Here is a 56929-nt window from a genome sequence, read left to right as displayed (position 1 = left end):
CCAGGGCGCACAGCGCCACCCCTACGGTCACCCGGGCAATGCCCCGAGCTTCCCGTCCGACCATGCCAATCCGGGCGCCAGCCCGTATGGCAACAGCCGCCCGGCCAGCGGCCGGCCGGCGGGCAACCGTGGTCCCGGCGGCCCGGGTGGCAACCGTGGCCCGGGTGGCCCCGGCGGCAACCGTGGTCCGGGCGGTCCGGGCGCACGTGGCCCGGGCGGTCGTCCCGGCGGTGCACGCCCGGGCGGCAACCGCGGCCCGGGTGGCGGCCACCGTGGTGGCGGCCCGCGCGGCGGTTGATTGAAAGAAAACCCGGTCAATGACCGGGTTTTCTTTCACCGCCGGTAGCGCCGGCCGTTGGCCGGCCCGCGCAATATTCAGCGGCGCTCGATCGTGAACCGGCTGCCGGCCACGCCAAGGTCCCAGCCTTTGCCGGTGCCCGCCAGGGCCAGCGAGACGTCGCCCTTGGTCAACACCTGCGCGCTGCTCGACTTGTCGGCGCCGGCATGGGCCTCCACCGACGCGTAGGAGCCGATCAGGTCGTTGAGCGAATACGCGCCGGAGAATCTGCCTTTGCCGTCGGTGATTTTCGACTTGCCCACGGTAAGGCCACCGCCCTTGACGCTGATCTTGACCGGAATGCGGGCGCCGTTGTCGCAGGTGATGGTGCCCGTGCCGGATGCGGTCTTGTAGATCACCGACCAGCCGGCCAGGTTGTAGTGAAGTTCGCAGTCGATGTTGCCGGCGGCCTGCGCGGCGGGAACCGCGCCCAGGCCGGCCAGTGCGATGAATGCCAGGAAACGCTTGTTCATTGCGGTGTACTCATGCCGGTGAGGTAACGACGCCGAATCTAGCAGATCGGACATCGTTACCCACCGCCCCCTGGAGTACCCGTTCAGCCGATGCCCTTGAAGATGCCCGCGACAGGGGTGCTGAGGCCGTACCCTGAATCCAAGCCCATCGACTGCGCCACCGTCGCCCAGATCCGCTCCATGCTCACGTGCTTGCCGACGTAATCGGTCCGGTCGCCCTGATCGCCGATATGGATGAAGCGGCCATTATTGCCGCTGCCGACATTCAGCCCATGCGACTTGGTTCCACCTATCATCACCATCGGCAGGTCCATGCTGGTCTCGGGCCGGCCGTCGGCCAGCTCACTGGTCACCACTACCAGGGTGTGGTCAAGCAGCGAGTCTTCCGGCACGTCCGGATCCTTGTGCCGCGCAAGATCGTCAAGCAGCGTCTTCAGCCGGTTGACATACCAGACCCGCGACTGCTGCCACATGATGCGTTTCTCATCAGGACCGTTGCCGCGATTCTGGTGGGCGGCCTCGTGCGCGTTGTCGGTGAACTCCGGCCCGCTGCCATCGCCATACGGATCGAAATAGACGGCATTGTTTTCCGAGCTGGCGCCGACCTGGAAGGTGGCCACGCGAGTTGCGCCGCAGGCCAGTGCCGTCGCCAACACACTGGAGGTGGCAGCGAGGATGTCCTTCCGGCGGCGGTTGTCGCCCAGCCACGATTCATCGAACTCGGGCAGCGTGGGGTCGCAGCCCGGTGCCGGTTCCACCGGGCCGCTGTCGAGGTCGTTGCGCACCTGCTCGATCGCATCCAGGTGGGACTCCAGCTTCTGGAGTTCGCGCGGGGACATGCCCTGCTTGAGCTCGCGCAGGTCCTCCATCGCCGGATCGAACACATGCTTGCCGCCGCTCCTGCTGCTTCCGGCCTGGTCGGGGAACAAGCTCGCGAACAATCGATGCGGATTGCGCTCCATGTCACGGACCGGTAAGCCGCCGCCGGAGAAGGACACCCGGAAGCCGTCGTTGCCATCGATATGACCGCAGAACACGGCCTTCTGCGTGGCCGCATAGTCCTGCAGCTTCTGGCCGATGATATGGTCGATGCTCGCATGGTCCTTGGCGCCGTCGCGCAGGCAACTGGTCCAGCCGTTGTGGCCTTCGTAATTGCCTGCAAGCGAGGTGCCACGGATGTACAGGGACCGGGAACGGTACGGTTCCAGCACAGCGCTCAACATCGGCAGCAACGGACCGTCGACATCCAGTCCCGGCGATTTGAAACTGTCCTTGCCTTCTTCTCCATCCCAGGGGTGCCAGATCTGGCGGTCGGCCGGATCGGTCGCCGGAGCGCCATTCGGTTCACCCTGCCCCATGTTCAGGGTGCCCATGCCGTCGGCGAGCACCACGAAGACCACTTTGGGCTTGCTACCCTGCTGCGCGCCGCCGAACTCGCGACCGTCCACGGCCCAGCGGGCCAGGGAGTTCCGATTGAGGAAGTAGGCCCCTGCACCCAGGGCTCCCACCCCGCCAGCGGCAGCAAGGCCCAGCAACAACCTGCGGCGGGAAACTGAAATGCTCATTTGGCGTCCTCCTGGTCCACGCGACGACCCATGGTTTCAGCGGTCATCATGCTGACCGCCAACTTGCGCACGTCTCCGTCCTCCAACAGCTTGTCGCGCGCCCTCGACACGGTTTTCATGCTGCTCTTGTCCGGCCGCGCGCCCATCGCATACCGATAGAATCCGCTGGCCAGGCACCGCATGGCCTCCTTGTTCTCCGGTACATGCTCGGCGATGCCCCGGACATCATCAATATGGTCGATCCAGTTGCCACCTGCGTTGTCGATGAACGGCCCGGACGCATCGATCGGAACATGCTGGTCGGTGTACCCCTGGTTGATCGCCAGCTCGGTCTGGCGCAGCTTCGCGGTCTGGTCATAGTTTTCCATGGACGCCCCGGTGTCGTTGAAGAACTTATGGCAACCCCAGCATGTCCCGTTCGACGCGTCTGGACCGGTATGGATCATCCATTTTTCACGTTCGCCGATAGGACGGTCCGGATACCCCTCCGGCTCCGGGCGCAGTGCGTTGGAAGCGAAGGTCTGGCAGAACAGGTTCTGCCGGATGGTAAAACCACGCATGACCAGCGACGTGGAATGGTCATTGGCATACTTGGCCGCGAACATGCTGCTCAGTACGCCCCCCCGCCAGTGCGCGTCTTCTGCCGAGAGCACTACCTTCTTCGGCGCGGTACCGCTCACCTCGCCAATGCCGTAATGGCTGGCCAGGTCCGCGTTGAGGAAGGTGTACCCCGGATTGAAGGCTTCGCGCACCGTGCCGGAGCCGGCGCGGAAGTTTTCTTCCAGCGTCATCCTGAACTCATCACGCATCGCCGAAATCCGATCGAGTGGAAGCTCTGGCCGCGGCGATATCGAAATGCCAGGACGCAGGCCTACATAGAACGAAATGAACTCTGTAAGCTGCTGGGCGGCGCGGGGGTCGGACAGCATGCCCTCGGCGACGGCCTCCACCTGTTCTTCGGTCGCCAGCTCACCGTTCTGCGCCATGTCCAGCAGCTTATCGTCCGGTGTCGTCCCGAACATCGTGAAGGCCATGGCTGTGGCGCGCTCGTACGGCGTCAGCGTGAAGAAGTCGCCCGCATCATCTTTCACTCCCATCTCCGAGCGATAGAGGAAGTTGGGAGAGGCCAGCATGGCCGTGGCCACGCCGCGCACGCCACCGTCCGCCGCCTGGTTGAAGACCGCCAGGTACCTGGTTGTTTCGCCGGCGGAAAGGGGACGTCGGAACATCGCCCGGCCCAGCGTTGCAACCAGTTCGTCGGCCTTGCTGCCGAACCGGCTGGCCACGCGCTGCTCATCGATGGCGTCATGCACCACCAATGAGACGTCGTAGTACTTGCGGACATCTTCGGCGGTGAACGTACTGGCGATGCCTTCGATCGGATAGATGAAGTCCACGCCATTGGCCTTGTTCTCGGGCAGAGCTTCCTGATCCACCTCCACGCCCAGGATATCGCGCACCGCGTTCACATATTCGGTTCGCGCCAGCATCCGCAGCTGCCTCGGCCCAGCCTGCATACCGGGCGCGGTGTATTCACTCCACACCGTATCGATCAGATAACGCGACACTTCTGAGGCGCAGACACCGTCGCAGTGCGTCCCATTGGCGATCATGTTGCCGGTCATGCCGGCGACCTTTTCCTTCAGCGCGTCGACGTCTTCCGACCAGCGATCCGCCTTGACCGGATCCTTCCAACTGGCTTCGGAGTGGCACCCCTCGCATCCGTTGGGGTCATCCAGCAACACCTGCTTGCCCAGGTCGTCCACCACCTTGTAGGCGGCGGTCCGAGTGATCGGTTGGGTTTCATAGTCCACCTGCAAGCGTTCGCGCATCGGCTCGGGATACGCTTTTTCGGTGTACGGGTACTGCAGCTCGTAGTCACCGAGTTCCAGGGCCTGCTTGACGTCCCCGCCCCACGGCACCTCGATGGTCTGCGGCGGCTGGTTGTTCCGGCGCAGCGATACCTGCCACGTCGCGGCCAGGGCACCAGCAGGCTTGGCCGGCGCGCGCAGGGTGAGCTCAACATTGACGTCGGGCTTTTCGATATACGTGGCCGCGATCTCCGCTTCGATCGCACAATCACCCAGGTTTGCATGCATCTCCCGTCGTTCGGGTACCCAGTCATCGAACGGCTTCCATTCCACCTTGTAATCGCCATTGGGCATGCCGTCCAAAATCAGCTTTTCGCCCCAGGCCAGGCTGAAGTCGCGCCGCTCCCCATCCGGACCGGTGAGGTACCCGATCACCGGCAAGTGCGCAATGTCCGGCGACGGGGCCGGCGGGGCGGTCAGGGTCAACTTCGTTTCCGGCAGCGAATCCTTGGAGTAGCTGATGCGATAGATGACGCCTGCCACATCGTCGGAGACCAGCAACGAGCCGTCGCGCAATTCCACGAATTCGGCAGGACTGCCGAGGCAGCCGTTCTCCTGCATGCAGCCCGAGGGCGTAGTCGGCCCGGAGCCCCGCCACCCTTGGACCAGCGGAATGGACGACTCGACCTTGTCGCCTTCGAGCGTCAGCAGGGTGATGTTCATGCCGGGGCGTTCATCGGTGCCCTTGCTGTGCACGGCAGCCAGCATGTGTTCCTTGCCCGCACGCGGCGGGTACCCTTTCCAGAAACGCAGCCCCAGCGGCGCGAAGTTGCTGCCGAACGCATAGCCCGGCGGGGTGTAGTCGCGCGGTTTGATCTCCGACGGCGCCTTGTCGCTCAGAATGGCGCCCTGCGGAATCCGCAGCGCGTCCAGCTCTTCGCGGCGTTCCCACTCCGAGTCGGTGATGCCGATGGTATCGTGGCCGAATACGTAGGGCGAACCGAAGTGCTTGGCCGCAGCACTGGTGTCGATGACATTCAGTTCATCGTCGTTATCGAACCCGTCGCGGTTGTTGTCGCCGAACCAGATGTTTTCCGTGGACGGATTCCAGTCCAGGCCAACTGCATTGCGAACGCCCTTGGCAAGGACCTCCGTCTGCCCGGTGGCGGGATCGATCCGCAGGACGGTGCCGTAGCGCGGGTCCTTGGTCGTCACGCAGACATTGCAGGGAATGCCCACTGCCGTGTACAGATGCTCATCGGTAGGATCGATCGTATTGAAGCGAAGCGGATGCTTCTGGTGATACCACCGCCACGGTGGGACGTCCGGCATCGGAAAATCGGGGCCGTCCGCCGGAAAATCCGCTACCTTTTCTCCCTGCAGGACCCCGCTGCGATACTTGGCGTCGATGTCGTCCACCCGGCTCAGTCTGCCGCTGGTCGAGTAGTAGAGGCTGCCACGGCGATAGGCCACCCCATGCGGCTCTTCCAGCCCGGTGGCGATCACGTACGTCGCCGTCGCGCGGGTCTTCTGCGCGTTCAACTCCAGTGCGTACAGCGCCTCGGCGCGTCGATTGGCCGTATTGCCCTCGCCCACGGGCTGATCGGCCCAGTGCGGAATGGAACTGCTGCCCACGTAGAGCACCGTTTCCTCGGCGTTGAGCGCCATCTGCCGCGGCTGGTCCAGCCCGGACGCAAACAGTTCGACCTTCAGGCCGGGCAATGCCTTCAACCGGGCCGGATCGGGCAGCCGGCGGTAGCGCGGTTTGAACAGGATGTTCTGGCCGTCCTCTTCCGTTACCGGAATGATCCGCCCCGTATCCATTGGCGCGCCAACGGTGTTGCTATCCATGATCAGCACGTAGTCGCACTGCTTCAGATTTTCTATGACAACGGTTTGCCCCCAGTTGCCCTTGATCGGATGGACGTCCGTTCCGCACTGAAGCTTGCCGGTGATTTCGCCCGTGGCTTGGCCCGTGCCGAATTCAATATCGGCGGGCAACTGCAGGGTAATGCGATTGCCTTCCGGGTCCGGGTCCGGATCTGGGTCCGGCGTAGTGCAGGCACCCAGATGCCTCCAGGTTTCGTGCCAGTGCGGATTGGTCCCATCAGGCTCGTATGGGGCCTGGTTGCACCAACCCGCGTGTCCGTAGCACTCGTAGCGCTGTCCCAGGTTCTGCACCGTACTGCCGATGATGTACCCGCTGTTCGGTGCCCACTGCGGATCATCGCAGGCGGGCTCGAATACATCGGGTTTATCGTCGTCGCGGCAACCACCCAACAGGCACGCGAACACCAACAGCGGCGCCATCCAGATTCTGGCCTTCATCCGAGGTCCCCAGATTTTGAATTCGACCCCCGTTGAATTCAGATTCCAACGACAACAGCCCATTGGAATTGGGCGCAAGGTTGCACCCAACCAAATGAAGACAAAGTGAAATCCGCAGGCTTCAAACGGGCGTTGCGGGCCTGCCCAGGGTGAAAGCATCAGCATCCAGCATCGCCGGGAACCGCGCGCGGTGGGCGGCCAACGCAGCGGCGGAAATCGTGGTGGTCACCACCTGCTCGCGGCTGCGGATCTCCACCTGGGGCTGTCCAAGAAAATCGATCACCGCACTGTCGCCATCGTAATGCAGCGCGTTGCCGTCCACGCCCACGCGGTTGACCGCCGCGACATAGCACAGGTTTTCGATCGCGCGCGCGCGCAGCAGCGCACGCCAGGGATAGGCACGCGCCGAGGGCCAGTTGGCGACGAAAATCTGCAGGTCGAAGTCCAGGTCATCGGCGCGCTCCACGTTGAAGCGGTTGCGGCAGAACACCGGGAAGCGCAGGTCGTAGCAGACCAGCGGATTGATCCGCCAGCCCTTCCAGTCCACCGTGAGGCGCTCATTGCCGGCCGCATAGCGCAGGTGTTCATCGCCGTAACGGAACAGGTGCCGTTTGTCGTAATGCCGGAGCCCGCCGTCGGGCGTGGCCCACAGCAACCGGTTGTATACACCCTCGCCCACCCGCACCTGCACGCTGCCGGTGATGGCTGCGCCGAGCGCCGCCGCCTGTTCGCGCATCCACGCCACGGTGGGACCGTCCATGTCCTCGGCGCGGAAGATGGCGTCGTTGGAAAATCCACTGGTGAAGGTTTCCGGCAGGATCACCAGGTCGGTCTGGCCGGCCAGCGGTGCCAGCAGCTCGCCGTAGTGCCTGCGGTTGCCTTCCGGGTCGTGCCAGCGAGTATCGCCCTGCACCAGGGTGACGCGCAGGTCAGGGCGGTTTGTCGCACTCATCAGAGCAGCCTCAACCGTTCGATCGCCGCATCCATGGTCGCGTCGTTCTTGGCAAAGCACAGCCGCACGATGCGCTGGCCTTCCGGCGGCGTTTCGTAGAACGGCGAGAGCGGAATGGCGGCTACGCCCTTTTCCACGGTCAGCCACTTCACGAACTCGTGGTCCGGCAGGTCGCTGACGGCCGAGTAGTCCACCAGCTGGAAGTAGCCGCCCGGTACCGGCAGCGGCGCCAGCCGCGTGCCCAGCAACTGTTGGTGGAAACGGTCGCGCTTGGCCTGGTAGAACGCCCCCAGCTGCAGATGGTGTTCCGGTTCGTCGCGGATCATCGCGGCGAAGCCATACTGCGCCGGGCCGAAACTGGTGAACGTGTTGTACTGGTGCACCTTGCGGAATTCCGCGCTCAGCGCCGGCGGGGCTACCGCGTAACCGATCTTCCAGCCGGTGCAGTGGTAGGTCTTGCCGAAGCTGGAGATGACAAAGGTTCGCTCGCGCAGTTCCGGGTACCGCAGCGCCGATTCGTGGCGCCGGCCGTCGTAGATGATGTGCTCGTACACCTCGTCGGAAATCAGGTAGATGCCGGTGCCACGCAGCACCTCGATCAGCGCCTGCATGTCCGCCGCGTCAAGCATCGCGCCGGACGGGTTGTGGGGCGTGTTGACCATCAGCAGGCGGGTTTTCGGGGTGATCGCCGCGCGCACCCGGTCCCAGTCGACGCGGAAGGTGTGCGGGTCCAGCGGCACGTGCACGGCGCGCGCGCCGGCCAGGTCGATGGCCGGCTCGTAGCAGTCGTAGGCCGGATCGAGGACGATCACTTCCTCGCCGGGGCGGACCACGGCGTGGATGGCGTTGAAGATGGCCTCGGTGGCGCCGCTGGTGACGGTGATTTCGGTGTCGGGGTCGATCTGCGCGCCGTACAGGTCCAGCGATTTCTGGGCGATGGCCTGGCGCAGCGGGGCCACGCCGGTCATCGGCGGGTATTGGTTCAGGCCGCCCTGCATGGCCTTGATGGTTTCATCGAGCAGGCGCTGCGGTGCGGAAAAGTCCGGAAAGCCCTGGCCCAGGTTCACGGCGCCGTGTTCGGCAGCCAGCTGGGACATCACGGTGAAAATGGTGGTGCCCACCTTGGGCAGCTTGGTCTGGGGGTTCATCGGCAGGGGATTGGACAGGGACAAGGCAGTGTAAAGGATCGGTAGCGCCGGCCGTTGGCCGGCTGCCTTTCGTTTCGGGGTTATGAACGCCTGTAACCCGGCTTCGGATCGTCTAAACGTCGGACGGATCATCGGAACCGCGTTTTGGGCCGCGCTGCGCGCGGTGTCCGGCCAACGGCCGGGGCTACGAATTCATACGGGCCCATTGGGATCTGGATCAATCAACCATGGGGCACGAACCGTTACGGGCCCATTGGGATCTGGATCAATCGACCATGGGGCGCGAACCGTTACGGGCCCGTTGGGATCGGGATCAATCCGCCGGTACACTGCTGCGATGCTGAATTCTTCGAATTCCCCTCCGCTGCTGGCCGCCCATGGCCTGGCCTTCAGTCGCAACGATGAACCGGTGTTCGGGCCGCTGGACCTGCACGTGGATGCGGGTGAGGCGCTGCTGGTGCAGGGCGACAACGGCGCCGGCAAGACCACCCTGCTGCGGGTGCTGGCCGGGCTGCTGCGGGCGGACAGCGGGACGATCCAGATTGATGGCCGACCGGCCGGCCACCGCGAGCGAGCGCAGTTCGTGGCCTACCTGAGCCACCTGCCCGCGCTCAAGCCGGACCTGGACGCACTGGAGAACCTGGACTTCCTGTGCGGCCTGCACGGCCGCCGTGCACGGCAGATGCCGGGCAACGCGCTGGCCATCGTCGGCCTGGCCGGGTTCGAGGACACGCTGGTGCGGCAGTTGTCGGCTGGCCAGAAACGACGCCTGGCGCTGGCGCGGATCTGGTTGTCGCCTGCCCCGCTGTGGCTGCTGGATGAGCCTTACGCCAATCTGGACCTGGATGGCATCAATCTGGTCAACCGGATGATTTCCGCGCATCTGCGCAGTGGTGGGGCGGCGCTGGTGACTACCCATGGGGCCTATGCAGCGCCGCCGGTGCGGACGCGGTTGGTGACGTTGGGCTCTGCCGGTCATGGTCCGGCACTACCGGAACATGTGCCTGCCGCCGGAGGTGATGCATGATCGCGCCGGGTACCCAACCGGGCTTGTGGCAGACCGCGCGTGCCCTGGCCGGCCGCGACCTGCGCCTGCTGTGGCGGCGCCGGGGCGATGCGCTGCAGCCGCTGCTGTTCGCGCTGCTGGTGGTGGTGCTGTTCGCGTTGGCCTTGGGCCGCGATCCGCCGATGATGGCCAAGGTCGCTGCCGCCGTGCTCTGGCTGGCCGTGCTGCTGGCCGGCCAGCTCTCGCTGGACAGCCTGTTCCGCAGCGATGCCGAAGATGGTTCGCTCGAACAATGGCTGCTGGCGCCAGTTCCGTTGGCCTGGCTGGTGCTGGTGCGGGTGCTGGTGCACTGGGCCACCACCGCCCTGCCGATGATCGTGGTCAGCCCGCTTTTTGCCGAAATGCTGCATCTGCCACATGACCAACTGCCGATACTGCTGGCATCGTTGCTGCTCGGCACGCCACTGCTCAGCCTGATCGGCGGGGTGGTGGCGGCGCTGACAGTGAGCATCCGACGCTCTGGTATTCTCGTGGCGTTGCTGGCATTGCCGCTGTTTGTTCCGGTGCTGGTGTTCGGTGCCGGCAGTGTGGCTGCTGCCGCGCGCGGTCAAGATCCGGTGGGGGCGTTGCTGCTGCTCGGTGCGGGTCTGGTCGTGGCGCTGGTGTTGGCGCCGCTGGCTACCGCGGCGGCGATACGGATTTCGTTGAGTTGATACGTTCTGGTTGGTTCTTCGCCCTTCGCTGGATAGCCATCGCTAAATGAACAGCTTTATCCGCTGGTTCCACCAACTGGGTTCACCCCCCACCTTCGACCGCTTCGCATCGCGCTGGTCGCGGGTGTTCTACGTTGCCGCCGTGCCGGTGCTGCTGATCGGCATCTGGCAGGGGCTGTGGGTGGTGCCTGCCGAGCAGACCCAGAACGACGCCTTCCGCATCATCTATATCCATGTGCCCAGCGCCTGGATGAGCCTGTTCGTATTCGCCCTGATGGCGTTGTATTCGGCCATCGCGCTGGTCTGGCGGATCAAGATCTGCGAAATCCTGGCCATGGCCTGCGCGCCGATGGGCGCCGGCTTCACCCTGATCACCCTGCTCACCGGCAGCATCTGGGGCAAAGGCACCTGGGGCACCTGGTGGGATTGGGACCCGCGCATGACCAGCGAACTGATCCTGCTGTTCCTGTACCTGGGCGTGATCGGCCTGTACCACGCCATTGAAGACCGCCGCAGCGCCGCGCGCGCGGCCGGCCTGCTGGCCATCGTCGGGGTGGGCCTGCTGCCGATCATCCGCTACTCGGTGGACTGGTGGGGCGGCCTGCACCAGCGCCAGTCGGTGAACGTGTTCGGCGAAAATGCCGTGCGCCCCGAACTGATCGCCCCATTGTGGTGGATGGTGGTGGCCACCAAGTTGTGGTTCGTCGGCTCGCTGCTGGCCAAGGCCCGCGCCGACAACCTGAGCCGTGAAGCCGGCAAAGCCTGGGTGGCCGAGCGCCTGGACACCCTGCCCACGGGAGAACTGCCGCGATGACCCACGTTCCCTTCATCATTGCCGCGTTCTCGGTGTTCGTACTGGTGCTGGCCGCCGACGCGTTGGGTTCCTGGCTGCGCCTGCGCAGCGCGCGCGGCCAGGCCGTGCGCCGCGCCGCGCGGCTGCGTGCCCGGGATGGATCCCCGCCTGCCGCGCCGCTGACCACGGAATTGAGCCGATGACGCCGGTTCAACGCCGACGCCTGTTCTGGGTGCTGCTGCTGCTGCTCGCGTCGGGCCTGGCCACCACGCTGGTAGCCTTCGCGCTCCAGCGCAACATCGCCTACCTCTATACGCCTTCCGAAGTGCTGCGCGGCGAACAGGGCACGCAGTCCAATTTCCGCTTGGGCGGCATGGTGGTAAAGGGGTCGTTCCAGCGCGCCGAAGGGTCGCTGGAAGCGCATTTCGTGGTGACCGATGGCGATGCCACGCTGCCGGTGACCACCTCGCGGATCCTGCCGGACATGTTCCGCGAAGATTCCGCCGTGGTCGCCCTGGGCCGCCTGCAGGGCGGCACCTTCATCGCCGATGAAGTGCTGGCCAAGCACGACGAGAACTACATTCCCAAGGAAGTGGCCGACAAGATGGGCCAGGCCCACAGCAAACACGACGTGCCAGTGCCCGCCGTGGAGGAACGCTGAGTGCTGCCTGAGCTGGGGCAGGTCCTGCTGGGGTGTGCGTTGCTGGCAGCGTTGCTGCAGGCGGTGCTGCCGCTGTGGGGCGCGCAGCGGCAACGCACGGCATGGATGGCCGTGGCCCGCCCGGCCGCGTTCGTCCAGCTGATCGCGCTGCTGGGCGCCTTCGCGCTGCTCACCGTGGCCTTCGTGCAGCAGGATTTCTCGGTGGGCTACGTCGCCGAAAACTCCAACAGCCTGCTGCCGTTGGCCTATCGCTATTCGGCGGTATGGGGTGCGCACGAAGGCTCGCTGCTGCTGTGGGTGGTGGTGCTGGCATTGTGGGGCGGCGCGGTGGCGCTGTGGTCGCAACGCCTGCCCGATACCGTGCGCGCGCGGGTGCTGGGGGTGATGGGCATCATCAGCCTGGGCTTCATCGCCTTCCTGTTCTTCACCTCCAACCCGTTCGCGCGGCTGGTGCCTGCCCCCCTTGAGGGCCGCGACCTCAATCCGTTGCTGCAGGACCCGGGCCTGATCATCCACCCACCGATGCTGTACATCGGCTACGTGGGTTTCGCGGTGCCCTTCGCCTTCGCCATCGCCGCCCTGCTCGACGGTCGCGTCGATGCACGCTGGCTGCGCTGGACCCGGCCGTGGACCAACGTGGCCTGGGGCTTCCTCACCCTGGGCATCGCCCTTGGCAGCTGGTGGGCGTATTACGAGCTGGGTTGGGGCGGCTGGTGGTTCTGGGACCCGGTGGAGAACGCCAGCTTCATGCCGTGGCTGGTCGGCGCCGCGTTGATCCATTCGCAGGCCGTCACCGAAAAACGGGGCAGCTTTGCCAGCTGGACATTGCTGCTGGCCATCGCCGCGTTCGCCCTGTCGCTGCTGGGCGCGTTCCTGGTGCGTTCGGGCGTGCTCACCAGCGTGCATTCGTTCGCGGCCGATCCCTCTCGGGGCGCCTTCATCCTGGCGTTCCTGGCGCTGGTGATCGGCGCGTCGCTGCTGCTGTATGCCCTGCGCGCCGGCGCACTGGGCAACGACGACCCACGCCGGGGCTTCATGCCCACCTCGCGCGAAACCCTGCTGCTGGCCAACAACCTGCTGCTGGCCGGCGCCTGCGCCATGGTGCTGCTGGGTACGCTGTACCCGTTGCTGGCCGACGCGTTGGGCATGGGCAAGGTCTCGGTGGGGCCGCCCTACTTCGGCACATTGTTCATCGTGTTGATGGCGCCGCTGGTGGCGCTGCTGCCGTTCGGGCCGCTGGTCAACTGGCAGCGCGACCAGGCCTCGAAGCGGCTGGCGCTGCTGGCACCGTGGGCGGTGCTGGCCTTGCTGCTGGGCGTGCTGGCGTGGTTCATGGCACCGCAAGGCAAGCTCAAGGCCGCTGCCGGCGTCGCCGCCGCCGCGTGGGTGGCGCTGGGCACCGCACGCTTCATCTGGACCCGCCTGCGTGGCAATGGCCGCTTCAATGCGGAAATGATCGGCATGCTGCTGGCCCATACCGGCGTGGCCGTGTTCCTGGTCGGCGCGTTGCTGGTGGAAGCCCTGAACGTGCAGCGCGAAGTGGCGCTGAGCCCGGGGCAGACCCTTGAGGTCAGCGGCTACACCCTGCGTTTTGAAGGCGCGGACCACCAGCAGGGCCCCAACTACGTGGCCGACCGTGGCCATGTGCGGGTGCTGCACGGTGGGCGCGAGCTGGCTCTGCTGCACCCTGAAAAGCGCGCCTATGCCAGCGGCGGCCAGATCATGACCGAAGCCGGCATCCTTGCCCGCGTGCGCGGCGATGTTTACGTGGCACTGGGCGAGGCGCTGGGCAACAATGCCTGGGCGGTGCGCGTGCACGTCAAACCCTTCGTGCGCTGGGTCTGGCTGGGCGCACTGCTGATGGCGCTGGGCGGTTTCGTCACCGCCACCGATCGCCGTTTCCGCCGTTTGAAGGAGTAGTTCCGTGTCCGCCCCCCGCCCCGCCTCACGCCCGCTGCCGCCCGTTGCCATCGTCATCGGCGTGCTGTTCTTCTTCGGGCTGCTCGGGTTGATGGTGTACGGGGTGATGAAATCCGGCGCGCCCGACCGCGACATCCTGCCCTCGGCGCTGATCGGCAAGCCGGCCCCGGCCTTCGAATTGCCGGTGCTGCACGACCCCACCGTCACCGTCAGCAGCAACCAGCTGCGCGGCGCCCCCTACGTGCTCAACGTGTGGGGCAGCTGGTGCGCGGCCTGCCGCGAAGAACACCCGATCCTGACCCGCTTTGCCGAAACCAAGCGCGTGCGCGTGATCGGCTACAACTGGAAGGACGAACCGGCCGATGCATTGCGCTGGCTGGAACAGCTGGGCAATCCGTTCGTGCTGGTGCTGGCCGACGTCGAAGGCCGCACCGCCATCGACTGGGGCGTGACCGCCGCGCCGGAAACCTTCCTGGTGGATGCCAGCGGCGTGGTGCGCTGGAAGTACAGCGGCGCGCTCACCCAGCGCGTGATCGATACCCAACTGCTGCCCGAGCTGGAGAAGCTGGAGCGTGCCAATGCACAACCGCAACGTGCCCTGCCTGCCGCGCCGTAACCTGCGGCGCCTGCTGCGCGCGGGGCTGCTGGCAGTGGCCCTGCTGCTGCCGTTGATCGCCGCTGCCCAGGCGGTGTCCGACCCGACCCCGCTGCAGTACCGCGATGTAACCGAAGAAGCGCGCTTCCATGCGCTGGCTGCCGAGCTGCGCTGCGTGCAATGCCAGAACCAGTCCCTGGCCGATTCCAACGCGCAGATCGCGCACGACCTGCGCCGCGAAGTGCTCATGTTGATGCAGCAGGGCAACAGCGATGCACAGATCAAGCAGTTCCTGGTGGACCGTTACGGGCAATTCGTGCTGTACCGCCCGCTGATGGATACCCGCAACAGCGTGCTGTGGTTCGGGCCGCTGGTGCTGGTACTGGTCGGTGCCGGCGTGCTGGTGTGGGTGGTACGCCGGCGCAGCCGCCAGGTGCAACCGATGGGCTACAGCGAGGAGCGCTGGTGAGCGCGTGGATGCAGATGATTGCCGGCCTGGCCGCCGCCGTGGTGGCCATGGTGGTGCTGTGGCCGCTGCGAAGCAGCGGGCGGCGCGGGCCGTTCCTGGCGGCGGTGATCGCCGTTGGCATGGCCGGTGTGGCGCTGTACATGCTGGTGGGCACGCCGAAGGCCGCCGATGTCGTCGCCGTTGGAGGTCCCGCTTCGTTGGAGCAGGGTGTGCGCGAGCTGGAACAGGCGCTGGAGCGCGATCCGCAGCGCGCCGATGGCTGGGCGCTGCTCGGCCGTTCAGAGCTGGCGCTGGGCAACACCGAAAAGGCCAACCAGGCCTTCGCGCGTGCCGTGGCGCTTGCCCCGGATGAAGTGCCCGTGCTGGTGGAAGCCGCGCAGGCGCGTGCGCAGGCCGACCCGGCCAAGCGGTTCGACAACGTCGGCCTGCAGTGGCTGCGCCACGCCCAGCAGCTGGATCCTGCCAGCGAACGCGCCGGCTGGCTGATCGGCATCGCCCAGCGGCAGCGCGGGCAGGATGCCGAGGCCGCAGCTACGTGGGAAGCGCTGCTGCCCCGGTTGGAGCCGGCAGCTGCCACTGCGCTGCGCGAGCAGATTGCGATTGCACGGGAAAAAGCGGGCATGCCAACTGCGGCGCCTGACGCTGCTTCGTCCTCGGTGGGATTGGATATCGAGGTAACGCTGGACCCTGCATCCAGTGCGGGCAAGGCGTTGGCCGCTGGTACGCAGGTGTTCGTGATCGCACGGATGCCCGGTGGGCCACCGATGCCGGTGGCCGTGGAGAAGCACCCGGCGACAGCATTGCCGTTGCGTATCCGACTGGATGATGCCGACAGCCCGATGCCTACGGCGACGCTGTCGTCGCTGAAGGAAGTGGAGGTGTTCGCGCGGCTTTCGGCCTCGGGAACCGCCAGCCGGCAGGAGGGCGATGTGGATTCGAAGGCGGTGCAGGTGATCTTGCCGCACGAAGGCACGATCAAGTTGGTCATCGCGCCGTAGATCCACGCCGCGCCGCATCCGTCCGACACCGCGAAGCCACGCAGGGCGTGGCTCTACGCGACACACCATGCCGCCCATCACCACGGCACAACCGCCCGGCCCAGTTAAACTGACCCCATGACCGAATTCATCCCGCCCGGCACCCGCTACCATGCCCTGCCCTCGCCCTTCGCGTTCAAGCGCGGCGGCCAGCTGCACGGTGCGCACGTGGCCTATGAAACCTGGGGCACGCTCAACGCCGACGCCAGCAACGCGGTGCTGATCGTCACCGGCCTGTCGCCCGACGCGCATGCCGCCGCCAATGACGGCAACCCCGCGCCCGGCTGGTGGGAAGGCATGCTTGGACCGGGCAAGGCGATCGACAGCGACCGTTGGTTCGTGGTCTGCGTGAACTCGCTGGGCAGCTGCAAGGGCTCCACCGGCCCGGCCACCGTGGACCCGGCCAGCGGCGAGCTGTACCGGCTGCAATTCCCCGAACTGTCCATCGAAGATGGCGCCCGCGCCGCCGTGGATCTGGTGCAGGCACTGGGCATCACCCAGCTGGCCTGCGTGATCGGCAATTCGATGGGCGGCATGACCGCGCTGGCGGTACTGCTGTTGCACCCGGGTATCGCGCGCAGCCACATCAACATTTCCGGCAGCGCACAGGCGCTGCCGTTCTCGATTGCGATCCGCTCACTGCAGCGTGAGGCGATCCGGCTGGACCCGCAATGGAACGGCGGACGCTACAGCGATGCGCACTATCCCGAATCGGGCATGCGCATGGCGCGCAAGCTCGGCGTGATCACCTACCGTTCCGCGCTGGAATGGGACGGTCGCTTCGGCCGTGTGCGGCTGGATTCGGACCAGGCCGACGATGACCCGTTCGGGCTCGAGTTCCAGGTCGAAAGCTACCTGGAAGGTCACGCACGCCGCTTCGTGCGCTTCTTCGATCCGAACTGCTATCTCTACCTCAGCCGTTCAATGGACTGGTTCGACCTGGCCGAATACGCCGACGGCGATGTGATGGCCGGTCTTGCGCAGATCCGCGTGGAAAAGGCGCTGGCGATCGGCGCCAACACCGACATCCTGTTCCCGGTGCAGCAACAGCAGCAGATCGCCGACGGCCTGCGTGCCGGCGGTGCCGATGCGCAGTTCATCGGGCTGGAGTCGCCGCAGGGCCACGATGCGTTCCTGGTCGACTTCGAGCGGTTCGGGCCGGCAGTGCGCACGTTCCTGGACGCGCTCTGAGCCATGCGCCAGCAGGGCAGGCTGAGCGACTGGAATGACGCCCGCGGGTTTGGCTTCGTGCAGCCCAATGGGGGCGGTGACCGCTGCTTCGTGCACATCGGTGCGTTCTCGGCACGCGACCGACGACCTGTGCTGGGTGACGTGATCACCTATGAGGTGCAACGCGATGCCCAGGGTCGATTGAATGCCGCCAATGTGCGATTCGCCCTGCAGCGTGATGGACTCCGGGTGGGCACGGCCAGCAAGGGCAACGGCGGGCGTGACCGGATGCCGCGACGCGCCATCGCCCTGCTGTTCCTGGCGGGCGTGGTGGCAGCCACGGTGCTTGGGCACTGCCCGGCCTGGATTGTCGCACTTTACCTGGGGTTGAGCATTCTCACCTTCCTGGTCTACTGGCACGACAAGAGCGCGGCGCAACGTGATCGGCAACGCACGCCGGAAAAGGTGTTGCAGTTGCTGGCCTTGTCTGGCGGATGGCCGGGCGCACTGTTGGCGCAGGCAACCCTGCGGCACAAAAACCGCAAGCTATCGTTCCAGGTCACGTTCTGGGGGGCGGTGGTGATCAATCTCGCCGCGTTGGCGTGGCTTGCCAGCGGCGGACTGCGCGTCGCCGGATGACGCAGGAGGGCCGGCCAACGGCCGGCCCTGGCGGGAAGGCCTACTTCCCGGCCACCGCGTCGTTCAACGTTGCAATCGCCTGGTCGGCGGTGAACGTGTTCGGCTTCTGGATCTTCGGGAACTCCTTGAAGGTGTCGTTGAACTTCGTCAACAACGCAATGGCCCCGTACACGATGTAGACGTGGTTGATGTACCAGTCCCAATAGGTGTTCGAGGTGACATCGGCGAACTCGTAGGGATCGGTGCGCAGGTTGTAGATCTTGGGGATGCGCATCGGGGTGAACGGTTCGCCCCAGACCGCCATCGTGCCTTTGCAGCGCTGTTCGATGAAGGTGACCTTCCAGTTGTCGTACCGCAGGCCCAGCGTGTCGCCGTCGTCGGAAATGTAGACGAACAGCTTGCGCGGCGAGTGTTCGGCCTTGCCGGTCAGGTACGACCACAGGCTCACGCCGTCGATGTGGTTCTTGTAGGTGCGCCCGATCGCCTTGACCCCCTTCTTGAGGTCGTCCACCACCGTCTTGTTGCCGGCCACTTCCAGGAAGGTGGGCAGCCAGTCGTGGTGCTGCACGATTTCGGTGGAGATCGTGCCCGGCTTGATCTTGCCGGGGAAGCGTGCCACCAGCGGAATGCGGAACGCCCCTTCCCAATTGGTGTCCTTCTCGCTGCGGAACGGGGTCATGCCGCCGTCCGGCCACGAGTTGCGGTGCGGGCCGTTGTCGGTGGAGTACACCACCAGGGTGTCGTCGGCGATGCCCAGTTCGTCCAGGTAATCCAGCAGCGAGCCCACGTTCTTGTCGTGGTCGATCATCGTGTCGTGGTACGGCGACTGCCAGCGCCCCGCCTGGCCCAGGCTTTCGGGCTTGGTGTGGGTGTACAGGTGCATGTGGGTGAAATTCACCCAGACGAAGAACGGCGTTTCATCATCGGTGGCCTGCTTGATGAAGCCTTTCGCGCGTCCAGCGAAATCGTCGTCGCAGGTCAGCATGCGCTCGCGGTCGAGTGGACCGGTATCTTCTATTTTCTGCCTGCCCACCTTGCCCCAGCGAGGTTGTTCGGTGGCATCGTCCTTGTCGGTCGCAACGCTGTGGATCACACCGCGCGGCTTGATGGTTTCAATGAAGGCACCGAACTCTTCCTCGGGGAAGTAGTCGTACATCTCCGGCTCTTCTTCCGCATTGAGGTGGTACAGGTTGCCGTAGAACTCGTCGAACCCATGGTTGGTGGGCAGCATGTGGTTGAGGTCGCCCAGGTGGTTCTTGCCGAACTGCCCGGTGGTGTAGCCCTCGTTCTTCAGCAACGCGGCGATGGTGACGATCTTCTCGCTCATGCCCACCGGCGCGCCCGGTATGCCCACTTTCGACAGACCCGTGCGCAGCACGCTCTGCCCGGTGATGAACGAGGAGCGCCCGGCAGTGCAGGATTGTTCGCCGTAGGAATCGGTGAACATGATGCCTTCACGGGCGATGCGGTCGATGTTGGGGGTCTGGTAGCCCATCAGCCCGTGCGAGTAACAGCTCAGGTTGGAGATGCCGATGTCATCGCCCCAGATGACCAGGATATTGGGCTTTTTGTTCTTGGCGGTGGCCATTCATTTCTCCAACGTGCTGGGGCGGGTTCCTGCATGATCCCTGCGCTGTCGGGGGGCAGCCAGCGTGTTTTTACTTACGCAGGCTAAGTAATTCCTGTTCTGTGGGTGGGTCGCTCGCAGATGCGGCGTACCGATCACCGGTCGGTACCTGCCGGTGCTGTCAGCGCCATGCGCTGCCTACCTGCACGTAGACGGTGTCGTCTTCCGGGCCGAAGGCGTCGTTCTCGGTCTTCATGCCCGCCACGCCGTAGATGTTCGGCGGGATCATCTGCTTGCGACCATCGGTAGCGGTACGCTCCAGCGCGGCGCCTTCCGGGCGGTGGAAGAACGCCAGCGCCACGCCGCCGCCATAACCCACCGCCGGGTCGCTGATCACCACCGGCACGGGCAGGAAGCCCTTGCGGTCCAGCAGCCAGCGCGACATGTCGAAATGGCCGTCGTGCGGGTCCTTGAAGATGCTGGCCTTGGGTGCGGCCGTTTCCTGCCCTGTGGCGGCTGCTTCCGTTTCCTGCGCCTGGGCAGCCGCGCACGACGCGGCGTGAAAGAGCGCCGCTGCCGCACACCATCTCGTCCATCCACGCATGCCGTGCTCCTGGTAGCCCAATGGCGCCTGCAGACACACTGCCAGACCGGCGCGCATTCAAGCCACGGCCGTTTTACGTAGCAGCCCCCAGTACAACTACTGATGCGGCCATCATGCCGATCGCAGGCTTCCATCATGCAACCTGAAACTGCGGTGCACGATGCCGTCGGGTAACTCGTCATGCGTGATCATCACCAGACTACGCCCGCCCAACGCGGCCACCAGGTCATGCAGTAACGCATGCGCCGTGTCCACGTCCAATCCTTCGGTCGGCTCATCCAGCAACAGAATCGGCGAACCGCGCAGCAGCGCGCGGGCCAGCGCCAGCCGGCGTGCCTGCCCGGCCGACATGGTGGCGCCATTCTCCCCTACCCATGCCTGCAATCCCCCGATGCGCTCGGCCCAGGCATGCAGCCGCACATCGGCCAGCACCTGCCACAGCCTCTCATCGCTGGCCTGCGCATCGCCCAAGCGAAGGTTGTCGGCAATGCTGCCGGCGAACACCGGCGCGTGCTGCGGCAGCCAGGCGATCTGGCGGTGCCAGTCGGCCTGGGCAATGCTGCGGATGTCCTGGCCGCCGTACAGCACGCGGCCACCATCGGGGTCCCATAGGCGCAGCAGCAACGACGACAAGGTGGTCTTGCCGCTGCCGCTGTCGCCGCGGATGGCGATGCGGTCGCCCGGTTCCAGCTTGAGCTGCACGCCATCCAGCAGTGCCCTGCCCTGTCCTGGCCAGCGGAAGTCCACCCTTTCCAACTGCAGCGTTGCCGGGTGGACCGGCAGCGCCACCGGCGCCTCGGCATCGACCACACCCGGTGCCTGGTCAACGATGGTTTCCAACCGCGCAGCCGCCACGCGCCCGGACAACCAGGACTGCCAGGCCAGGCCGATACCGGCCCACAGCTCGATCAATGCCACGGTAAGGAACACCAGCGCCGCCGCCAACGCTGCATCGATCGCACCACGCTCGAACCCGCGCAGCGCCACCCACAACATGCCCACCAGCCCGACCGATGCACACACCCCATGCAGCGCGTTGCCGCCCACCAGCCGCCAGCGGCGGCGACGGTCGCGCGAGCGCAGCTGTTTGGCCGCCACCAGCACGCGCAGGTTCCAATGCTCGCGCGCCTGCAGCGCGGTCAGGTCGGCTGCGCCCTCCAACCCCTCGAACGATTGCGTGCGCAGCTGCGCGCGGTGCAGCGCGCGGTCCCGCTCATGGCCGCCGGCACCGCGTACGGTCAGCCATGGCACGCCCACGCCGATGAGCAGTGCCAGCACCGCCAGCAGCAGCGCGGCCGGCGGGTGGATCAGCGCGGCAGAACCCACCGCCACCAGCGACACACCGCCCAGTGCCAGCAACGGGCCGATGGCGCGCACCAGCAGGCCATCCACTTCGCCGATGTCCGACATCAGCCGTGCCAGCAGCTCACCGGTGCGGATGCCGGCCAGCCGGGCCGGCGCCAGCGGCAGCGCGCGGCGGAAGAACCACACGCGCAGGTCGCGGGCGATGCGCAGGGTGACATCGTGGCCGACCAGCTTTTCGAAATAGCGCGACACGATCCGCGCCATGGTCAGGCCACGGATGCCGGCCGACGGCGAGAAGAAGTTGAAGCCACTGCCCAGCCCGGCCGCACCAGCCAGCGCGGCAGCCGTGAGGAAGCCGCCGGACAGACCCAGCAACGCGGTGCCGGCCAGCATGGTGGCCCACAGCAGCAGCACCGTGAGCAGCAGGCGGCCGCGGTGGCGGGCGAACACCTGCTTGAGGGAATCATCGCGAACCAGGCTCATGCCGGTTCCTCCATGGCCTGTGCCCGGCCTTGTGCGGTCAACGCAAGCCGCGTATCGGCCCAATGCATCACCGTTTCGCTGTGGGTGGCGATCACTACCGCGCGGTCGCGGGCGAACGCAGCCAGCGTCTGCAACAGCGCGGCTTCCGTTTCAGGGTCCAGGAACGCGGTCGGCTCATCCAGCAGCAACAGCTGTGGATCACGCAGCAGCAACCGCGCCAACCCGATCCGTCGCGCCTCGCCGCCAGACAGCCCAAAGCCACGCTCGCCAATCACGGTATCCAGCCCCTCGGGCAGATGGGCGGCAAAGCGCATCACCTGTGCCGCTTCGGCCACGGCGCGCAGCCGCGCATCGCTCACCCCGGGGTCGGCCAGGCGCAGGTTGTCGGCAATGCTGCCGTGGAACAGATATGGGCGCTGGCCGGCATAGCCGACCTCCAGCCCCGGACGCAGCACGATGCTGCCTTCGCGCGGCGGCAACCAACCCGCCAGTGCTTCCAGCAGCGTGCTCTTGCCGCTGCCGCTGGGACCGACCAAGGCCAGCCGCTGGCCCGCTTCAATCTGGAACGAGAGCTGCTGCACCACATCGTGCAAGGCCCCTACCGGGCGCAGCACCAGGTCGCGTACCACCACCGGCGGCGCATGTTCTTCAAGCAGTTCCGGTGACCGCGCTGGCGCGGTCATCACTTCGGGTGCATCGGCCTGCGCCGGCAGTTCGCCCAGCAGGCGCTCCACTTCAGCGGCAGCGGCCAGTGCATTGGCGCGGTCGTGGTAATGCGCGGCCAGCCGCCGCAGCGGCGCATAGAACTCCGGTGCCAGCAGCAGGCAGAACATGCCCGCCCCCAGGGTGGGCACCGCTGCATGCAGCGACATCAACCCCAGATAGCTCAGGCCCAGGTACAGCGCCACCATCGCCACGCTGACCGAAGCAAAGAATTCCAGCACGGTGGAGGACAGGAACGCGATGCGCAGCACCTTCATGGTGCGCTCGCGCACGCCTTCCGCAGCGGCGGCCACGCCTTCCAGCTCGGCCTCACCCCGTCCATACAGGCGCAACAGGCCCAGCCCCTTGATCCGGTCGGCGAAATGCCCGCTCATCCGCGCCAGTTCGCCCAGCTGCGCCCGGCCGGCCGCTTCCGCCCCCCAGCCCACCAGCATCATGAAGAACGGCACCAGCGGTGCGGTGAACAGCAGGATCAGCGCCACCACCCAATCCACCCAGGCCACCGCCAGCAGGATCAGTAGCGGCACCACCACCACTTCGATCCTCACTGGCTGGTAGCCGGCGTAGTAACTCTCCACCGCGTCGCTGTGGGCCAGCATCAGCTCGCCCAGCTCACCGCTGCGCTGCTGGCGCAGCCACAACGGCCCCAGCGCCATCAACCGGCGATAGACCCGCTCGCGCAGCGTCAGCCGGGCCGCATCGGCCACGTCCCCGGCGGCGGCCTGGGTGGCGCTGCCCAGCAGGGCGCGTACCGCCAGTACCGCCAGCAGGCCCAGCAGCACCGGGGTGGCGGCGGCCAGCGGGCGGCGTTCCACCAGCACGGTCTGGATCAACCAGGCAATGGCCGCAGCCTGTCCGATCAGCAGCGCTCCAGACGTGCAGATACACAACGCGGCCAGGTGCCGACGGCTGCGGGCACTGGCAGCCAGGCCGTTGAGCCACTGCAGCCGCTGGCGGCGCAGGGTGGAGGTCTCGATGGCAGGCGCGTCGGGGGGTATGCTCAAAGTGGGTCACTGGCGGCCACAGGAGGTGCCGACCATTGTAATGGGCGCCGGCGTACCCTCCCCGTGCGGCAGGCGGTCGCAGCACGGGTTGCCTACGATCCGCGCATCTACCTGTTCATACATTGATCTCAATCAAGGCTGTTTGAAGTTGCTGGTCACAGAATTCATCCCGTAGACCCCCCTTCCCGCCACCTGATACGGCAAAACTCCCAACGAGGTAGCCAGGCCATGATCGATTCGACAGTCGTAGAACTGTCGCGGCTGCAATTCGCTTTGACCGCGATGTACCACTTCCTTTTCGTCCCCCTCACGCTTGGCCTGTCGTTCCTGGTGGCCATCATGGAAAGCGTGTACGTCATGACCCGCAAACCGGTCTGGCGGCAGATGACCCTGTTCTGGGGCACGCTGTTCGGCATCAACTTCGCCATCGGCGTGGCCACCGGCCTGGTGATGGAATTCCAGTTCGGCATGAACTGGTCGTACTACAGCCACTACGTGGGCGATATCTTCGGTGCGCCGCTGGCGATCGAAGGGCTGATGGCGTTCTTCCTGGAAGCCACCCTGATCGGCCTGTTCTTCTTCGGCTGGAAGCGGCTTAGCCCGGTCAAGCACCTGGCGGTGACGTGGTTCATGGCGCTGGGCACCAACCTCTCCGCGGTGTGGATCCTGATCGCCAACGGCTGGATGCAGAACCCCACCGGTGCGGTGTTCAACCCGGAAACGATGCGCATGGAAGTGGTGGATTTCGCCGCCGTGCTGTTCAACCCGGTGGCGCAGGCCAAGTTCGTGCACACGGTCAGTGCGGGCTACGTGACCGGCGCGATCTTCGTGATGGGCATCAGCGCGTTCTACCTGCTGCGCGACAAGCACAAGGACATGGCCCGCCGTTCCTTCGCAGTGGCCGCCGCGTTCGGCCTGCTGTCGTCGCTGTCGGTGGTGGTGCTGGGCGATGAGAGCGGCTATGCCGCCAGCGAACACCAGAAGATGAAGCTGGCCGCGATCGAAGCGATGTGGGAAACCGAGCGTGCCCCGGCCGACTTCACCGCCTTCGGCATTCCCAACCAGCAGACCCAGCAGAACGACTTTGCGATCAGGATTCCCTACCTGATGGGCCTGATCGCCACCCGGTCGTTCAACCAGCCCATTCCCGGCATCCTGGAACTGGTGGAGCGCGCCGAACACCGCATCAAGGGCGGGCAGCTGGCCTACGGTGCGCTGGAACGCGTGCGCAAGGACAAGAACGACGTCGAGGCGCGCGAGATGTTCGACCGCCATTGGCAGGATCTGGGCCATGGGCTGCTGCTCAAGCGTTACCGCGATGACATCCTCAATGCCACCCCGGAGGAAATCTCCAAGGCGGCAATGGATACCGTGCCGCGCGTGGCGCCGCTGTTCTGGACCTTCCGCATCATGGCCGGGCTGGGCTTCTACCTGATCGCGTTCTTCGCGGTGGCCTTCTACTTCTCCTGCCGCAACACCTTCCATGAGAAGCGCTGGTTCCTGCGGTTGGCGGTGTGGTCGATGCCGGCGCCGTGGATTGCGATCGAATGCGGCTGGTTCGTGGCCGAATACGGCCGCCAGCCGTGGGCGGTGGATGGCGTGCTGCCCACCTTCTACGCAGCGTCCGGCCTTGCCCTGCATGAAATCCTGACCACGCTGGCGGTGTTCACCGCGCTGTACACGGTGCTGCTGGTGATCGAGGTGAAGCTGATGCTCAAGGCGATCCGGATCGGGCCGGCCGACATCCTTCCTTCGCTGCAGCCTACGCGCACGCCGCTTCCCCACAATGCCGCCGCACCGGCTCCCGGTCAGGCATAAGGCAGGAGAACCCCAATGGACATTCTTGGACTTGATTACACCACGCTGCGCGTGATCTGGTGGCTGCTGCTGGGCATCCTGCTGGTCGGCTGGGCGGTGATGGACGGCTTCGACCTGGGCGTGGGTACCCTGCTCCCGTTCGTGGCCAGAACCGATGAAGAACGCCGGCTGGTGATCAACACCGTAGGCCCGGTATGGGAAGGCAACCAGGTGTGGCTGGTGCTGGGCGGCGGTGCGATCTTCGCCGCGTGGCCGCCGCTGTATGCGGTGAGCTTCTCGGGCTTTTACCTGGCGATCTTCGCCATGTTGTTCGGGTTGATCCTGCGCCCGGTGGGCTTCAAGTACCGCAGCAAGATGCCGGGCAAGCGCTGGCGCACCACGTGGGACTGGGTGCTGTTCGTGGGCGGGCTGGTGCCGGCGCTTATCGCCAGCGTGGCGGTGGGCAACGTGCTGCTGGGCGTGCCATACCACTTCGATGACAGCATGCGCATCTTCTACACCGGCTCGTTCTTCGGCCTGCTCACCCCGTTCGCACTGCTGGCCGGCCTGGTGGGCGTGGCCATGATGGTGTCGCACGGCGCGGCCATGCTGGTGCTCAAGACCGACGGCCCGGTGGCCGAGCGGTCGGCACGTTATGGCAGCATCGCCGCGCTGCTCAGCTTCGTGCTGTTCGCCCTTGGCGGTGCATGGGTGGCATTCGGCCTGCCAGGGTATGAGATCACCTCGCAGGTGGTGACCGACGGCCCGACCAATCCGCTGTTGAAGACCGCAGCGGTGGGCACGGCGGCCGGTGGCTGGCTGCGCAACTACAGCAGCATGCCGCTGACCCTGGTGTTCCCGCTGCTGGGCCTGGCCGGTGCACTGGCCAGCGCAGTGCTGCTGCGGGCCCGCCGTGGAATGGCCGCGTTCCTGGCATCGGGCGCATCCATTGCCGGCATCATCCTCACGGTAGGCTTTGCGATCTTCCCGTTTCTGCTGCCGTCCTCCAGCCAACCCGGTGCCAGCCTGACCGTGTGGGACGCCTCATCGAGCCAGCTCACGCTGTTCATCATGCTGGTGGCGACGGTGATCTTCCTGCCGATCGTGATTGCCTACACCAGCTGGGTCTACCGGGTGATGAGGGGCAAGACCACGGCCGAAGACATGGCCGACAATCCGAACGCTTATTGATACGGCGTACCGACCGTTGGTCGGTACGCACCAAACCGTAGGTACCGACCAACGGTCGGTACCCATATTGGGAGAAAAGATATGTGGTATTTCGCCTGGATCCTCGGCACCGGCCTGGCCTCGGCCGCCGCCATCCTCAACGGCATGTGGTTCGAAGCACGAGAGGTCGGCACCACCGACCGCGACGTGCGGTAGCCCCGGCCGTTGGCCGGATGCTTTTCACCGTAGAAAAGGGTTGCCGATAATCCCTTCGCACCGTATCCTTGTCGGCTCCTTCGGGGTGTAGCTCAGTCTGGTAGAGCGCTACGTTCGGGACGTAGAGGTCGCAGGTTCGAATCCTGTCTCCCCGACCACTCCGGTGGTCGCATTGAAGCCTGGAAACATGGATTTCCAGGCTTTTTTGTCAAGGTCGTGGCAACACGGCATCCGAAGGTGAACAACAGGGTCCCCCTTGCCGCCGAAGGGAGGGATCGATACAATAGGCGGCTCCTTACGGGGTGTAGCTCAGTCTGGTAGAGCGCTACGTTCGGGACGTAGAGGTCGCAGGTTCGAATCCTGTCTCCCCGACCATGCAAATGGTCACATTGAAGCCTGGAAGACCTATGTCCTCCGGGCTTTTTTGTATTTGTCGTTCGGAAGCAGCCACGCAGGGCGTGGCTCCATGGCGGGTACAATGCCGCAGCGTTTGGCCCCGGTCGGCGCTGCGCGCCCGCACATCCGCTGCACCCCCACGTGCCGCGCCACCTGCAAGAGATTCCTGCCATGACCCCTGCCGCCCCCCATTCCACGTCCCTGCTGCGCGGACGCGTGCTGGCATTCACCGCCATCCTGCTGGCCGCACTGAACCTGCGCACGGCGGTGACCTCGGTGACCCCGCTGCTGGACCAGCTGGGCCAGACCTTCGGCTTCGGGACCACCATGACCGGCGTGCTGGGCATGCTGCCCACCGCCTCGTTCGCGCTGTTCGGGGTGACCACGCCGATGGTGGCCCGCCGCATCGGCCTGGAGCGCACGGCCCTGCTGGCCATGGCGCTGGCGGCGGCGGGCCTGCTGCTGCGCTCGATGGCCGGCGGCGTGGGCAGCCTGCTGTTCGGCTCGGTGGTGGCGCTGGCCGGCATGGGCATCGGCAACGTGGTGGTGCCGCCGCTGGTGAAGCGCTATTTCGCCAACCGCGTGGGCACGGTGAGCACGCTTTACATCACGGTGCTGCAGCTGGGCACGATGGTGCCGGCGCTGCTGGCCGTGCCACTGGCCGAACAGGCCGGCTGGCGGGTGTCGCTGGGCATCTGGGCGATCTTCGCAGTGGCCGCCACCCTGCCCTGGATCGCGCTGGCGCGTCGCCGCCCGCACCCGGACCCGCTCGATACCGCCGCCGATCCGGCCGTCCAACCGCACGGCAAGGTCTGGCGTACCCCACTGGCGTGGGGCATGGCGCTGATGTTCGGCATGACCTCGTTGATGACCTATTCGATGTTCACCTGGCTGCCACGCATCGTGGTGGAAGCCGGGGCCACGCCGCGCTTTGGCGGGATCATGGTGGCGATCTTCGCCGGGCTGGGGCTGCTGCCGTCGCTGACGATGCCGGCATTGGCGGTGCGCCTGCGCAATCCGTTCCCGTTGGTGGTTGTCGGTTTCAGCGCGTTTTTGATTGCGTTTGCCGGGTTGTTGTTTGCGCCGATGAAAGCGCCGTGGTTGTGGGCGGTGCTGTTGGGAATTGGGCCGTCAACGTTCCCGTTGGCATTGACGTTGATCAATCTGCGGACGCGTACACCTGCAGGTTCAGCGGCGTTGTCCGGCTTCATGCAGGGCGTGGGCTATGCCTTCAGCTGCCTGGGGCCGTTCCTGTTTGGCTGGCTGCACTCGATCAGCGGCGGCTGGCATCTGCCGTTCGGGTTCCTGCTGGTGTGTGCGCTGGTGTTGCTGTGCGCGTCCTGGGTGGCCTGCAAGCCGCAGAAGCTCGAAGACGTGTGGTGATTTGACCGGGGCATGCGATGCGGGTGCCCCATATACCGTGCGCACATTGTGACGCAGCGTGTCCGAAACTGACCCGCAACGCGAAATGGTCAGTGCGGTCGGTCCCGGTGCGCAACCCGCAGGACCGATGAACAGTTTCAGGGTGTACTTCCCCCGGAACGAGGCCGCGAACGCGGCGTAATTACCTTTAAAATCAATCATTTGAATTATTGATCGCGTCTGTTTCCACAGCTGCGGAGACCTTTGTGCTCGTTAAAAATTTGTAAAAACACGACACTTCGGGCACGATTGGCATGTGATGTGCGTCACACTTTACGCACAAGTAGATTCTTTTGAAGGGATGCTCCCGGGGGTTCCATGTACATCCATCGGCCGCTGGCGCTCTGCGTCGGCCTGGCGTGCGCCACGCTTTGCCTGACGGTTCCAGCTGCTTCTGCGGCGACCTCGCGGGCTGACCACCTGGCAGAGATCAGCACCTACCGCGATAAAGCGCAGTGGCTGGACGCGCTTGCCGCGATCGAACGCGCGCAGGTAGACGTACCCGACGATGACCTGCTCTATCGCCTGCAGGTACTCACGCTGTCGGACATCGGCAACGCGCACCTGGCGTGGCAGCGTTACCAGGCGCGCCCGGAACTGTTCGACGAGGCACAGAAGCAGCGCTTTGAAGCCAACTACCTGGCCAAGCGGGTCGGCTGGAGCCTGGCCTACGGCACCAGCGAAGACACCCGCCTGGACGAAGCCGAAACGGCATTGGCGCAGATGGAGCGCTACCTGCAGCGCAATGGCCTCACGGTGCAGACCGCGCCGCTGCGCATCCGCTTCGACCGTCTGATCCTGCTCAACCGGCTGGGCCGCCACGAACAGGTGCGCGACCAATACCTCGCCCTGCGTGCGGAAGGCCACGAGCTGCCCAACTACCTGATGGCCGCCGTCGGCGATTCGCTGATGGCCAGCCAGCACCCCGAAGAAGCCATTCCAGTACTGGAAGCGGCACTCAAGGCCGACCCGGGCAGTTCCGAAGTGCATGCCGAGCTGGCCTACGCACACCTGGAAAGCGAGCGCGCCGGCACGGCCATTGGCATGCTCACCCAGTGGCAGGCGCAGGAACCGGCCTGGCGCTGGGCCAACGATGCACGCGCGCCGTATGCCAACTGGCCGCGCTACGAAGCCGACCTCAACCTGGCCATGATCCGCGCCTACAGCGGCGACCTGCCCACCGCCCAGCGCGAGCTGGAGAAGATGGTGGAACTGGCGCCGGCCAACGGCGGCACGCAATCCTCGCTGGGCAACGTGTACATGATGCGCGGCTGGCCACGCCGGGCGCTGGAACGCTACAGCATGGCCAATACGCTGGACCCGCGCGACGTCCCGGCGCGCCTGGGCCAGTACGAGGCCTACGTGGAACTGCAGCGCGACGACCTGGCCCGGCCGATCCACGATTCGCTGCTGGAACGCTACCCCAACCAGCCTTCGGTGCAGCGCATGGACCGCAGCTGGAAGGCGCACCGTGGTTGGCAGCTGCATGCCTACGCCGAAGGTGGCCGCAGCTCAGGCGGTGGCGGCACCTCGCCACTGGGTAACGACGATGGGCGTTACGGCGTTGAAGTGCAGTCGCCGGTAATCGACGACCGCTGGCGTGTGGTGACCTTCGCCGACCGCCGCAGCGTGGACTTCCAGGACCAGACCATCCACCCGCTGCGGATCGGGCTGGGCACGCGCTACCGCCATGGGCGGGCGGATGCCGAAGCGTTCGTCAACCGCGCCAACGATGATATCGGCGATACCGGCCTGAACGCCGGCTTCGGCTGGCAGTTCAGCGACACCTGGCATGCCGGGGCGACCGCCGCACGCAACGATGCCGATGCCTCGCTGCAGGCACGCGTCTCGGGCATCACCGCCGACAGCGTGGCGCTGGCGGTGGATTACCGCCGCAACGAGCTCACCCACTGGAGCGCCGGTGCCAGCCAGTTCCGCTATGACGATGGCAATCGCCGCGACACGCTCAGCACCAGCATCCAACAGCGCCTGCTGACCCGCCCCACCCTGCTGCTGGATGGCCTGGGCAGCCTGTATGCCAGCCGTGGCAGTCGCGATGACGTGCCCTATTTCAATCCGTCCGAAGACCGCTCGGCAGAGATCGGGCTGCGCGTGGACCAGCAGCTGTGGCGCCACTACGAGCGGCACTTCCGCCACCGCCTCACGGTGTCGCTGGGCAACTACTGGCAGCAGGGCTACGGCAGTGCGCGGGTGCCTTCGGCCGAATACCGCCATGAGTGGCAGCTGGCCGATGGCCGGATCTTCGAATACGGCATCAGCTGGTCGCGGCCGGTCTACGACGGCAACCGTGAACGACACATCGGCCTTGATGCCGGCCTGCGCTGGGGACAATGAGATGCGACACATGGATTTGAAGCGCTCCACCGCCTGGCTGCTGCTGGCCCTGCTGGCGCTCTGCACCACCGTGCAGGCCGCGCCGCCGGTACTGGATTCGGCCGACAACGGGTTGCTGGTGCTCAGTTATCACGACGTCCGCGACGACGTGGCCATCCAGGGCGACCCGGATGCCTATGCGGTAAGCACGCAGAATTTCGCCGCGCACCTGGACTGGTTGTCGGCGCACGGCTACCACCCGGTCTCGCTGTCGCAGCTGATCAGCGCTTCGCAGGGCGGCACCCCGCTGCCGCCCAAGCCGGTGCTGCTCACCTTCGATGACGGCCTGCGCAGCGTGTACACCAAGGTGTTTCCGCTGCTGCGCGCCTACCACTACCCGGCGCTGGTGGCGGTGATCACCGATTACGTGGACATGCCGGCCGGGCGCAGGATCGACTACGGCTACCGCCCGTTTACCCATGATGACTTCCTGACCTGGGCGCAGCTGCGCGAAATGCAGCGCAGCGGGCTGGTCGAACTGGCCAGCCACACCGACAACCTGCACCACGGCGTGCAGTCCAACCCGCAGGGCAATTCGACCCCGGCGGTGATCACCCGCACCTACGACCCGGCCACGCAGCAGTACGAAACCGCCGCGCAGTACCAGGCGCGCCTGCGCGCGGACCTCGGCCTGAGCGTCAAACGCATCCAGGACAACGTGGGCGTGAGCCCGAAGGCGATCGTGTGGCCGTATGCGGCCTACAACGCGCTGAGCAACCGCATTGCCGAAGACCTGGGCATGCCGGTGTCGTTCGACCTGGAAGGGCGCAGCACGCCAGTCACCCGCGACCTGCACGGGCTGGCCCGCCTGCTGGTGACCGGCAACCCGCAGGTGACCCAACTGGCCTACGAACTGCGCCGCGACATCGAACGCGATGGCATGCGGGCGTTGCAGATCGACCTGGATGCGGTGTACGACACCAACCCGGCCCAGCAGGCGAAAAACCTGGACGCGCTGGTCGACCGGGTCAAGAAGATCGGCCCCACCCACGTATTCCTGCAGGCCTTCGCCGACCCGGACGGCAATGGTTCGGCCGATGCGCTGTACTTCCCCAACCGGCACCTGCCGATGCGCGCGGACCTGTTCAACCGCGTGGCCTGGCAGCTCAAGACCCGCGCCGAGGTGAAGGTGTATGCGTGGCTGCCGGTGCTGGGCTATGAGCTGAAGGACCCGGCGATCCGCAAGGCGCTGGCGATCGGGAGCCCGGAAAGCGATGGCATCTTCCGGCTCGATTTCACCAACCCCAAGGTGGGCCGCATCATCGCCGATATCTACGAAGACCTGGCAATCAACTCGTACTTCGAGGGGCTGCTGTTCCACGACGATGCCTACCTGCGCGACACCGAACTGGCCAACCTGCCGCAGGAAGGCGACGATGGCACGCGCACCCAGGCACTGATCGATTTCACCCTGGCGCTGCGCGATGCCGCGCAGCGCTGGCGCCCGAAGCTGGCCACCGTGCGCAACCTGTACGCGCAGCCGGTGCTGCAGCCGCAGAGCGCCAGCTGGTTCGCCCAGCGCCTGGACCTGTTCAACAAAGCCTACGACCACACCGCATTGATGGCGATGCCATGGATGGAAGGCAGCCGCAATCCGGAGAAGTGGCTGGACCGGTTGGTGGTGGCTGTGCGCGAGCACGACCCGCAGCTGTCGCAGACGCTGTTCGAGCTGCAGACGGTGGACTGGCGCACGCAGACGCCGATTTCCGGCCAACGCCTGCGTGCCCAGATCCGGCGCCTGCAGGCGCAGGGCGTACGCCATTTCGCCTGGTACCCCGACGATTTCATTGCCGGGAAACCGTCCACCTACGATGCGCGCGCGGCGATGTCGGCACGCACCTTCCCTTACGAGGAAAAGTGAGGCCGCCATGCATCCGTTCCTCTACCTGTTGTTCCAGTTCGCCTTCTTCTACCCGATGGTGATGGCGTTCTTCTGGATGTCCGGCGGCCTGTATTACTTCTTCCGCCGAGAACGCAAGGCGCGCCTGCGCGACGACCCGCCGCCGATGGAGCACTACCCGTTCGCCTCGATCCTGATTCCGTGCCACAACGAAGCAGACAACCTGGCCGATACGCTGGGCGCGGCACTGGCGCAGAAGTACCCGGATTTCGAGGTGATCGCCATCAACGATGGCAGCCGCGACGACACCGGTGCACGCCTGGATGCGATGGCCGCCCAGCACCCACGGCTGCGCGTGGTGCATCTGGACCGCAACCTGGGCAAGGCCAATGCACTGCGCATGGGCGCGCTGGCGGCACGCTCTGAATACCTGGTGTGCATCGATGGCGATGCGATGCTGGAAGAGCACGCCACCCACTGGATGGTCTGGCACCTGACCTCGGGCCCGCGCGTGGGCGCGGTGACCGGCAACCCGCGCATCCGCAACCGCTCCACGTTGCTGGGCAGGCTGCAGGTGGCCGAGTTCTCTTCGATCATCGGCATGATCAAGCGCGCGCAGCGCGTGTACGGGCGCATCTTCACCATTTCCGGGGTGATTGCCGGCTTCCGCCGCACCGCTCTGCACCGCATCGGCCACTGGGCCGACGACATGATCACCGAAGACATCGACATCAGCTGGCGCCTGCAGATCGACCACTGGGACATCCGCTACGAGCCCAATGCGCTGTGCTTCATCCTGATGCCCGAAACCCTCAAGGGACTGTGGCAGCAGCGCCTGCGCTGGGCCCAGGGCGGCGTGGAGGTGCTGCTGCGGCATGGCCGTTCGCTGTTCGACTGGCGCAAGCGGCGGATGTGGGGGGTGCTGCTGGAATACGTGTTCAGCGTGCTGTGGGCCTACACGATGTTGGCCATCATTGTGCTGTGGGTGCTGGGCAGGTTCATGCAGCTGCCGCAGGAGCTGTACATCGCCACGCTGCTGCCGCAATGGCATGGCGTGATCCTGGCGCTGGTGTGCCTGCTGCAGTTCGCCAGCAGCCTGATCATCGACCGTCGTTACGAAACGCATATTGGTCGCAACTACTTCTGGGTGATCTGGTACCCGATGGCGTACTGGCTCATCAGTCTGTTCACGACCCTGGTGGCCCTGCCCAAAACGCTGCTCAAGCGCCGTGGCAAGCGGGCGATCTGGGTCAGTCCTGACCGGGGAATACGATGAACGCCACCAAGCCGACCCGCCGCTACGATTCGCGCCTCATCCGGAAATCGCGCCAGCAGCCGCGGCTGCAGCGCACCGCGTGGGGGTTTGTGACCATCGCTTTCTGGGCGTTTTATTTCTACCTGTGGGCGCCACTGGTGACCGCCGTTTCCTGGCTGCTGGGCGGCGAGATGGCCTTCGTGCAGCTGTACGAATACAAACAGTCGGTGGACCCGTTCATCGTGATCGCGCTGCCGGTGATGCTGGTGTGCTGTTCGGCGCTGCTGATCGCATGGGCCGAGTACAACCGCCTGCGCTTTGCCGGCAAGGACCGCCGCAATCCGCGCGTGGAGGTGTCCCTGGAAGAGATCGCCCACAACCTGGGTGCCAACCCGGTACTGGCCGCGCAGCTGACCAATGGCAAGGCGGTGACGCTGCACATGGACGACCAGGCAAGACCGGTAGGCCTGACCGAGCAGACTCTTTTGCCTCGGTAATGTCGTAGAGCCACGCCGCGCCCCCTGACCAGCGGGCGCCCTTCCGATGAACGCATCGCCATGCGCGGGGTGCCCACCGCCGGAAGTGGACATGGTTGTGTGCGTGGCTGCGCGCGGTGTGCAGATGCCTTCACATCCCTGACCGAGCCACAGGCGTAGGCTCCTGCCTCGGAGACATCCCGCACTTGATCGTGAGGGGATACATCATGTCGACTATCGAGACTCTGATCAGTGAAGTGGCACGTGCTACCGGCCTTGGGCAGAATGCACAGAAGTTCATTGGCGTCGTAGCCGGTTACATCTTCAACCAACCCGGCGGACTGGCGGGATTCAAGGACAAGTTCCAGGCTGCGGGATCTGGCGACCTCTTCAACTCGTGGATGTCCGGCCAGTCCAACAAGCAGTCGATCGATGCGAACCAGATGCGCAGCGCCCTGGGCAACCAGGGCGTCGAGGAGATCGCTCAGAAGTCAGGGGTTGGCGCCAAGATGGTTCCGGGCCTGCTTGCCACGGTGGTTCCGATGATCATCAACGCCGTCACCGCCGGTGGCGTCATGCCCACGTCGCTGCCTGCAGGTTTTGCCAGTCTGGCAGACGGCACCAAGCGCCGGACGCCTTCCTTCCGCCTCTGGCGTTGGCTGTTGCCATTGATTGCGCTGCTGGCCCTGGCCTGGTGCGGCTGGCAGTCGCGCAACGTGGCCAAGGCGCCTCCCGCCTCCGCTCCAGCGGTCAACGTTGCTGCAGCCGCTGTCGACCCCACCCTGTCGTTCCAGAACTCCGGCGGTAGGGTCACAGTCAACGGCAGGCTGCCGACGGTCGCACAGAAGGCCAACCTGGTGGGGGCGCTGGCAGGCGTCTTCGGCACGCAGAACGTGGCAGCGGACATCGAGGTAAACGCCGCGACACGTGCAGCACCGTGGCTGGAACGCCTGAAGGTGCTGATCCCGGACATGAAGGCGGACGGACTGAAGTTCGCGTTCAACGGCGACACCCTCAAGCTCGACACCTCGGCGCTGGCGCCTGACAAGCGCGCACAGATCAGCCAAGCGTTCCAGGCCGGGCTGGGCAATGTCCAGATCGAGGGGCTGTTCGACCAGGGCACCCAGGCCCTCAGCGCCCTGACACCCGGCGCCAGCGGCGCAGACCTGACCGCGGCGTTGAACAAGACCACGGTCAATTTTGACACCGGGTTGGCCACGCTTACCCGCAGCAGCGACGCCATCCTTGAAATGGCCGCCACGGCCATCAAGAACTCGGGCGAAGGGTTCAAGGTGGAGATCAACGGACATACCGACAGCCAGGGCAACGCCACCACCAACCAACAGTTGAGCGAACAGCGTGCGCAGGCCGTGCGCTCGGCCCTGATCAAGCGTGGTGTTCCAGAGGCCCGGTTGGTGGCGCGTGGCTTCGGCTCAAGCCAGCCGGTGGGCGACAACCGCACCGAGGAGGGCCGCGCGGCAAACCGGCGGATCAACTACGCCGCGATGTAGCAACCCGCTTCGCGTAGACCGCGCCCTGCCACGCAGGGCGTGGCACTACGTGCGGGTCTGGCCGGTGCCCTGGACGATGAAGCGCTCTACTGTCAGCGCTTCCAGGCCCATGGGGCCGTAAGCGTGCAGGCGGGTGGTGGAGATGCCGATTTCGGCGCCCAGGCCAAGTTCGCCGCCATCGGAGAAGCGCGATGAGGCGTTGACCATCACCACGGCGGCACGCAGCGCGCGAATGAAGCGTTGGGCGGCTGACGGGTCTTCCGTGACAATGACTTCGGTGTGGTCCGAACTGTACTGCTGGATATGGGCCAACGCCTGTTCGAGGTCGTCGACCACGCGTACGGCGATGATCAGATCGAGGTACTCGGCGGCGAAGTCGTCTTCGGTGGCCAACGTGGCCTGTGGCAACCACTGGCGGGCGCGGGCGTCGGCGCGGAGTTCCACGCCGCGTTCGCGCAACGCTGCTTCGGCCTGCGGCAGGAACGTCGCTGCGACATCGGCGTGTACCAGCAGGGTTTCCAGTGAATTGCAGGCCGAAGGGCGGCTGCACTTGCCATCCACCAGCACTGCGAGCGCCTTGGCCGGGTCGGCGGCGCGGTCCACGTACAGGTGGCACACGCCCTTGTAGTGTTTGATCACCGGCACGCGCGCATGTTCGGCCACGAAACGGATCAGCCCTTCCCCGCCGCGCGGAATGGCCAGGTCGACAAGGTCGTTGAGCTGCAGCAGGGTGAGCATGGTCTCGCGGCGCAGGTCTTCGACCAGGGTGAGCGCGGCATCGGGCACCCCGGCATCGCGCAGGGCGCGCTTGAGCGCGGCGGCGATGGCGGTGTTGGAATGGATCGCTTCGGAGCCGCCGCGCAGGATCACGCCGTTGCCGGCCTTGATGCACAGGGCGGCGGCATCGGCGGTGACGTTCGGGCGCGCTTCGTAGATCATCGCGATCACGCCCAGCGGTACGCGTACTTTCTGCACGCGGATGCCGTTGGGACGGATGTCGTCACGGGTGATGCTGCCGACCGGGTCCGGCAGCGCAGCCACGTCGCGCAGGGCGGCACTGATGCCGGACAGGCGGGTTGGGTTGAGTGCGAGGCGGTCGAGCATCGCGCTGCCCACGCCCTTGGCTTCGGCGGCGGCAAGGTCGCGCGCATTGGCGGCGAGGATGGTGTCGGCGTCGGCGTCCAGTGCGTCGGCCATGGCATTGAGCAGCGTTGCCTTGGCGTCGGACGAAAGCTGCGCCAGCACCTGCGCGGCGGCGCGGCAGGCCAGCGCCTGGGTGCGGATATCAACGATGGGGCTGGCAACCATTTCAATATCCTCGTCAAATTCGCGGTAGAGCCACGCCCTGCGTGGCTGCGCGGTGTAGCGGCTTCGTCCGACAGTGCAGCCACGCAGGGCGTGGCTCTACGCGTCGGTCAGATCAGTACCAGATCATCCCGGTGGATCACATTGCCACCGTAGTTGTAGCCCAGCACGCTTTCGATGTCGCGCGAATGCCGGCCGGCCACGCGGCGAATATCGCTGGCTGAGTACTGGCTCACGCCCCGTGCCAACGTCACCTCGCCGCTGGCGGTTCGCAAGCGTACCTGCACCATGTCGCCCCGGCGGAAATCGCCCTCGGCGCCGGTCACGCCGCCGGGCAACAGTGAGGCGCCCTTGTCGCGCAGCGCGGCCGCCGCACCTTCGTCCACCACGATCGCGCCGGCTTCCAGCGGCGCATGCCGCAACCAGTACTTGCGCGCCGCCTCGCGGGTCTGCCCGGCATGGATGCGCGTACCGAACAACCGGCCCTGCGCCAACGCGCGCACCACATCACCGTCGCGCCCATTGAACAGGCACGTATCGATGCCGACACGCCCGGCCTTTGCCGCTGCTTCCAGCTTGGTATGCATGCCACCGGTGCCTGCACCACTGCCGGCACCGCCGGCCATGGCCAGCACCTGGGTAGTGAGCTCGGGCACGTCATGGATCGGCCGCGCCTGCGGATCGCGACGCGGGTCGGCGCTGTACAGGCCGTCGATGTCGGTGGCAATGAACAGGATGTCGGCGTCGATCAGCGCGGCCACGGTGGCAGCCAGGTTGTCGTTGTCGCCAAGCTTGAGTTCATCGACCGACACGGTGTCGTTCTCGTTCACCACCGGCAGCGCACCCAGCCGCAGCAGCTCATTGAGCGTGGCGCGTGCGTTGAGATAGCGGCGGCGGTTGCGCAGGTCGTCGTGCGTGAGCAGCACCTGCGCCACCGGGCGTTCGAAGAAACGTTGCCACAGCCCGATCAACTGCGCCTGGCCCAGCGCGGCCAGCGCCTGGCGCGCGGCCATGGCGGCGCCGGCTTCGATCGCACGCGGCACGATGGCACGCCCGGCCGCCACCGCGCCGGACGACACGATCACCACTTCGCGCCCGGCCAGCACATGCGCGGACACGAACTGGGCCAGGCCAAGCGCATGGCGCGGCGACAGACCGCCACCGTCTGCCGCCAGCAGGCTGCTGCCGACCTTGAGCACGGCGCGCTTCCAGCCGGGCACGGGCTGTTCGGGGAACGGGGACTGCACGCGGGTGGGGCTCATCGCGGGGGCTGCCTCAGCGGGTGGACCATTCGTGGACGGTGGCGGTAGCACTGCCTTTCACCAGGAGCGGATCGGCATCGACGATGGCCTGCGCGGCGGCGCGGTCGGCGACGTTGTGCAGCACGTAGGCGCCGCCGGTCTTGTCGGTGAAGCCACCGGTGATCAGCAGCTGGTCGCGGGCGCGGACGTCATCAAGGAAACGGACGTGTTCGGCGCCGACGTCGTCGCGGAATCCGGGGGTGCGGGTGACCAGTACGAGGTAGCAGAGCTTCATTTGGCACCGTGTCGTGTTGGCTGGGTCGGCCGTGTCGGTAGGGTTGGCAGGATCGGTAGCAACCGGTGCACGTTTCAGCCATGCAGGTGGCTTGTCCGTGCACCGTATCCGTTACACCAGGGCGGCCCAGCGGGCGCGCAGTTCATCCAGCCGCAGGTCGGCGGCCGCGCCGGGCGACACGCGTGCGGCCAGGCTGCCTTCTGGGGTGCGCCCCTGCCCCGCCGTGTCCGACGCCGCCGCCGCAGCCTTGTAGGCCTCGCGGAACGGGACACCGGCCACGGCCGCTTCCACGGCCACGTCGGTGGCGTACATACCCGAGTCGATCGCAACGCGCAGCTTGTCCTCGCGCCATTCCAGGTTGGCCAGCAGCGCCGGCAGCAGCTCGAGGGCGGCCAGGCCACGGCCGAAACCATGGAAGATGGCGCCCTTGCTGCCCTGCAGGTCACGGTGGTAACCGGACGGCAGCGACAGCAGCTGCTCGATCTCGGTGCGCGCGGCGGCCACGCTGGCGTGGGTGGCGCGCATCAGTTCGATCACGTCCGGGTTGCGCTTGTTGGGCATGATCGAACTGCCGGTGGTGTACTGCGCCGGCAGCGCGACGAACCCGTATTCGCCACTGGTGAACAGCGACAGGTCCCAGGCCAGGCGGCGCAGGTCCAGGGTGGCACCGCCGAGCGCTTCCAGCGCGGCCAGCTCGAATTTGCCGCGCGACAGCTGCGCGTAGATCGGCGAAATCTGCATGCGCGCAAAGCCCAGCGCCTGGGTGGTGTGCGCACGGTCCAGCGGCAGGTTCACGCCATAGCCGGCGGCGGTGCCCAGCGGGTTGGCGTCGACCAGGGCGAAGGTGTCGTGCGCGCGCACGGCGTTGTCGATGAAGGCTTCGGCCCAGCCGGCCCACCACATGCCGGCCGAAGACACCACGGCACGCTGGATGTGGGTGTAACCCGGCACCGGCAGGTGCTGCTCGGCGTCGGCGCGGTCGAGCGCGACCTTGGCCACTTCACGGCTCAGCGCGGCGACCTGCAGCAGCTTGTCCTTCAGCCACAGGCGGGTGGCGACCAGAATCTGGTCGTTGCGGCTGCGGCCGGTGTGGATCTTGCGGCCGGCATCGCCCAGGCGCTCGGTCAGGCGCGCTTCGATCGCCGAATGGCAATCCTCGAAGCGCTCGTCGAGCACGAACGCGCCACTGCGGAAATCGTCGGCCAGCACATCCAGCTCGCGTTGCAGGTCGGTGCGCTCGGTGGCGGTGAGGATGCCGATGTTCTCCAGGCCCTGCGCGTGCGCCTTGCTGGCCTGCACGTCGTAGAGGAAGAACTCGCGGTCGAGGATGACGTCATCGCCGGCGAGGAAGGTCTGGATTTTCGCATCCACCGCCACGCCGGGCTTCTGCCACAGAAGGTCTGCCATGTCTTGCTCCAATCAATGCGGAATCGAGGTCAGTTCATCCAGGCCCAGGGCCAGGTTGAGGTTCTGCATGGCCTGGGTGGCCGCGCCCTTGAGCAGGTTGTCCAGGGTCGCCACGACCACCACGCGCTTGCCGCCCGGGGCCACGTCGAAGCCGCCGATCTGCACGCCATGGCGACCGGCGATGCGGCTCACCCATGGGGCTTCGTCGAGGATTTCGATCAGCGGTTCGCCGGCGTAGAAGCGGCGGTAGGCGTCCACGATCTGCTCGCGGCCCAGCGGCTGCTGCAGCCACAGGTTCACGGTCATGGTGATGCCACGGAAATGCGGGGCCACGTGCGGCATGAACTCCACCGGCACGCGCAGGTGCGCGGTGACTTCGCGTTCGTGCACGTGGTTGGTGAGCGCGTACGGCATCAGGTTGTCGCGCAGCAGTTCGGGGTTGTTCTTGTCCGACGGGGTGGTGCCGGCACCGGAGTAACCGGACACGCCAAAGCACTGCGGCGGGCCGGCCAGCTGGTCCAGCAGCGGGCTGATCGCCAGCTGCATGGCGGTGGCGTAGCAGCCCGGGTTGCTGATGTGCTTCTGGCCGGTGTAGTCGCCCCGGGTCAGCTCGGGCAGGCCGTAGTACCAGCTGCCTTCGAAGCGGTGGTCGGCCGACAGATCGACGATCACGGTATCCGGACGCGCGGCATCCAGCGCGGTCACGAACGGCGCGGACAGGTTGTTGGGCAGCGCCAGGATCACCGCGTCCACGCCCTTGGCCGCCACGGCGTCGGCATCGAGATTCTCGAAGGCGAGATCGCCGGCGATTTCCGGGTAGGTATCGGCCACGCGCTGCCCGGCCAGCTCGCGCGAGGACACAAAGCCCAGCGCCAGCTGCGGGTGCGCGGCGATCAGCTTGACCAGCTCGGCGCCGGTGTGGCCGCGGGCACCGACGATGCCGACGGTAAAGGTCTTGGAAGTGCTCATGCGTGTGCGTCCAGGCGGTCCTGCAGGTTGCGCTTCACGTCCTGCCATTCCGAATCGATGATGGAGAAGACCACCGTGTCGCGCGGGCTGCCATCGGGATGGCGCTTGTGGTTGCGCAGCACGCCTTCCTGGCTTGCCCCCAGGCGGGCGATGGCCGCGCGCGAAGCAGCGTTGTGGGTACTGGTTTCGAACGCCACGCTGATGCACTTCAAACGCTCGAACGCGTGGGTGAGCAGCATCAGCTTGGCTTCGGTGTTCACCCCGGTGCGCTGCGCGTAGGGGCCGTACCAGGTGTAGCCGATGCTCAGGCGCGGCACCTCTTCTTCCAGCGCATAGTAGCGGGTGCTGCCCACCACGTTGCCGTCGGCGTCGAGCACGGCGAACGGCAGCACCCTGCCGGCGGCCTGGTCCTGCAGCGCGGCCTGCACGTAGGCGGTCATGGTCTTGGCACTGGGCACGTGGGCGTACCACAGCGCGGAAAGCGAACCGTCGCCCAGCGCGCCGCGCAGGCCGTCGATATGCGCCATCTGCAGCGGTTCCAGCCGCGCATGCCGGCCGTCCAGCGTGGGGACCTTGGTCCAGTCGGCATGGTTCATGGTGTCAGCCCTCCAGGCTCGGGGTGCGCTTGGCGCAATGGTCCACGTAGGTGCGGATGCGGTCGAAGCCATCGGCACCGAACCAGAACACCTTCCAGTGGTCCTGCTTGTAGCAGCCATCGGATTCGGCGTAGTAGAAATGGTTGATCGGGTTGCCGTGGCGCGAGCGCCAGAACAGCTGCGGGGTTTCTTCCAGCATCACGTTCCACACCGCACGGCCCAGGCCTTCGCCCTGCGCGTCATCCAGCACGGCGAATTTGTCCAGGTACACGCCTTCGCCTTCGTCGGTAAGGATCACCGCGGCGCGGTAGTTCTCGCTGACATAGGCACGCAGCAGCCGGGTCTTGTCGAAGTAGTCCGGCACCAGGGTGCGGCCGAAGCTGGATTCGATCAGGCCCTTCAGGCGCGGCAGGTCCAGTTCGCTCCAGGCGGTGGCGCGCAGCACCTTCTCGCCCTTGCGCACCAGCGTGCCGGAGCCCTTGTGGGTGAACAGTTCCTTGGCCAGGTCGGCCGGCCGGGTGATGGACACCGACGATTCCAGCGGCAGCCGGTCCAGCAGGTCCTTGATCTGTTCGATCTTGACCCGCATGCCGCCGTGGATCCACGGCTGCTGCATCAGCTGGTCGTATTCGGTGGACAGGTTGATCGAGTCGATCACCGTGCCCTCTTCGTCGAGCAGGCCGCCGGTGCCGGTGAGGAAGATGATCTTGTACGGCTGCAGTTCCTGTACCAGTTCGTTGGCGGCGAAATCGGCGTTGACGTTGAGGATCTGGCCGCAACGGGTTTCGCCCAGGCTGGTGATCACCGGGATGGAGCCGGCGCGCAGGCTGGCTTCGATCGGGGCCAGGTTGACCTTCTTCACTTCGCCGACCAGGCCGTAGGTGTCCTGGTCCAGGTATTCGGCTTCGAACACGCCGCCGGTAATCGAGGTGGCGCGCGCACCGTTCTGCTGCAGCGCCTCAACCAGCTGCAGGTTGGATGCCTGGAACACCCGGCGCACGATGGCCAGGCCTTCGGGCGAGGTCACGCGCAGGCCGTTGACGGTCTGCTTGACGATGCCGGCCGCCGACAGTTCCGCGTCCAGCTGCGGGCCGGCGCCATGCAGGACGATCGGGGTAAGCCCGACTTCCTGCAGGAACGACAGCGAGGAGGTCAGCGCGTCGAGGTCATCGCGCAGCACGGCGCCGCCGACCTTGACCACGGCGAAGCGCTTGGCATCCACCTGCGAAAAGCGCTTGAGGTACTGGCTGATCTCCTTCGCGCTGGCCATGCTGGAAAGCAGGCGCACGATGGTCTGGCGGGTCTGGCGGTGGGGCTGGAGGGAAGAAGGCATTTCAGTATCGTCACAGGCGGCCGTGGCCGCGATGGGAGGTCCGTCAGTGGTGGCCACGACGGCGTCATTCGGTCAGGCGCCGGCGCTGATGATGCGGTGCACGGCATCGGTGTAACGCTGTAGCTGCTCCAGCGTCACGAACTCATCGGCGGTATGGGCCTGGGCGATGTCGCCCGGGCCGTACACCAGCGTGGTGTAGCCACCGGCCGAGAACAGCGAGGCTTCGGTCCAGAAGTCCACGGCGTTGCCGATCGGCAGGTCCAGCGCATCGGCCACGTCGCGCGCGGCCAGGCGGCGGTTTTCCGCTTCGGCGATGTCGCCGGCCGGCAGGCTGGGGCCGCGGAAGGTTTCGGTGAACAATGCCGCTTCCGGTTCGGCGAAGCCGGCAAAGGTGGCCAGCAGCGCGTCGATGTCCATCGACGGCAGCGGGCGGAACCCGAAGCGCAGCTCGGCGGCCGGGGCGATCATGTTGGCCTTGATGCCGCCTTCCACGCGCCCGATGTTGAAGCGCAGGCCGGTGAGACCACCAAAGCGGGCATGCGCCAGCGAGTCCACATGGTCCAGTGCGCGGTTGCCCCAACGCATGGCTTGGTGCAGTGCACTGGCCGCCGCATCCTGCTTGCCGGAGGCATGCCCGGCGCGGCCGGCGAAGTTCATCAGCACCGAGCTGATGCCCCGGTGCGCCAGCACCGCTTCGCTCATGGTCGGTTCGGCCACCAGCACGGCGTCATACGGAAGGCCACGGGCGAGGAAGGCAGCGATGCAGCGCGGGTCGTTGGCTTCTTCGTCGCTGGAGAACAGGAACGCGGCATCGCCATTACTGGCGTTGGCCGCAGCCACCAATGCGGCGGCCGCCCCCTTGATGTCGCACACGCCGAGCCCGATCACCCGATCATCGGTGCGCCGCATCGCGTGCGGGTCGGCGCTCCAATGCGGGGAATCGGGCACGGTGTCCAGGTGCACGTTGAACAGATACCGCGGCGTACCGCGCACCGCATACAGGCTGACCGCACCGTCGCCATGATCGATCACCTCCACGTTGAACCCGGGCAGGTTCGCGCGCAGGTAATCGAAGATGCCACCGGTGGTGATCGCACGCGGCGGGTTGCGGGTGTCAAAGGACACCAGCGCCTGCAGGTGGTTGAGCGTCTGTTCCAACATGTTCCAAGAATCCTTCAATGCAAGGATGCGTAGCGCCGGGCCCTGCCCGGCAACCACAAAATGCAGCCGGGCGGAGCCCGGCTCTACGGTGAATCGCCTCAGCGATTCACCTGCGCGTACAAGGTGGAGCTCATGCCAAACAGCTTGATGAAGCCCTCGGCTTCCTCCACACCCCAATCGGCCGACTGCGCATAGGTAGCACCCTTGGTGTTGAGCAGGTGCGGCGACTTCACCGCCACCGCATCGACGCGACCACCACGGGTTTCCAGCACCACTTCGCCGTTGACCTTGCTCTGCGAGGACTTCAGGAAGGCTTCGATGTCGGTCTTGAGCGGGTCATGGTAGAAGCCTTCGTACACCAGCTCCACCCACTTGCGCGCCACATCGGGCTTGAAACGGTTCTGCTGCTTGGTCAGCACGGCATCTTCCAGCGCGCGGTGCGCGGCCAGCAGCGAAACCAGGCCCGGGGCTTCGAACACGATGCGGCCCTTCAGGCCGATCACGGTGTCGCCGGTGTATACGCCACGGCCCACGCCGTACGGGGCGAACAGCGTGTTGAGCTGGGCCAGGATCTGCTCGCCAGGCAGCGCCTTGCCGTTGAGTTCAACGGCTTCGCCTTCGACGAACTTCAGGGTCACGGTCAGCGCTTCGGCCGGCCATTCGCTGCGCGGTGCGCACCAGCCGCGGGCGCCTTCGCCCGGGGCTTCCCAACGATCGATCTCGCCGCCGGACATGGTCAGGCCGAGCAGGTTCTCGTTGATGGTGTAGGCCTGCTGCTTGGCGCGCACGCCGAAGCCACGCGCTTCCAGGTACTTCTGCTCGTAGGCGCGGGTCTGGGTGTGTTCCTTCTGGATTTCACGGATCGGCGCGACGATCTGGTAATCGCCCAGCGCCTTCACGGCCAGGTCGAAGCGGACCTGGTCGTTGCCCATGCCGGTGCAGCCGTGGGCGATGATGTTGGTGCCCAGTTCGGCGGCGCGCTTGAGCGCGGCATCGACGATCAGGTAACGGTCCGACACCAGCAGCGGATACTGGCCCTGGTAGCCTTCGCCGGCCCACACGAACGGCTTGACGAAGCCGGCCCAGATGGCCGGACCGCCGTCGACGGTGACGTGACTGGCCACGCCCAGTTCGGCGGCGCGCTTTTCGATGAAATCGCGTTCTTCGTCATCCACGCCGCCGGTGTCGGCGAACACGGTGTGTACGTTGTAGCCGCGCTCCTGCAGGTAGGGCACGCAGAAGCTGGTGTCGAGTCCGCCGGAGAAGGCCAGGACGATGTCTTTGTTGCTCATGGGGGTCGGGTCCGAATTGGGGGAAAGGGGAAATCCAAATGTACGTGGGCCGGCCAACGGCCGGCGCTACCGGGCACCGCGAAGCCACGCAGGCGTGGCTCTACGCGGCGGCGGTCACCTGCCAGCCAATGCCGACATGATGGCCTTCTGCACGTGCAGGCGGTTCTCCGCCTCGTTGATGGCGATGCACTGCGCCGAATCCATCACGCCGTCGGTGGCCTTGACGTTGCGGCGCAGCGGCAGGCAGTGGCTGAACACGCCGTTGTTGGTCATGGCCATCTTGGCTTCGTCGACGATGAAGTGCTTGTACTGGTCGCGGATGGGCTTTTCCGGTTCCCAGTTGCCGAAGAACGGCAGCGCGCCCCAGCTCTTGGCATACACCACGTCGGCGCCGTTGTAGGCGCTGGCGATGTCATGGCTGATCTTCAGCGAACCGCCGTTCTCGGCCACGTTCTGCTCGGCCCAGCCCATGTAACGGTCGTCGAGGATGTAGTCGGCGGTCGGGCACAGCAGGGTCACATCCATGCCCATGCGGGTGGCGATGGTCAGCGCCGAGTTGGCCACGGCGGTGTTCAGCGGCTTGGGGTGGTAGGTCCAGGTCAGCACGTACTTCTTGCCGCGCAGGTCCTGGGTACCGAAGTGTTCCTGCAGCGCCATCACGTGGGCCAGTTCCTGGCACGGGTGGGTGATGGTTTCCATGTTGATCACCGGCACCGGCGAGTACCTGGCGAACGCCTTGAGCACGATGTCCTCACGGTCCTGCGCCCAGTCGATGAACTTCGGGAAGGCGCGAACGCCGATCAGATCGACGTAGCGGCCCAGCACCTTGGCCACTTCGGCGATGTGCTCTTCGGTGTCGCCATCCATCACGGTGCCCAGGTTGAACTCGATCGGCCATGCATCCTTGCCCGGCTGCAGCACGATCGCGTGCCCACCCAGCTGGAAGGCGCCCAGCTCGAAGCTGGTGCGGGTGCGCATGGACGGGTTGAAGAACACCAGGGCAATCGATTTGCCCTTGAGCTCGTCGCCCAGTTTGTTGCGCTTGAACAGCGCGGCCTGGGTCAGCAGGGCATCCAGGTCGGTGCGGCTCCAGTCCTGGGTGTTCAGGAAATGCTTCAGGGACATCGATCGATCCTTTGAGGCGGGTTTCAATGGAAGAAAGGGTACAAATGCAACTTTTCAAATCGTAGAAACGAAAAAACCCAGCGCGGGGGCTGGGTTTTCCGAACAGACAGCACGAAGCTCCGGTTACCCAGCGAAAATGTGGGGTTCCGGTCGGCGGGCACGCGACGTCATGCCCGTAGCCATACGGGCGGCGCTGGTGTCGTGCTGGAAGTCGGTGAGTTTCATGGCCGCCCATCTTTGCATGTGAGGGGGGTTGGTGCAACAGGGGGATTCCGGACGGGCTTGATACGTCAAGGATTGGCGGCACTGCCCTGCTCGGCGCCCACCCAGGGGGTGATGGAGACGCGGATCTTGAGCCGGTTGCCCGGGTCTTCGGGCAGGCGGGAGCGGTACTTGGTGCCCTTGTAGACGTAATCGACGTCATAGGCGATGGGCCGGCGGAACTCGCGGCCGACCGGGATGATGCGGCAGTCGCGGGTCAGCAGCGGGCCGTTGTTGGCAGCCGGGGCCTCGACCACCGGGCCCATCTCGTCGGTGCTGCCGTCTTCACGCTTGAAGATGGAGCGGACCGAGTCCATGAAGCGGCCGAACCGGCCCTTCTCTTCCTCCGGCTCTTCGCCGGTGACGTTGACCGGGGCCAGGGTGCGGGTGGAAACCGGTTCGCAGTGCTCTTCGGTGCGGGTGGCCCGCAGGGTCTGGAACACCGGTTCCACGTTGAGCACCTGCGCGTAGTCGAACTTCACGTTCTCCACGATCACCACCCGGTTACGGACCTCGGCGTCCTGGGCGCACACCATGAAGGCGGCGCTCCCCAGCAGGCAGGTCAGCGTCAGCAACGAAGCGGATTTCATTGGCAACAGGAAAGAGGACAAGGCGGATAGTGTAGGCAGTGCGCGGCACAAGGGGCTGAACATTACCCTTCCGCGACGCATCTGCCCATACCGGGGCGTGTCGTTTGCGAAATCCCAGGGCAACCGGGTGCACCCCAGGGCCGGCGCTGGCGGCCGATGTGATCTAAAATCGAAGGCTTGCCCCTACCCCCGCCTGGCCCTACGCCCCCATGACCCTGCGCCTGCACAACAACCTGACACGCCAGCTCGAACCGTTCACCCCGCTCGATCCGACCTGTCCGACCCTGTATGTGTGCGGCCCCACGGTCTACAACTACGTCCATATCGGCAACGCCCGCGGCCCGGTGGTGTTCGGGGTGCTGGCCGACCTGCTGCGGCGCCGCTTCGGCGGCCTGCGCTACGCGCGCAACATCACCGACGTGGACGACAAGATCAACACGGCCGCGCGCGAGCAGAACGTGCCGATTTCGGCCATCACCGACCGTTTCGCCGCCGCCTACCGTGAAGACATGGCCGCGTTGGGCGTGGTGCCGCCGGACATCGAACCGGAAGCCACCGCGCACATCCCGCAGATCATCACGATGATCGAACAGCTGATCGCCGGTGGCCACGCCTACCCGGCCGAGGGCCACGTGCTGTTCTCGGTGCCCTCCTACGCCGACTACGGCAAGCTCTCGCGCCGCGACCCGGACGAGATGCTGGCCGGTGCCCGGGTGGATGTGGCCCCGTACAAGCGCGACCCGGGTGATTTCGTGCTGTGGAAGCCCTCCAGCGACGACCTGCCCGGCTGGGAATCGCCCTGGGGCCGTGGCCGCCCGGGCTGGCACATCGAGTGCTCGGCGATGGCCGCCGCGCACCTGGGCCCGACCATCGACATCCATGCCGGTGGCGTGGACCTGCAGTTCCCGCACCACGAAAACGAGATCGCGCAGAGCGAATGCGCCCACGGCGGGCAGACCTTCGCCCGGTTCTGGCTGCACAACGGCATGCTCAACTTCGGCGGCGCCAAGATGAGCAAGTCGATCGGCAACATTGAGCGGGTCCACGATCTGGTCCGCCAGCACGCCCCGGAAGCGCTGCGGCTTGCCCTGCTGTCGGCCCACTACCGGCAGCCGCTGGACTGGTCCGATGCGCTGATCGAGCAGTCGGTGCGCACCCTGGACCGCCTGTACGGCACCCTGCGCGATCTGGCCGACGTGGCCGCCACCCCGGCCATTCCGACCGAGATCGAGGCGGCGCTGGACGATGATCTCAACACCCCGCAGGCGCTGGCGGAGCTGGCCCGGCTGGGTGCCGAAGCGCGCCGCGCCGAACCGGCCGACAAGGCCGGCTGGAAGTCGGCCCTGCTCGGCGCCGGGCTGGCGCTGGGGCTGCTGCAGCAGGACCCGGCGGCATGGTTCGGCACCAGCGGCGGCGACGCCGACGATGACGCGCGCATCCAGGCGCTGATCGACGCGCGCAGCGCGGCCAAGCAGGCACGCGACTTCGCCCGTTCCGATGCCCTGCGCGACCAGCTGGCCGCCGAGGGCATCGTGCTGGAAGACACCGCGCAGGGCGTGCGGTGGTCCCGGAAGCGTTAAACCGTAGAAACAGATAGAGAGTGCTGTGATCGATTCCCCGTTCCCGATTGAACCCACCGCTGCCGATGCACAGGCCGCCATTGCCGAGGAATTCGCGTTCTTCGGCGACTGGTCCGAGCGTTACCAGTACCTGATCGACCTGGGCCGCAAGCTGCCCGCTTTCCCGGACGCGTGGAAGACCGAAGAGCACCGCCTGCTGGGCTGCCAGTCGATGGTGTGGATCGTGCCGGAGGGCAATACCGAGACGCTGCGCTTCCACGCGATCAGTGATTCGGCCATCGTGTCCGGCCTGATCTACCTGGCGCTGCGGGTGTACTCGGGGCGGTCGGCGGCCGAGATCCTGGCCACCGAGCCAACCTACATCCAGGACATTGGGCTGTCGCGGCACCTGTCGCCGACGCGCAGCAACGGGGTGGCGGCGATGCTGGCCTTCATCCGCGAGACCGCCCAGGCGCAGTCGGCGCGGTGAGTTCCCCTGCCCCTTCCGAGGCCGCCGAGAGCGCCCTGGGCCTGCTCGCGCGGCCAGGCTTTTCGCTGCTGCTGGCGTACCGCATCCTGGCAATGCTGTCCTACCAGATCGTGGCGGTCACGGTCGGCTGGCATATCTACGAGGTCACCCGCAACCCGTTCTCGCTGGGCCTGGTCGGGCTGGCCGAAGTGCTGCCGTTCTTCTGCGTGGCACCGTTCGCCGGTTACCTGGTGGACCATCTGCCGCGCCGCCGGCTGGGCATGGTGGCGTGCAGCGGGCTGATACTGACGGCGGTGGTGCTGACGGCAGTGGCCGAGGGCTGGCTGCCGTTCCACGGGGTGTGGCCGATCTATGCGGCGGTGGCGATGACGGGCATGGTCCGGGCGTTCCTGTCGCCAATCTACAACGCGCTGTTCGCGCGGGTGCTGGAACGGCACCAGTTCGCGCGCGGCGCGGGGCTGGGCTCGGTAGTGTTCCAGGCGGGCATGGTGGTGGGCCCGGCGCTGGGCGGCGGGCTGGTGGCCTGGGGCGGCAAGAGCCTGTCCTACGGGGTGGCGGTGGCGGCGGCGCTGGGCGCGCTGGGTTGCCTGGCGGCGCTTCGCGTCTCCGAGCCGGTGCATGCCGGGCCGGCAGCGCCGATCTTCAAGAGCATCGCCGAGGGTGGCCGGTTCGTGCTGGGCAACCGGGTCATGGTCGGGGCGATGGCACTGGACATGTTCTCGGTGCTGCTGGGCGGGGTCGTGGCGATGCTGCCGGCGTTCCTGCACGAGATCCTGCACCACGGCCCGGAAGGCCTGGGCATCCTGCGTGCGGCGCCGGCGCTGGGCTCGGTCTGCGTGGGCCTGTGGCTGGCGCGCCGGCCGCTGCAGCGCAATGCCGGGCGGGTGCTGTTGTTTGCGGTGGCCGGGTTCGGGCTGTGCGTGATCGGCTTCGGGCTGTCGCACAGTTTCTGGCTGTCGGCGGTGATCCTGCTGTTCTATGGGGCCTTCGACGGGGTGTCAGTGGTGATCCGTTCAACCATCCTGCAGCTGGCCACGCCGGACGAAATGCGTGGGCGGGTGTCGTCGATCAACGGCATTTTCATCAGCTCCTCCAACGAGCTGGGCGCGTTCTATGCGGGCACCATGGCCAAGCTGCTGGGGTTGGTGCCGGCGGTGGTGCTGGGCGGGTTCGCTGTGTTGAGCGTTGCCGGGATCACCGCGTGGAAGAACCCGACGCTGCGCCGGTTGAATCTGCGCGATCTGCAATAACCGTGTACCGGTTGCCAGGTGCAGCGCAATGTTTATGGGACCCATTGGTTGATTGATCCGGGTCTCCGGGCGTTACGTAACGGGATCAATCAACCAGAGGCGCCGGATGCATGGCGTTGTGCGGCCAACCGCCGGGACCGCGACACCTGTCGGAATGCCGGTCACCGCGCACATCAAAAAACCCGGCCTTGGCCGGGTTTTTTGATTGAACGTGCGACCGGAAATCAGTCGCCCTGCTGCTTCTGCAGGTGCTCCCAACGCTCCTGGGCGTCGATGGTGCGTTCGGCGGTCAGGCGCGCTTCGAGGCGGTCCAGGCCGATTTCTTCGCCGGTGTCCACGCAGAAGCCGTAGTCGCCGTCTTCCAGCCGCTTGAGCGTGCTGTTGATCTTGCCGATCAGCTTGCGGTAACGGTCGCGGGTACGCAGTTCCAGCGAGTTTTCGGTCTCGCGGGTGGCGCGTTCGGCTTCGTCGCCGATGTCACGCACTTCTTCCTGCAGGTTGGCGATGGTCTGCTTGGATTCTTCGACCAGTTCATTGCGCCAATGCTGCAGGCGCTGGCGGAAATACTCCAGCTGCAGCGGGCTCATGTACTCCTCTTCCGCGCTCGGCTTGTAGCCGTCGGGCAGGATCGGACGACCGGTGGCTTCGTCAGTCTTGTATTCGACCACCTTGACCTTGGTGCGCGGGGCCGGGGCGGACGAACGCGCTGCCACGGCAACGGCGACCTTGCCAACCGGACGCGACACGGGCTTGGGGGCGGATTCGGATTTCACGGGAGTTTTTGCAGGCGATTTCGAAACGGGCACGGGATTCTTGTTTTGCGGGGCTTTCGGCGCGGGGGCTGCCGCCACCGGCTTCGGCGCGGGCGCCGGAGCTGGAGCAGGCTTGGCCGCGGCCTTGGCCGGGACAGACTTGGCCGGAGCCGACGGAGCCGGCTTCGGTGCGGACTTCACTACGGGTGCTGCAACCGGCTTGGCCGCCGGCTTGGTTGCCACCGGCTTGCTGGCCGGCTTGGTGGCCTTTACCGGCTTGGCCGGTGCAGGCTTGGCAACCGCTTTTTTCGCCGGCGCGGTCCTGGCCGCCGGCGTTACGGATTTCTTGGCCACGGGCTTGCTGGCGGGCGCGGCATTTTTCACCGGCGCCTTTGCGACGGGCTTCCTGGCCACGGGCTTCTTGGCCACGGCCTTCTTTACCCCCGGCTTGGGTGCCGGCTTGGCAGCGGCCTTCTTCACCGGAGCCTTAGCGACTGCGGGCTTTTTGGCAGGTGTCTTCTTGGCCGCCGCCTTCTTCACGGGTGCCGTCCTGGCCGCCGGTTGTTTGGATGCAGGCTTGCCCGCCGGCTTCGCAGCCGGTTTCTTGGCAACGGTTTTAGCCGCCAACTTCTTAGCAACAGGCTTGGCGGTTTTCTTGGCGGCCTTGACGGCCTTCTTTGCAGTTTTTTTAGCAGCCACGAAACGCTCTTCCTTTGAGGTTGCCATGTACTTTGATGTGAGATGCGCCGGGTGTCCATGGCGGTGTGGCAAGGTGCGTGGCGCCGGCTTGGGTGGACCCCAAGCCAAGCCGCGCGCCGCAGTCCACGGCGCCATGGACGCCCGGCCCTTCGGGAAGGCCCTTGCGGCGGGCCGATACTGCGTTGAACGCCTTGCCCAGGCGACCTGCCTGCGCTGCGGCGTCCGCCTTGTCTCGACCCGCCGCAAGGGCCTTCGCACTCACATCAAAGTACATGGCAACCTCATTCCCCGGGGCCCGGGAAAGCGGGCCTTTATAGCCTACCCGACCAGCAGCAGCAACCACTCCGCCTACTCCGTTCAGCCGGGGAGTGCGGCGACGTGTGGCCGTTCCCCCGCTTGGGCGGAGCGACCTGCGCAGTTCGGAACCTGACCCGGCGATGACGCCGGCGCGGCCCGCCGCGCAACAGCAGCGCGGACGGGTCCAACACCCCATCCTGCGACAAATGCGGCCTTCATGCCAACTGCTCTAAGATTGGGGGGTGATCTCCCACCTGCTCATTGCCCTGTTGCGCTTCTACAAGCGCTTCATCAGCCCCCTGCTCGGGCCGCGCTGTCGGTTCGTGCCCAGTTGTTCTGAATACGCCATGCAGGCCATCGCCACGCATGGCCCTGCGCGCGGCAGCTGGCTGGCCGTGCGCCGGCTGGGGCGCTGCCATCCCTTCCATCCCGGTGGCGTAGACGAGGTGCCGCCGCGCACCGGCCACGCCGATTGCCGCTGCACAGGAAAACACTGAAATGCCCTCCACGCTCATCGTCAACGCCCGCATGGTCAACGAAGGCCGCATCTTCGACGGCGACCTGCGCATCGACAACGGCCGCATCGCGCAGATCGGCACCGGCCTGCAGCCGCAGGACGGCGACACCGTGGTCGATGCCGCCGGCCGCTGGCTGCTGCCCGGGATGATCGACGACCAGGTGCACTTCCGCGAGCCGGGCCTGACCCACAAAGGCGATATCGCCACTGAATCGGCCGCTGCGGTGGCCGGGGGCCTGACCAGTTTCATGGACATGCCCAACACCAATCCGCCGACGCTGAACGCGGCGGCGTTGCAGGCCAAATACGACGCTGCGGCCGGCCGCGCGCGCGCAAACTACGGCTTCTACATGGGCGCCAGCAACGACAACCTGGAAGACATCAAGGTCGTGGATCCGAAAGCGTCGCCCGGCATCAAGGTGTTCATGGGCGCCTCCACCGGCAACATGCTGGTGGACAACCCGGAAACGCTGGACGCGATCTTCAAGTACGCGCCCACACCGATCATCACGCACTGTGAAGACACACCGATGATCGATGCCAAGGCGAAGGAATACGCCGAGAAGTACGGTGATGCGCTCAGCGCCGAACAGCACCCGGACATCCGCTCGCGCGAGGCCTGCCTGAAGTCGTCGACGCTGGCGGTGGCGTTGGCGAAGAAGCACGGTACCCGCCTGCACGTGCTGCACATTTCCACCGCCGATGAGCTGGCGCTGTTCGAGAAGGGCCCGCTGATCCGCGCCGATGGCAGCCGCAAGCAGATCACCGCCGAAACCTGCATCCACTTCCTGCGCTTCGACCGCACCGATTACGCGCGGCTGGGCAACCTGATCAAGTGCAACCCGGCGATCAAGGAAGTCAGCGACCGCGAGGCGCTGACGAAGGCTGTGGCCGACAACGTGATCGACGTGCTGGCCACCGACCACGCCCCGCACACCTGGGAAGAGAAGCAGAAGCCGTACGCCCAGGCGCCGTCGGGCCTGCCGCTGGTGCAGTACGCGCTGGTGGCCGCGCTGGAGCTGGTGCACGAAGGCAAACTGGAGATCACCCAGGTGGTGCAGAAGTTCGCGCATGCGCCGGCGCAGCTGTTCGATGTGAGCCAGCGCGGCTACCTGCGCGAAGGCTACTGGGCCGACCTGGTGCTGGTGGAAGACGTGCCGTTCACGGTCAAGCGCGAGGACGTTCTGTCCAAATGCGCGTGGTCGCCGTTCGAAGGCATGACCTTCCGTTCGCGCATCGCCTCCACCTGGGTCAACGGCCAGCTGGCCTGGGACGGTACCCAGCTGGTGGGCGCGCCGAACGGCCAGCGCATGAGCTACGACCGCTGATGCGGGCAACCGTGTTGGGCCTGGGCCTGCTGGCCCTGGCCCCGGTGGCTGCGCTTGGCCTGCTGCCCTCGCCCGCCATGGCCCAGGCCGACGCCCGCGTGGTGTTCCCGGCCAGCGCCTCGCAGGGCGCGATGGTGATCGGCAAGGTACCCACCGGCAGCGTGGTGCGATACGCCGGCCGCACGTTGCGGGTGAGCGGCTATGGCAGCGTGGTGTTCGGGATCGGCCGCGATGAGAAGGCCCCGCTGCAGGTACAGGTGCAGCGCCCCGATGGCGGCAGCGAAACGGTGAGCATCGCGGTGACCCCGCGCGACTGGCCGGTGGAGCGCGTCAACGGGGTGCCGCCCAAGACGGTGAACCCGCCACCGGCGATTGCCGAGCGGATCAAGCGCGAGCAGGCGCAGGTGACGGCCGCCCGTGCGCGCGATGACAACCGCGCCGATTTCGCGCAGGCCTTCATCTGGCCGGTGCAGGGGCGGATCAGCGGCCGGTTCGGCAATGCGCGGGTGTACAACGGCCAGCCCGGTTCGGGGCATTCGGGGATGGATATCGCGGTGCCGACCGGGACGCCGGTGAAGGCACCGGCCGCGGGCGTGGTGACGTTCGCCGGGCCGAACCTGTACCTGACCGGCGGCACGCTGCTGCTGGACCATGGATTTGGGATCAGCTCGAATTTCCTGCACCTGTCGCGGATCGACGTGAAGGTCGGCGACCGGGTGGAGCAGGGTCAGGTGATCGCCGCAGTGGGCGCGACCGGCCGTGCGACCGGGCCGCACCTGCATTGGGGCATGAACTGGTTCGACACGCGGATCGACCCGCTGCTGGTGCTCGAACGCAGCCGGTGACGCCGCGCGCCATGCCGTAGAGCCACGCCCTGCGTGGCTGCTATTCGTTCCGGCACCGCGAAGCCACGCAGGGCGTGGCTCTACCCCCGGGCGGCCCACCAGGTGCGCAGCAGGGTGCGCACCGGGGTGGCCTTGAGCTCACGCCCCTGCGACCACGCCTGCTGGCGCGCGCGCGCCAGCGAGGCGTACAGGCGGCGCGGACGCGGGCCGGGCACGCGCGCCGGCCAATCGCGCAGCAACTGCTGCGCCCAGCGCTGCGCCGCATCGCCATCATCCTGCGCCAACAACGACCGCGGCACTGCCGCCACGCCCGCTTCATGCAGGCGTTGGGCCAGGGTCTGCAGCACCACCGGGGTGCCCACGTCGCCGCGCGCCGGGGTCGCGAACATCACCGCTTCCACCGCCGCCACGGCCGCACCGTAGGCCAGCAGGGCGCGCTGCGCCTGCACCGCATCCACCGGCACCGCGCGTGCTTCAACCAGGTCCGGCAGTGCCGCCGCCAGCTCGCCCCACGGTGCGCGCACCGGCTCCAGCACGCGGCCCAGCGGATGGCGCGAACGCTGCGCGGCCCAGCTGCGCAGTTCTTCGCCCCACCACGCCAGCTTGGCGTCGGCTGGCATCGGATCGCCGGCGATGTTGAGGATGTCGTCGAATTCCTGCAGCAGCGCGAACCACGCCACCACCAGGGTGCGTTGGGACTGCGCAATGAACGGTTCGGCCACCTGCCATTCCGGCCAGCGGGTCCGCCATTTGTCGAGGAAGCTGTCGAGGGCGGTGGAGGTGGTCATTTCGGGATTCCTTGTAACGTGATGCCCGGCGGCAGCGGGACGCCGGGAGACCGGAGGGCCGGCCAACGGCCGGCGCTACCGGGTTTTCAGCGATCGATCGCCACTCGGGCAGCTGGCCAGGTGCCTGCCTGTTGCAACTCGGCAGGCTGTTCGATCATCACCTCGGCGCCCCAGGCCAGCGGGTCGTCGGCGTCGAGGCGGTAGCCCCACAGGGCGGCGACCGAGGCCATGCCGGCGGCGTTGGCGGCGACAATGTCGCGCTCGTCGTCACCCACGTAGATGCAGGTGCCCGGGTCGATGCCCATGCGCTCGGCGGCGGCCAGCAGCGGCAGCGGGTGCGGCTTGCGCTGGGCCAGGGTGTCGCCGCCGATCAATACCGCACAGCGCGCTTCCCAGCCCAGCTGCGGCAGGATCAGGCGCGCCAGGTACTCCGGCTTGTTGGTGACGATGCCCCAGGCACAGCCCGCCGCTTCGAGTGCTTCCAGCATGCCGGCCACGCCGTCGAACAGCGCGGCGTGCTGGCCGATCAGCGCTTCGTAGCGATCCAGGAACTCGGGCACCAGCGCGTCACGCGCCTCCTGGCCCAGTTCCGGAAACGCCACCGCTATCATCGCCCGCGAACCTTTGGACACCACCGGACGCAGCACGTCCAGCGTGATCGGCGCGCGGTCGCGCGCGGCCAGCATCGCGTTGGCGGTGGCCAGCATGTCCGGCGCGCTGTCGAGCAGCGTGCCGTCCAGGTCGAACAGCACTGCCTGCGGGAAACCGGACTCAGCCACGGTCGTCGGCATCGGGCTTGACCGCGTGGGCCAGGTAGTTGATGTCGGTGCGCGAGCTCAACCGCGCGCGGTTGCGCCACGGCTCATAGGCCATGCCGCTGACATCGCGCAGGATGAAATCGGCCTCGCGCAGCCACTTGCCCAGCTCGGCCGGCTTGATGAAATCCTGGTAATGGTGCGTGCCCTTGGGCAGCAGGCGCGCGATGTACTCGGCCCCGACAATGGCCACGGCGAACGCGGCCGGGGTGCGGTTGACCGTGGACAGGAACA

The 56929-nt window shown here is 66.3% G+C and carries 51 protein-coding genes and 2 tRNA genes (2 of these 53 only partly in view); 29 read left to right on the top strand and 24 right to left on the bottom strand.

Going from position 1 to position 56929, the window contains the following annotated elements:
- Nucleotides 1–298, top strand: partial view of a pseudouridine synthase gene (locus WIX41_RS15650; protein ID WP_339449036.1) — the 3' end only. The gene continues 1436 nt to the left of window position 1, outside the view; the window shows 298 of its 1734 coding nt (coding positions 1437–1734); the start codon falls outside the window, past its left edge; it ends in the stop codon at nt 296–298.
- 77 nt (nt 299–375) lie between these two features.
- Here the strand turns inward: WIX41_RS15650 and WIX41_RS15645 are convergent, their stop codons facing one another.
- The 5 genes from WIX41_RS15645 to WIX41_RS15625 form a co-directional block, all read right to left on the bottom strand.
- Nucleotides 376–810, bottom strand: a complete 435-nt coding sequence (locus WIX41_RS15645; RefSeq protein ID WP_339449034.1) for a hypothetical protein — start codon at nt 808–810, stop codon at nt 376–378.
- 83 nt (nt 811–893) lie between these two features.
- Entirely contained in the window at nt 894–2345 is a 1452-nt protein-coding gene (locus WIX41_RS15640) for a DUF1552 domain-containing protein (protein WP_339449032.1), read from the bottom strand.
- 26 nt (nt 2346–2371) lie between these two features.
- Nucleotides 2372–6496 (bottom strand): DUF1592 domain-containing protein, encoded by a 4125-nt coding sequence (locus tag WIX41_RS15635; protein WP_339449030.1) that lies wholly within the window; start codon nt 6494–6496, stop codon nt 2372–2374.
- Between the two features lie 139 nt (nt 6497–6635).
- Nucleotides 6636–7466, bottom strand: a complete 831-nt coding sequence (locus WIX41_RS15630; RefSeq protein ID WP_339449028.1) for an amidohydrolase — start codon at nt 7464–7466, stop codon at nt 6636–6638.
- Nucleotides 7466–8614 carry a pyridoxal phosphate-dependent aminotransferase gene (locus WIX41_RS15625; RefSeq protein WP_339449026.1) on the bottom strand — a complete coding sequence of 383 codons (1149 nt, stop codon included), beginning with the start codon at nt 8612–8614 and terminating at the stop codon, nt 7466–7468. Before WIX41_RS15625 ends, WIX41_RS15630 begins: the two co-directional genes overlap by 1 nt.
- A gap of 337 nt (nt 8615–8951) precedes the next feature.
- On the opposite strand from WIX41_RS15625, the gene ccmA reads away from it, so the two are divergent.
- The 11 genes from ccmA (at nt 8952) to WIX41_RS15570 (ending at nt 17617) form a co-directional block, all read left to right on the top strand.
- Nucleotides 8952–9641 (top strand): heme ABC exporter ATP-binding protein CcmA, encoded by a 690-nt coding sequence (ccmA, locus tag WIX41_RS15620; RefSeq protein ID WP_339449024.1) that lies wholly within the window; start codon nt 8952–8954, stop codon nt 9639–9641.
- A complete protein-coding gene (gene ccmB / locus WIX41_RS15615) occupies nt 9638–10333 on the top strand; it encodes a heme exporter protein CcmB (RefSeq protein WP_339449022.1) in 696 nt (231 codons plus the stop codon). The genes ccmA and ccmB overlap by 4 nt, the downstream gene beginning before the upstream one ends.
- 46 nt (nt 10334–10379) lie before the next feature.
- A complete protein-coding gene (gene ccmC, locus WIX41_RS15610) occupies nt 10380–11147 on the top strand; it encodes a heme ABC transporter permease CcmC (RefSeq protein WP_339449020.1) in 768 nt (255 codons plus the stop codon).
- A complete protein-coding gene (locus tag WIX41_RS15605; protein ID WP_339449018.1) occupies nt 11144–11329 on the top strand; it encodes a hypothetical protein in 186 nt (61 codons plus the stop codon). The genes ccmC and WIX41_RS15605 overlap by 4 nt, the downstream gene beginning before the upstream one ends.
- A complete protein-coding gene (gene ccmE, locus WIX41_RS15600; protein WP_339449016.1) occupies nt 11326–11787 on the top strand; it encodes a cytochrome c maturation protein CcmE in 462 nt (153 codons plus the stop codon). The genes WIX41_RS15605 and ccmE overlap by 4 nt, the downstream gene beginning before the upstream one ends.
- Nucleotides 11788–13707, top strand: a complete 1920-nt coding sequence (locus WIX41_RS15595; protein ID WP_339449014.1) for a heme lyase CcmF/NrfE family subunit — start codon at nt 11788–11790, stop codon at nt 13705–13707. It begins immediately after the preceding gene.
- Nucleotides 13708–13798: 91 nt separating this feature from the next.
- On the top strand, nt 13799–14323 hold the full coding sequence (locus WIX41_RS15590) for a DsbE family thiol:disulfide interchange protein (protein ID WP_409187518.1): 525 nt from the start codon (nt 13799–13801) through the stop codon (nt 14321–14323).
- Nucleotides 14324–14333: 10 nt separating this feature from the next.
- Nucleotides 14334–14771 carry a cytochrome c-type biogenesis protein gene (locus WIX41_RS15585; protein ID WP_409187517.1) on the top strand — a complete coding sequence of 146 codons (438 nt, stop codon included), beginning with the start codon at nt 14334–14336 and terminating at the stop codon, nt 14769–14771.
- Nucleotides 14765–15769 carry a tetratricopeptide repeat protein gene (locus WIX41_RS15580; protein ID WP_409187516.1) on the top strand — a complete coding sequence of 335 codons (1005 nt, stop codon included), beginning with the start codon at nt 14765–14767 and terminating at the stop codon, nt 15767–15769. The genes WIX41_RS15585 and WIX41_RS15580 overlap by 7 nt, the downstream gene beginning before the upstream one ends.
- A gap of 117 nt (nt 15770–15886) precedes the next feature.
- Entirely contained in the window at nt 15887–16999 is a 1113-nt protein-coding gene (gene metX / locus WIX41_RS15575; RefSeq protein ID WP_339449008.1) for a homoserine O-acetyltransferase MetX, read from the top strand.
- 3 nt (nt 17000–17002) lie between these two features.
- Nucleotides 17003–17617, top strand: a complete 615-nt coding sequence (locus WIX41_RS15570) for a DUF1294 domain-containing protein (RefSeq protein WP_339449007.1) — start codon at nt 17003–17005, stop codon at nt 17615–17617.
- A 40-nt stretch (nt 17618–17657) separates the two neighbouring features.
- On the opposite strand, the gene WIX41_RS15565 is transcribed toward WIX41_RS15570, so the two are convergent.
- The 4 genes from WIX41_RS15565 to cydD all read right to left on the bottom strand — a co-directional run bounded on the left by WIX41_RS15565 (nt 17658) and on the right by cydD (nt 23303).
- Nucleotides 17658–19205 (bottom strand): arylsulfatase, encoded by a 1548-nt coding sequence (locus tag WIX41_RS15565; RefSeq protein ID WP_339449006.1) that lies wholly within the window; start codon nt 19203–19205, stop codon nt 17658–17660.
- 160 nt (nt 19206–19365) lie between these two features.
- Nucleotides 19366–19788 carry a hypothetical protein gene (locus WIX41_RS15560; protein WP_339449004.1) on the bottom strand — a complete coding sequence of 141 codons (423 nt, stop codon included), beginning with the start codon at nt 19786–19788 and terminating at the stop codon, nt 19366–19368.
- Nucleotides 19789–19899: 111 nt separating this feature from the next.
- The gene (gene cydC / locus WIX41_RS15555; protein ID WP_339449003.1) at nt 19900–21576 is read right to left on the bottom strand and encodes a thiol reductant ABC exporter subunit CydC; all 1677 of its coding nucleotides are present in this window, start codon (nt 21574–21576) and stop codon (nt 19900–19902) included.
- Nucleotides 21573–23303 carry a thiol reductant ABC exporter subunit CydD gene (cydD, locus tag WIX41_RS15550; protein WP_339449002.1) on the bottom strand — a complete coding sequence of 577 codons (1731 nt, stop codon included), beginning with the start codon at nt 23301–23303 and terminating at the stop codon, nt 21573–21575. Before cydD ends, cydC begins: the two co-directional genes overlap by 4 nt.
- Before the next feature lie 228 nt (nt 23304–23531).
- Here cydD and WIX41_RS15545 point away from each other — a divergent pair, with 228 nt between their 5' ends.
- The 11 genes from WIX41_RS15545 to WIX41_RS15495 all read left to right on the top strand — a co-directional run bounded on the left by WIX41_RS15545 (nt 23532) and on the right by WIX41_RS15495 (nt 35780).
- Complete coding sequence (locus WIX41_RS15545) at nt 23532–25121, top strand: cytochrome ubiquinol oxidase subunit I (RefSeq protein ID WP_339449000.1); 1590 nt, start codon at nt 23532–23534, stop codon at nt 25119–25121.
- 15 nt (nt 25122–25136) lie between these two features.
- Nucleotides 25137–26291 (top strand): cytochrome d ubiquinol oxidase subunit II, encoded by a 1155-nt coding sequence (gene cydB, locus WIX41_RS15540; protein ID WP_339448999.1) that lies wholly within the window; start codon nt 25137–25139, stop codon nt 26289–26291.
- Between the two features lie 81 nt (nt 26292–26372).
- Entirely contained in the window at nt 26373–26486 is a 114-nt protein-coding gene (gene cydX / locus WIX41_RS15535; protein ID WP_339448998.1) for a cytochrome bd-I oxidase subunit CydX, read from the top strand.
- A gap of 81 nt (nt 26487–26567) precedes the next feature.
- A tRNA-Pro gene (locus tag WIX41_RS15530) sits at nt 26568–26644 on the top strand.
- A gap of 140 nt (nt 26645–26784) precedes the next feature.
- Nucleotides 26785–26861, top strand: a tRNA-Pro gene (locus WIX41_RS15525).
- A 192-nt stretch (nt 26862–27053) separates the two neighbouring features.
- Nucleotides 27054–28265 (top strand): CynX/NimT family MFS transporter, encoded by a 1212-nt coding sequence (locus tag WIX41_RS15520; RefSeq protein WP_339448997.1) that lies wholly within the window; start codon nt 27054–27056, stop codon nt 28263–28265.
- Nucleotides 28266–28622: 357 nt separating this feature from the next.
- Nucleotides 28623–30659: a poly-beta-1,6 N-acetyl-D-glucosamine export porin PgaA gene (gene pgaA, locus WIX41_RS15515; protein ID WP_339448996.1), complete on the top strand. Its 2037-nt coding sequence runs from the start codon at nt 28623–28625 to the stop codon at nt 30657–30659.
- A gap of 10 nt (nt 30660–30669) precedes the next feature.
- A complete protein-coding gene (gene pgaB / locus WIX41_RS15510) occupies nt 30670–32559 on the top strand; it encodes a poly-beta-1,6-N-acetyl-D-glucosamine N-deacetylase PgaB (RefSeq protein ID WP_339448994.1) in 1890 nt (629 codons plus the stop codon).
- A 7-nt stretch (nt 32560–32566) separates the two neighbouring features.
- On the top strand, nt 32567–33814 hold the full coding sequence (pgaC, locus tag WIX41_RS15505; protein WP_339448992.1) for a poly-beta-1,6-N-acetyl-D-glucosamine synthase: 1248 nt from the start codon (nt 32567–32569) through the stop codon (nt 33812–33814).
- Entirely contained in the window at nt 33811–34290 is a 480-nt protein-coding gene (pgaD, locus tag WIX41_RS15500) for a poly-beta-1,6-N-acetyl-D-glucosamine biosynthesis protein PgaD (protein ID WP_339448990.1), read from the top strand. Before pgaC ends, pgaD begins: the two co-directional genes overlap by 4 nt.
- Nucleotides 34291–34385: 95 nt before the next feature.
- Nucleotides 34386–35780 carry an OmpA family protein gene (locus tag WIX41_RS15495; RefSeq protein ID WP_339448988.1) on the top strand — a complete coding sequence of 465 codons (1395 nt, stop codon included), beginning with the start codon at nt 34386–34388 and terminating at the stop codon, nt 35778–35780.
- 45 nt (nt 35781–35825) lie between these two features.
- Here the strand turns inward: WIX41_RS15495 and WIX41_RS15490 are convergent, their stop codons facing one another.
- The 11 genes from WIX41_RS15490 to WIX41_RS15440 form a co-directional block, all read right to left on the bottom strand.
- Complete coding sequence (locus WIX41_RS15490; protein WP_339448986.1) at nt 35826–37088, bottom strand: glutamate-5-semialdehyde dehydrogenase; 1263 nt, start codon at nt 37086–37088, stop codon at nt 35826–35828.
- Between the two features lie 107 nt (nt 37089–37195).
- Entirely contained in the window at nt 37196–38347 is a 1152-nt protein-coding gene (proB, locus tag WIX41_RS15485) for a glutamate 5-kinase (RefSeq protein ID WP_339448984.1), read from the bottom strand.
- A gap of 13 nt (nt 38348–38360) precedes the next feature.
- Nucleotides 38361–38621: a YciI family protein gene (locus tag WIX41_RS15480; protein ID WP_339448982.1), complete on the bottom strand. Its 261-nt coding sequence runs from the start codon at nt 38619–38621 to the stop codon at nt 38361–38363.
- Nucleotides 38622–38732: 111 nt separating this feature from the next.
- Nucleotides 38733–40028 carry an argininosuccinate lyase gene (gene argH / locus WIX41_RS15475; RefSeq protein WP_339448980.1) on the bottom strand — a complete coding sequence of 432 codons (1296 nt, stop codon included), beginning with the start codon at nt 40026–40028 and terminating at the stop codon, nt 38733–38735.
- A 12-nt stretch (nt 40029–40040) separates the two neighbouring features.
- Nucleotides 40041–40997, bottom strand: a complete 957-nt coding sequence (gene argC / locus WIX41_RS15470; protein ID WP_339448978.1) for an N-acetyl-gamma-glutamyl-phosphate reductase — start codon at nt 40995–40997, stop codon at nt 40041–40043.
- A complete protein-coding gene (locus WIX41_RS15465; protein ID WP_339448976.1) occupies nt 40994–41593 on the bottom strand; it encodes a GNAT family N-acetyltransferase in 600 nt (199 codons plus the stop codon). The genes argC and WIX41_RS15465 overlap by 4 nt, the downstream gene beginning before the upstream one ends.
- Nucleotides 41594–41597: 4 nt before the next feature.
- A complete protein-coding gene (locus WIX41_RS15460; protein WP_339448974.1) occupies nt 41598–42926 on the bottom strand; it encodes an acetylglutamate kinase in 1329 nt (442 codons plus the stop codon).
- A 72-nt stretch (nt 42927–42998) separates the two neighbouring features.
- Nucleotides 42999–44087 (bottom strand): acetylornithine deacetylase, encoded by a 1089-nt coding sequence (locus tag WIX41_RS15455; RefSeq protein WP_339448972.1) that lies wholly within the window; start codon nt 44085–44087, stop codon nt 42999–43001.
- A 98-nt stretch (nt 44088–44185) separates the two neighbouring features.
- Nucleotides 44186–45379 carry an argininosuccinate synthase gene (locus tag WIX41_RS15450; RefSeq protein WP_339448971.1) on the bottom strand — a complete coding sequence of 398 codons (1194 nt, stop codon included), beginning with the start codon at nt 45377–45379 and terminating at the stop codon, nt 44186–44188.
- A gap of 114 nt (nt 45380–45493) precedes the next feature.
- The gene (locus WIX41_RS15445; protein WP_339448969.1) at nt 45494–46504 is read right to left on the bottom strand and encodes an N-acetylornithine carbamoyltransferase; all 1011 of its coding nucleotides are present in this window, start codon (nt 46502–46504) and stop codon (nt 45494–45496) included.
- Nucleotides 46505–46794: 290 nt separating this feature from the next.
- Nucleotides 46795–47355, bottom strand: coding sequence for a hypothetical protein (locus tag WIX41_RS15440; RefSeq protein WP_339448968.1), 561 nt, complete (start codon nt 47353–47355; stop codon nt 46795–46797).
- Between the two features lie 209 nt (nt 47356–47564).
- Between WIX41_RS15440 and cysS the strand changes: the two genes are divergently transcribed.
- The 3 genes from cysS to WIX41_RS15425 are packed head-to-tail and all read left to right on the top strand — an operon-like array spanning nt 47565 to nt 50654.
- A complete protein-coding gene (cysS, locus tag WIX41_RS15435) occupies nt 47565–48935 on the top strand; it encodes a cysteine--tRNA ligase (RefSeq protein WP_339448967.1) in 1371 nt (456 codons plus the stop codon).
- Between the two features lie 25 nt (nt 48936–48960).
- A complete protein-coding gene (locus tag WIX41_RS15430) occupies nt 48961–49404 on the top strand; it encodes a SufE family protein (RefSeq protein WP_339448966.1) in 444 nt (147 codons plus the stop codon).
- Nucleotides 49401–50654, top strand: coding sequence for an MFS transporter (locus tag WIX41_RS15425; RefSeq protein ID WP_339448965.1), 1254 nt, complete (start codon nt 49401–49403; stop codon nt 50652–50654). The genes WIX41_RS15430 and WIX41_RS15425 overlap by 4 nt, the downstream gene beginning before the upstream one ends.
- Before the next feature lie 224 nt (nt 50655–50878).
- On the opposite strand, the gene dksA is transcribed toward WIX41_RS15425, so the two are convergent.
- Nucleotides 50879–52105 (bottom strand): RNA polymerase-binding protein DksA, encoded by a 1227-nt coding sequence (gene dksA, locus WIX41_RS15420; RefSeq protein ID WP_409187515.1) that lies wholly within the window; start codon nt 52103–52105, stop codon nt 50879–50881.
- Between the two features lie 539 nt (nt 52106–52644).
- Between dksA and yidD the strand changes: the two genes are divergently transcribed.
- From yidD to WIX41_RS15405, 3 genes are read left to right on the top strand one after another with little or no spacing between them, the layout of a single operon-like run.
- Nucleotides 52645–52899: a membrane protein insertion efficiency factor YidD gene (gene yidD, locus WIX41_RS15415; RefSeq protein ID WP_339448962.1), complete on the top strand. Its 255-nt coding sequence runs from the start codon at nt 52645–52647 to the stop codon at nt 52897–52899.
- A gap of 1 nt (nt 52900) precedes the next feature.
- Nucleotides 52901–54247: a dihydroorotase gene (locus WIX41_RS15410; protein ID WP_339448960.1), complete on the top strand. Its 1347-nt coding sequence runs from the start codon at nt 52901–52903 to the stop codon at nt 54245–54247.
- Nucleotides 54247–55092, top strand: coding sequence for a M23 family metallopeptidase (locus tag WIX41_RS15405; protein ID WP_339448958.1), 846 nt, complete (start codon nt 54247–54249; stop codon nt 55090–55092). The genes WIX41_RS15410 and WIX41_RS15405 overlap by 1 nt, the downstream gene beginning before the upstream one ends.
- An 80-nt stretch (nt 55093–55172) precedes the next feature.
- Here WIX41_RS15405 and WIX41_RS15400 read toward each other — a convergent pair whose 3' ends face one another.
- The 3 genes from WIX41_RS15400 to ubiG form a co-directional block, all read right to left on the bottom strand.
- Entirely contained in the window at nt 55173–55880 is a 708-nt protein-coding gene (locus tag WIX41_RS15400; protein WP_339448956.1) for a squalene/phytoene synthase family protein, read from the bottom strand.
- Nucleotides 55881–55966: 86 nt separating this feature from the next.
- Nucleotides 55967–56671: a phosphoglycolate phosphatase gene (locus WIX41_RS15395; protein ID WP_409187418.1), complete on the bottom strand. Its 705-nt coding sequence runs from the start codon at nt 56669–56671 to the stop codon at nt 55967–55969.
- Nucleotides 56652–56929, bottom strand: partial view of a bifunctional 2-polyprenyl-6-hydroxyphenol methylase/3-demethylubiquinol 3-O-methyltransferase UbiG gene (ubiG, locus tag WIX41_RS15390; protein ID WP_339448954.1) — the end only. Its footprint extends 454 nt past the window's final position; 278 of the gene's 732 nt are visible here — the last part of the coding sequence; the start codon falls outside the window, past its right edge; the stop codon is at nt 56652–56654. Before ubiG ends, WIX41_RS15395 begins: the two co-directional genes overlap by 20 nt.

It is taken from the genome of Stenotrophomonas sp. AB1(2024), from assembly GCF_037482345.1.
In the GTDB taxonomy this organism is placed as follows: domain Bacteria; phylum Pseudomonadota; class Gammaproteobacteria; order Xanthomonadales; family Xanthomonadaceae; genus Stenotrophomonas.
Note: the sequence above shows the minus strand (reverse complement) of the source record. Positions and strands in the feature narration are given on the sequence as shown.

Excerpts from the sequence above, each read along its gene's own strand:
- proB (WP_339448984.1), bottom strand. The coding sequence starts at position 38,347 with ATGAGCCCCACCCGCGTGCAGTCCCCGTTCCCCGAACAGCCCGTGCCC.
- WIX41_RS15520 (WP_339448997.1), top strand. The coding sequence starts at position 27,054 with ATGACCCCTGCCGCCCCCCATTCCACGTCCCTGCTGCGCGGACGCGTG.
- WIX41_RS15395 (WP_409187418.1), bottom strand. The coding sequence starts at position 56,671 with ATGCCGACGACCGTGGCTGAGTCCGGTTTCCCGCAGGCAGTGCTGTTC.
- ccmC (WP_339449020.1), top strand. The coding sequence starts at position 10,380 with ATGAACAGCTTTATCCGCTGGTTCCACCAACTGGGTTCACCCCCCACC.
- WIX41_RS15635 (WP_339449030.1), bottom strand. The coding sequence starts at position 6,496 with ATGGCGCCGCTGTTGGTGTTCGCGTGCCTGTTGGGTGGTTGCCGCGAC.
- cysS (WP_339448967.1), top strand. The coding sequence starts at position 47,565 with ATGACCCTGCGCCTGCACAACAACCTGACACGCCAGCTCGAACCGTTC.
- cydC (WP_339449003.1), bottom strand. The coding sequence starts at position 21,576 with ATGAGCCTGGTTCGCGATGATTCCCTCAAGCAGGTGTTCGCCCGCCAC.
- WIX41_RS15565 (WP_339449006.1), bottom strand. The coding sequence starts at position 19,205 with ATGGCCACCGCCAAGAACAAAAAGCCCAATATCCTGGTCATCTGGGGC.
- WIX41_RS15605 (WP_339449018.1), top strand. The coding sequence starts at position 11,144 with ATGACCCACGTTCCCTTCATCATTGCCGCGTTCTCGGTGTTCGTACTG.
- pgaB (WP_339448994.1), top strand. The coding sequence starts at position 30,670 with ATGGATTTGAAGCGCTCCACCGCCTGGCTGCTGCTGGCCCTGCTGGCG.
- argH (WP_339448980.1), bottom strand. The coding sequence starts at position 40,028 with ATGGCAGACCTTCTGTGGCAGAAGCCCGGCGTGGCGGTGGATGCGAAA.
- WIX41_RS15625 (WP_339449026.1), bottom strand. The coding sequence starts at position 8,614 with ATGAACCCCCAGACCAAGCTGCCCAAGGTGGGCACCACCATTTTCACC.
- WIX41_RS15645 (WP_339449034.1), bottom strand. The coding sequence starts at position 810 with ATGAACAAGCGTTTCCTGGCATTCATCGCACTGGCCGGCCTGGGCGCG.
- argC (WP_339448978.1), bottom strand. The coding sequence starts at position 40,997 with ATGAGCACTTCCAAGACCTTTACCGTCGGCATCGTCGGTGCCCGCGGC.
- WIX41_RS15465 (WP_339448976.1), bottom strand. The coding sequence starts at position 41,593 with ATGAACCATGCCGACTGGACCAAGGTCCCCACGCTGGACGGCCGGCAT.
- WIX41_RS15590 (WP_409187518.1), top strand. The coding sequence starts at position 13,799 with ATGGTGTACGGGGTGATGAAATCCGGCGCGCCCGACCGCGACATCCTG.
- cydX (WP_339448998.1), top strand. The coding sequence starts at position 26,373 with ATGTGGTATTTCGCCTGGATCCTCGGCACCGGCCTGGCCTCGGCCGCC.
- ccmA (WP_339449024.1), top strand. The coding sequence starts at position 8,952 with ATGCTGAATTCTTCGAATTCCCCTCCGCTGCTGGCCGCCCATGGCCTG.
- WIX41_RS15630 (WP_339449028.1), bottom strand. The coding sequence starts at position 7,466 with ATGAGTGCGACAAACCGCCCTGACCTGCGCGTCACCCTGGTGCAGGGC.
- ccmE (WP_339449016.1), top strand. The coding sequence starts at position 11,326 with ATGACGCCGGTTCAACGCCGACGCCTGTTCTGGGTGCTGCTGCTGCTG.
- WIX41_RS15410 (WP_339448960.1), top strand. The coding sequence starts at position 52,901 with ATGCCCTCCACGCTCATCGTCAACGCCCGCATGGTCAACGAAGGCCGC.
- WIX41_RS15480 (WP_339448982.1), bottom strand. The coding sequence starts at position 38,621 with ATGAAGCTCTGCTACCTCGTACTGGTCACCCGCACCCCCGGATTCCGC.
- cydB (WP_339448999.1), top strand. The coding sequence starts at position 25,137 with ATGGACATTCTTGGACTTGATTACACCACGCTGCGCGTGATCTGGTGG.
- WIX41_RS15440 (WP_339448968.1), bottom strand. The coding sequence starts at position 47,355 with ATGAAATCCGCTTCGTTGCTGACGCTGACCTGCCTGCTGGGGAGCGCC.
- pgaA (WP_339448996.1), top strand. The coding sequence starts at position 28,623 with ATGTACATCCATCGGCCGCTGGCGCTCTGCGTCGGCCTGGCGTGCGCC.
- WIX41_RS15490 (WP_339448986.1), bottom strand. The coding sequence starts at position 37,088 with ATGGTTGCCAGCCCCATCGTTGATATCCGCACCCAGGCGCTGGCCTGC.
- pgaD (WP_339448990.1), top strand. The coding sequence starts at position 33,811 with ATGAACGCCACCAAGCCGACCCGCCGCTACGATTCGCGCCTCATCCGG.
- WIX41_RS15545 (WP_339449000.1), top strand. The coding sequence starts at position 23,532 with ATGATCGATTCGACAGTCGTAGAACTGTCGCGGCTGCAATTCGCTTTG.
- WIX41_RS15405 (WP_339448958.1), top strand. The coding sequence starts at position 54,247 with ATGCGGGCAACCGTGTTGGGCCTGGGCCTGCTGGCCCTGGCCCCGGTG.
- WIX41_RS15450 (WP_339448971.1), bottom strand. The coding sequence starts at position 45,379 with ATGAGCAACAAAGACATCGTCCTGGCCTTCTCCGGCGGACTCGACACC.
- metX (WP_339449008.1), top strand. The coding sequence starts at position 15,887 with ATGACCGAATTCATCCCGCCCGGCACCCGCTACCATGCCCTGCCCTCG.
- WIX41_RS15455 (WP_339448972.1), bottom strand. The coding sequence starts at position 44,087 with ATGTTGGAACAGACGCTCAACCACCTGCAGGCGCTGGTGTCCTTTGAC.
- ccmB (WP_339449022.1), top strand. The coding sequence starts at position 9,638 with ATGATCGCGCCGGGTACCCAACCGGGCTTGTGGCAGACCGCGCGTGCC.
- pgaC (WP_339448992.1), top strand. The coding sequence starts at position 32,567 with ATGCATCCGTTCCTCTACCTGTTGTTCCAGTTCGCCTTCTTCTACCCG.
- WIX41_RS15560 (WP_339449004.1), bottom strand. The coding sequence starts at position 19,788 with ATGCGTGGATGGACGAGATGGTGTGCGGCAGCGGCGCTCTTTCACGCC.
- WIX41_RS15570 (WP_339449007.1), top strand. The coding sequence starts at position 17,003 with ATGCGCCAGCAGGGCAGGCTGAGCGACTGGAATGACGCCCGCGGGTTT.
- WIX41_RS15460 (WP_339448974.1), bottom strand. The coding sequence starts at position 42,926 with ATGCCTTCTTCCCTCCAGCCCCACCGCCAGACCCGCCAGACCATCGTG.
- WIX41_RS15445 (WP_339448969.1), bottom strand. The coding sequence starts at position 46,504 with ATGTCCCTGAAGCATTTCCTGAACACCCAGGACTGGAGCCGCACCGAC.
- WIX41_RS15400 (WP_339448956.1), bottom strand. The coding sequence starts at position 55,880 with ATGACCACCTCCACCGCCCTCGACAGCTTCCTCGACAAATGGCGGACC.